Below are 55,855 nucleotides of genomic sequence, written 5' to 3'. Positions count from 1 at the left end.
GACGAGCTGGTCGAGCTGTGCACCGCCGACGAGGAGAAGGCGCGCGAGGTGCTCGGCCTGAGCGAGGGGCTGCGCGGCGAGGTCGCCAAGAACGCGGAGCTGCGCACGGCGGGCGCCCGCCCGGCCGGCGAGATCTACACGGGTGTCCTGTACGACGCCCTGGACCTGGCCACGCTCGACGCTCCCGCGAAGAAGCGGGCGGCGAAGTCGCTGCTCGTGTTCTCCGGCCTGTGGGGCGCGGTCGGCGTCACGGACCGGATCCCCTCCTACCGGTGCTCGATGGGCGTGAAGCTGCCGGGGCTCGGAGCCCTTGGCGCGTACTGGCGGGGGCCCATGGCCGAGGTGATGCCGCAGGCCGCGGGCGACGGACTCGTCCTCGACCTGCGCTCGTCGGCGTACGCGAGCGCGTGGAAGCCGAAGGGTGAGGTCGCGGAGCGGACGGCGACGGTGCGCGTGCTGCACGCGCCGACCCGCAAGGTCGTCTCCCACTTCAACAAGGCGACGAAGGGCCGGATCGTCCGGTCGCTGCTCCAGGCGGGATCCGCTCCGGCGGGCCCCGCCGAGCTGGTCGACGTGCTGCGGGACCTCGGGTACGTCGTGGAGGTCGAGGAGCCGACGAAGGCCGGGCGCCCGTGGAGCCTGGACGTCCTGGTGGACGAGATCCACTGACACCCGAGGCGAGCTGGTTGCAGCATATGCAACGACCTTTGCGCATGCTGCGTCGGGCGGGGCAGGATGGGGCCATGACCTCGACTGCCGCCGCCTCTGCCGGCTCCGCCTCCGTGCTGGATCTCGCCCCTGTCGTCCCCGTCGTCGTGGTGGAGGACGTCGCCGACGCGGTGCCGCTCGCGCGGGCGCTCGTCGCGGGCGGCCTGCCCGCGATCGAGGTGACCCTGCGCACGCCCGCCGCGCTCGACGCGATCCGGGCGATCGCGGCCGAGGTGCCGGAGGCCGTCGTCGGCGCGGGCACCGTGATCTCGCCCGCCAACGTCGCCGACTCGGTCGACGCGGGCGCCCGCTTCCTGGTCAGCCCCGGCTGGACGGACACGCTGCTCGACGCGATGAAGGAGTCGGGCGTGCCGTACCTGCCCGGTGTCTCCACGACGTCCGAGGTCGTGGCGCTCATCGAGCGCGGCGTGCACGAGATGAAGTTCTTCCCGGCCGAGGCCGCGGGCGGCGCCGCCTACCTGAAGGCGCTCGCGGGCCCGCTGCCGCAGGCCCGGTTCTGCCCGACGGGCGGTGTCTCGCCCGCGAACGCGCCGACGTACCTGGCGCTCAAGAACGTCGGCTGCGTGGGCGGCAGTTGGATGCTCCCGGCCGACGCGATCGCGGCGAAGGACTGGGACCGGGTCGAGGCCCTGGCCCGCGAGGCGTCCTCGCTGCGCTGAACTAGCCGAGGTGCGCTGTCTCGTTGAGGCAGCGCACGCTCGCGTTCCCGTCCGCGTAGTACGCGACCGTGGTCAGGGACGCCGCCGCCAGCTCCATGCGGAACATCGCCTCGGCCGGGGCGCCGAGCGCGAGCCGCACCAGGGTCTTGATCGGCGTCACGTGGCTGACCACCAGCGCGGTGCGCCCCCGGTACGCGGCGGTCAGCCGGTCCCGCGCCTCCGCGACCCGCTCGGCGACCTCGGCGAAGCTCTCGCCCCCACCGGTCGGGGCGGCGTCGGGCGAACCGAGCCAGGCGTTCAGGTCGTCCGGGTAGCGCGCGCCCGCCTCCTTGAACGTGAGCCCCTCCCACGCCCCGAAGTGCGTCTCGCGCAGCCCTTCGTCGACCTCGACCGCGAGCCCGAGCCGCCCGGCGACGACCTCGGCGGTCTCCCGACACCGCACGAGTGGCGACGCGACGATCACATCGACGTCACCACGCGCGACCAACGCGTCAGCCGCCGCGGAGGCCTGCCGCCGCCCGACCTCGGAAAGCTCCGGATCACTCCCCCCACTCCCGGAGAACCGCTTCTCGGGAGTAAGTGCCGTCTCCCCGTGCCGGAGGAGCAGAAAGGTGGCGGGGGCGCTCAGGTCAGGTGCAGGCATATCAAGCCCCGCCGGCGATTGAGGCGCGGGGTCCGGGGCAGCGCCCCGCGACCGCAACACCGTGGGACCGCAACACTCCTACAGGCCCGACTCAGACGTCCGCACGAGAATCCGCCGACAGTTCTCACACCGCACCACGGCATCCGCGGCAGCGGAGCGCACCTCGTTCAGCTCCGTGATGTTCAGCTCGAGCCGGCACCCCTCGCAGCGCCGCTGGAACAGCTTCGCCGCCCCGACCCCGCCCTGCTGCTCACGCAGCTTGTCGTAGAGCTTCAGCAGATCGGCGGGGATCGTCCCGGCGACCACCTCGCGCTCCTTGGTCACCGAGGCGACGTCGGCGTCGATGGCGGCAGCCGCCTCGTCGCGCCGCGAGGTCGCGTCGTCGGCCTTGGCCTGCACCGAGGAGAGCCGCTCGGCCAGCTCGCCGGCGCGCTCCTGCGCGGACTCGCGGCGCTCCATGACCTCCAGGACGACGTCCTCGAGGTCACCCTGGCGCTTGGCGAGCGAGGCGATCTCGCGCTGCAGGTTCTCCAGGTCCTTGGGCGAGGTGACCGCGCCGGAGTCGAGGCGCTTCTGGTCGCGGGCGGCGCGCTGGCGGACCTGGTCGACGTCCTGCTCGGCCTTGGTCTGCTCGCGGGCGCAGTCGCTCTCCTCGGTCGTCGCGGCGACGTGCAGGTCGCGCAGCTGCGTGAGGTCCTTGGTGAGCGTCTCGATCTCGGCGTGCTCGGGCAGCGACTTCTTCTTGTGCGCGAGCTGCTGGAGGCGTGTGTCCAGATCCTGCACGTCGAGGAGACGGATCTGGTCGGCGGGCGCGGCGTTCAGTTGGGGGCTCCAAAAGTAGATACAGACGAGTCAGAAGGGGTGCGCGTAGCGCTCGCTGAAGGGGTGGTGGCGGGCGACGGGCGGGCGGACGCCGCGTGGGCGGTCCAGGGATCGGTGACCGTTTTCGAGACGTGGACCCGCAGGCCCCATCCCTCGCGGTCGGAGATCTCGTCGAGCTGGGCGGCCGCCAGCTCGCACCAGGGCCACTCGGTGGCCCAGTGCGCCGCGTCGAGCAGCGCGAGAGGCGTGGTCTCGCGGGCCTCGCTCACCGGGTGGTGGCGCAGGTCCGCGGTAAGGAAAGCATCGACGCCCGCCGCACGCACCTCGTCGAAGAGGCTGTCGCCGGAGCCGCCGCTCACCGCGATGGTACGGACGGTCGCGTCGAGGTCGCCCGCGACCCGGATGCCCTGCGCGGTCGGCGGCAGCCGGTCGGCGGCGCGGCCGGCCAGCTCGCGCAGCGGCACCGGGTGCTCGAGCTCGCAGATCCGGCCGAGGCCGCGGCGGCCCGCGGGGTCCGTCGGGTCCGGGACCAGCGGGCGGACGACGCGGACGCCGAGGGCGCCCGCGAGCGCGTCGGAGACGCCGGGGTCGGCCTTGTCGGCGTTGGTGTGCGCGACGTGCAGCGCGATGTCGTTCTTGATCAGCGTGTGGACGGCGCGGCCCTTGAACGTGGAGGCCGCCACCGTCGTCGTACCGCGCAGGTAGAGCGGGTGGTGGGTGACCAGCAGGTCCGCGCCGAGCTTCACGGCCTCGTCGACGATCTCCTGGACCGGGTCGACCGCGAAGAGCACCCGGCCGACCTCGGCGTCCGGGTCGCCGGCGACCGTGCCGACCGCGTCCCATCCCTCGGCATGGGCCGGGGGCCAGAGGGCTTCGAGGGCGGCGGTTACTTCAGACAGACGGGGCACGCACACAGGTTACCTGCGCCGCCCGCCCCACCCCCAAGCCCGGCCCGTACCGGAAGGACGGAGCAGGAGAGCACACAGGACGCACCGTTCACAGCCAATTCGGGGCATGGCCCACCTTTCGTGTGAAACGGCGGGCGCGAGATGCGACGGAGGTTCGTGCGAAAACTAGCGTCGGCCGGAACAAGCGGAGGTGAGTGATCCCATGACCGCCCTGGCCACCGAACCCACGACGGAGACTCGGGCAAGACCGCCGCACACCGGATGTGTGCTCACCGCGGACGCCTCGTACGCGGCACGGCTCGCGCACGACGGCGCGACCCCCGCCTCATGGTTCCCCGAGCGCTGGACCCTGGACGGACCCGAGCCGTACGCGGTCCCGCTGCCCGCGGGACAGCCGGAGGAGCCGGGCACCGCCGTACTGCCCCTGACCGACGGCCGGGTGCTGATCCACCGCGCCGCGGCGGGGCGACAGCTGTTCTCCCTGCTGTACCCGACGGGCCCCGGCACCGGCGAGGTGCCGCTCGGCTCCGTGGAGTGCGCGGACCTGACGCTGCTCCCGCCCGCTCCCGACGGGCGCTGTGCCTACGCGCTGTCGGTCGGCGAGCGGTCGACCGCCGTGTGGCAGGTGGCGGGCGGCGGCTTCGGGCCCGAGCTGCTCGCGGAGGTGCCGGGGCACTGCTCGGGCGGGGTCTGGCTGAGCCGCGAGACCCGGCTGCTCGCGCTCGACCGCGCCCTTCCGGAGGCGGCCGGCGGCGGCCCCGTGAAGACGGTGGTGGTGGACCTGGACCGGGGCGGGGAGGTCTCCCCGCTGCTCCAGATCGCCGACGACAGCGAGGACCGGCTGCTCCTCGCCGACCTCGACAGCGGGCTCATCCTGCTCCGCTCCGACGCCCCGACGCCGGGTGAACTCCGGCTCGGCTGGGGCGTGTTGGGCAGTACGCTGCCGATCCGCTTCCCGGAGTCGCTGCGCCTCGCCGACTGCACCCTGACGCCCTTCGCCATTCAGCCCGGCCAGTCCCTGATGCCGGAGAACTGCGCGGTGGCGCTGTGCGTGGAGAGCGCCGAGGGCGGCTCCCCGTGGCTCGGCCTGTGGCGGCCCGCGGAGGGGCGGATGCATCAGGTGGCGGCGCCCGGCGGCTGGCTCGCGGGCAGCGGCTTCTTCTCGCGCGAAGGACTGCTGTCGCTGCCCTGTGTCACCGAGGAGGCGCCGTGCGGGCTGGCGCGGATCCCGGCGCCCGAACCCCTTGTCGACGAGCCGCCCACGAGGGCGGAACCGGAACCGCCGGGGCCCGCCGCGACACGCCCCGTCCCGCTCGCACAGGCGCCCCTCGGGGGCCGCGGCACGGACCGTTAGACTCGCCCGGCTGCAACTGAAGGATCTTGTACGTGTTTACGGGGTGAATGTTCCGATGGCGGAAGGCAACGGCACGCATGTCGAGGTCGACATGGAGGTGGCACGCCAGGCGCGGGCCGGCTCGGGTCGGCACCGCGGCGAGGTGTCCACGCCGCCCATCCAGGGCGGCGACCATGAGTCGACGCCGCGCGGGCGGCACCGTGGGGCGCGCGCGGACGAGGCGTAGCGCTCGACGATCGACGTGAGGAAACGTCTCTGTGAGGGGCCCGGCACCAGCCGGGCCCCTCAGTCGTGTTCGGTGGCGTCAGCCGTTCTCGGCGGCCTGCTCAGCCGTGCTTGAGGCCGAGCACCTCCGCCGCGGCGAAGGTCTCGTTCGGCGGCCGGTCCTTGTAGTGCGGCGTGAGCAGCGCGTCGAGCTCGTCGTACGTGAACGCGTCCTTGGCCGTGTCGAACTTCGCCTGCACCCTGGGCCGGTCGACGACGGCGACCATGCCGCCGTGCACCACGAGCAGTTGCCCGTTGACGTTCCCGGCGGCGGGGGCGGCGAGGTAGCCGACGAGCGGGGCGACGTGTTCGGGGGCGAGCGGGTCGAGCCCGTCCTCGGGCTCGGCGAACCCGGCGAAGACGTCCTCCGTCATCCGGGTCCGGGCCCTCGGGCAGATGACGTTGGCGGTGACGCCGTACTTGGCGAGGGCGAGCGCCGTGGAGGTGGTGAGCCCGACGATGCCGCCCTTCGCGGCGGCGTAGTTGGGCTGCCCGGCCGAGCCCGCGAGAAAGGCCTCGGACGAGGTGTTGATGATGCGCCCGTACACGGGGCCGCCGGCCGCCTTGGACGCCTCGCGCCAGTGGCGGGCCGCGAAGTGGCTGGTGTTGTAGTGCCCCTTGAGGTGGACGTGGATGACCGAGTCCCACTCCTCCTCGGTCATCGAGAAGATCATGCGGTCGCGCAGGATGCCGGCGTTGTTGACCAGGATGTCGAGCCGGCCGTACGTGTCGATCGCCAACTGGACGAGTTCCTGCGCCTGTTGGTGGTCGGCGACGTCGCCGGTGTGCGGGGTGGCGGTGCCGCCCGCGGCCTCGATCTCCGCGACGACCTGCTCCGCGGGTCCTGCCGTGGCCTCGCCCGAGCCGTCGCGGCCCGGTTGGCCGAAGTCGTTGACGACGACGTTGGCGCCGAGGCGGGCGAGTTCGAGCGCCTCGGCGCGGCCCAGGCCCCGTCCGGCGCCGGTGACGATGGCCGTGAGGCCGTTGAGCGGCGTAGACATACGGTTTCGGCTCCCTCTCGGTGGGGTGGGACATATCAAGCCCCTGCGGCGATTGAGCAGCGGGGTCCCGGGCAGCGCCCCGAGACCGCAACGCCGTTGCGGCGACTACAGCTCGATACAGGTCCGCAGCGCGACACCCGTGCGCATCTGGTCCAGGGCCTCGTTGATCTCCGCCAGGGGCACCCGGTGGGTGATCAGGGACTCGAGGTCGATGCGGCCCGCCCGCCACAGCGCGATCGCCCGCTCGTAGGACCGCAGCACGTCCCCGCCGCCGTACATCGACGGCAGGATCTTCTTCTCGTCGAAGAACAGCTCGAACATGTTGAGCTGGAGGAAGTCGTCCATGGCGCCCGCGCCGACGACGCAGAGCGTGCCGCCGCGCCGCGTCGTCTCGTACGCCGTGCGGGCGGTGGCGGACTTGCCGACGACCTCGAAGACGTAGTCGAAGCCCTCGCCGGCGGTGATGTTCTGCTTGGCGTCGGCGAGTTCGTCCGGGGAGATCGCCTTCGTGGCGCCGAACTTGAGGGCGGCCCCGCGCCGCGACTCCACGGGGTCGACGGCGACGATCTCCGCCGCGCCCTTGAGCCGCGCGCCCTGGATCGCGGAGATGCCGACACCGCCGCAGCCGATGACGGCGACGGACGAACCGGCCTCCACGTCGGCGGTGTTGATGGCGGCGCCGAGCCCGGTGGTGACGCCGCAGCCGATGAGCGCGGCGATGTCGAAGGGCACGTCGTCGGGGATCGGCACGGCGCAGGCCGCGTTGACCACGACTTCCTCGGTGAACGTGCCGGTCCCGGCGAAGCCGAATACATCAGAAGGGCTGCCGCCGGGGCGCTTGAAGTTGGGGGTGCCCGCGTTCATGAACCCGGCGAGACAGAGCTCGGTCTGGCCGCGCTTGCAGGCGGGGCAGGTGCCGCAGGCGGGCAGCCAGCACATCAGGACCCGCTGGCCGGGGGTCAGGTTCGTGACGCCGTCGCCGACGTCGACGATCTCGCCCGCGCCCTCGTGGCCGGGGATGAACGGGGCGGGCTGCGGCAGCACCCCGTTCATCGCGGAGACGTCGGAGTGGCACAGGCCGGTGGCGCGCAGCCGGACCCGCACCTTGCCCGGACCGAAGCCGACCGCCTCGACGTCGTCCAGTACCTCCAGTTTGTCCTGGCCTATCTCGTGCAGTACGGCTGCTCGCATGACGTGCGGCTCCTTCGTACGTCGCTGTACCTGTCCCTGAACCTGTCTGTCCCGGTTGTCAGTTGTGGTCGACGAGGGTGTCCGCGAGCACCGGCGCGTCCTCGCGTTCCACGGCCGTGACCGTGACCTGCACCCGGCCCGGCTCCTGCCACATGCGGATGCGCAGCGTCTCGCCGGGGAAGACGATCCCGGCGAAGCGCGTGCTGTAGCGGGTGATGCGGGAGACGTCGCCGCCGAGGACCGTGTCCGCGACGGCCTTGAGCGTCATCCCGTAACTGCACAGGCCGTGCAGGATCGGCTTGTCGAAGCCGGCGAGCTTGGCGAACTCCGGGTCGGCGTGCAGCGGGTTCCAGTCGCCGGAGAGGCGGTAGAGGAGGGCCTGGTCCTCGCGGATGGCCCGCTCGACGGTGCGGTCGGGCTCGCGGGAAGGGACCTCCAGGCGCTCGGAGGGGCCGCGGTCGCCGCCGAAGCCGCCCTCGCCGCGTACGAAGATCTGCGAATCGCTGGTCCACAACGGGCCGTCGGCGTCGACGACTTCGCTGCGCAGCACGAGCACGGCGGCCTTCGTCTTGTCGTAGACGGCGGCGACCTTCGAGGTGGTCGTGGCCCTGCCCTCGACCGGGATGGGGCGGTGCAGCTCGATGGTCTGGCCGCCGTGCAGCACGTGCGCGAGGTTCACGTCGATACCGGGCGCGGACAGTCCACCGACGACACCCATGCCGGCGCCCGCGACGGTCGCGAAGCTCGGCAGGACGTGCAGCTTCGACTCCAGTGTGTAGCGCAGCTCGTCGGGGTCGGTGGCGGGGGTGCCCGCGCCGAGGCCCAGGTGGTAGAGCTGGATGTCCTTGTGGCCCCAGGTGATCTCGGCGGACCGGGGCTCCGCGGCTACGGCCTTCGCGGCGTCGATGGGCATAGAGGCAAACGCTCCTAAGGCTGGTCGAAGACCTCGGTGCGGCCGTCCGCACCGTCGGCCGCACCGAGGTCGTCACGGGCCGGGTAGAACCTGTTCCAATTCACCCGGCGACCCATGTATAGCCAAGAGCACATGGCTTGGGAAGGGCCGTGGCGCACCTTTCTGACGCCGCGTCAGAAATGCGGGCCGTGACATTTGTACTGCCGAGGTGCGGACAACCGCATCTGCCGCCGCCCCCGCCCGGATCCGTAGCGTCATCGGCATGAAGACGACGAAGGCAGCGGCCGTCTCGTTCACGGGGGCCGTCAAGACGTTCGGCGAGGTGCGGGCCGTGGCCGGCCTCGACCTGGAGATCGCGGCGGGCGGGACGGTGGCGCTGCTCGGCCGCAACGGCGCGGGCAAGTCGACCGCCATCGCCCTGCTGCTCGGCCTGGACGACCCCGACGAGGGGCGCGTCGAGCTGTTCGGCACGGCGCCGACCACCGCCGTGCGGGCCGGGCGGGTCGGCGCGATGCTCCAGGAGGGGCGGGCCGTGCCCCGGGTCACCGTCGCCGAGCTGGTCTCCTTCGTGGCCGGGCGGTACCCGGCGCCCATGGACGTACGGGAGGCGCTGCGGCTCGCCGGGATCGAGGAGCTGGCCGGGCGGCGGGTCGACAAGCTGTCGGGCGGGCAGACGCAGCGCGTGCGGTTCGCCGTGGCGCTCGCCGGGAATCCGGCGCTGCTCGTGCTCGACGAGCCGACGGCCGCCCTCGACGTCGAGGCGCGGCACGCGTTCTGGGCGTCGATGCGGGCGTACGCGCGGCGCGGCCACACCGTGCTGTTCTCCACGCACTACCTGGAGGAGGCCGACGCCAACGCCGACCGGATCGTGGTGCTCGACCACGGCCGCGTCGTCGCCGACGGCAGCGGTGACGAGCTGCGCAGGGCGGGCGGCGGCACCCTCGTCGCCTTCGACCTGGCGGGGCGCGGCACAGAAGGGCTCGGCCTGCTGCCGGGAGTGATGGCGGTGGAGGTGCGCGGGGACCGGGCCCGGCTGCGCACCGAGGACTCGGACGCGACGGTCCTCGCGCTGGCCGCCCGCGATCTCGTACGGAACCTGGAGGTGCAGCCGGCCTCCCTCGACGACGCGTTCATGGCGCTGACGGCCGGGTCCGAGGATCTCGTCGACCGCGGCGACCGCGGCGACCGTGACGACCGTGACGACCGTGACGACCACCTGGAGCGTGTGTGATGTGGGACTACCTGCGGCTCGAAGTGCGGCGCACACTGCGCGACGGACGGTTCGTGCTCGGCGCGATCGCGATGCCGGTCCTGATGTACCTCTTGTTCACCAACATCGGTTACACCGAAGCGAGTTGGCGGACGGCGTCGATGGTGGGCATGGCCGCTTACGGGGCGCTCGGCGCGGCCCTGAACACGGCGGGCGGCGTCGCCGAGGACCGGGCGGTCGGCTGGCTGCGGCAGCTGCGGATCACGCCGATGACCTCGCGGCAGGGGGTGCTCGGGCGGGCGCTGACCGGGGCGGTGACGGTGCTGCCCGCGATCGTGGTGGTGCTGCTCGCGGGCGCGCTGGTCAACGGCGTACGGATGGACGCCTGGAAGTGGCCGGCGATCGCGGTGCTGCTGTGGCTGGGCTCGCTGCCGTTCACGATGCTGGGCCTCGGCAACGGCTACCGGCTGACCTCGCAGGCCCTCGGCGGCGTCAACATGCTCTGCTACGTGGGGCTCGCGGTGCTCGGCGGGCTGTGGTTCCCGGTGGCGCTGTTCCCGCACTGGCTGCGGCAGGTCTCGTCGTTCACGCCCACCAACCGGTTCGCGCAGCTCGGCACGGCCGTCGCGGACGGCCACGCGCCGTCCTTCGCGGCGCTCGCCGTGCTCTTCGGGTGGCTGCTGGCCTTCGGTTCGTACGCTGTGGTCTCGTACCGCAGGTCCGCACGCACCATCTGAGCTACGGGGGTCGGGCATGGCGTCGTGGAAGTGGAAGAGGACCAAGGGCTGCCGCACACGGGGCGAGCGGGACGACGGGCTGGGCCCGCCGGCCACCGGGCTCACGCTGCTGCCGTGGCTGCTGATGGGCCTCGGCGCCGCGTCGAACCTCCTCCAGGGCAAGACGCCGCACCCGTGGGTCGGCGGCGTGGGCCTGTTCGTCTTCAACTCCCTCTACGTCTATGCGGTGTTCAGGGCGTTCCACAAGGAGACCCGGCAGGCGGCGTCGACGCGGGCCGCCGTCGTCGTGATGACGCTGCTCACGTGCGGGCTCGCCGGGGCGTACGGGGGCAGTTGGCTGGCGCTCTTCCCACTGCTCGGGCTCGCCGTCGGCGCGGTGGCGCGCGGGCGGCACCTGGGCCGGATCGGCCTCGCGCTGACCGTCGTGGCGGCCGTCGTGTCCGGGCTGCGCGGAGGCTGGGACGCGGTGAGCGTCGCGTACGGCACGTTCCTGTCCACGATGGTGACCGCGGCGATCCTGTCGCTGTCCGAGACAGTACGTGAACTGCGCGACGCCCGAGAGGAGTTGGCCCGCCAGGCCGTGGAGCAGGAGCGCCTGCGCTTCTCCCGCGACCTGCACGATCTGCTCGGCCACACGATGTCCGTGATCGTGGTGAAGTCGGAGGCGGCGCGGCGGCTCGCGGCGCGCGACCTGGACGCCGCGCTGGAGCAGGTCACCGACATCGAGGCGGTCGGCAGGCAGGCGCTCACCGAGATCCGCGAGGCGGTGACCGGCTACCGTGAGGGCAGCCTCGCCACGGAGCTGGACCGGGCCCGCTCGGCCCTCACCGCGGCCGGCGTCGAACCCGTCGTACGCCTGTCGGGGCCGCCCCTGTCGGCGCGCACGGAGGCGCTTCTCGCGTGGGTGGTCCGCGAGGCGGTGACCAATACGATCCGCCACAGTGCGGCCACGACCTGCACGATCTCGGTCGAGGGCGCGGCGGACGTGGTCCGCCTGCGCATCACCGACAACGGCACGGGTCCCGCCCCCGGTACCCCCGGCACGGGCCTGAAGGGCCTGACGGAACGCCTCTCCACGGCGGGTGGGGCCCTCCATACGACCACGTCTGCCACCGGCGGCTTCGAGGTGACGGCGACCCTTCCGACGACGGAGGACGCCTCCGCGCCGCTGACCAGCCAAACGTGACGGTGGGCCGCTCCCACGCCACGGGGCTCCGCCCCGGACCCCGCGCCTCAATCGCCGGCGGGGCTTGATTTACCGGCACCGGCCGATGCCGCACCGCCTTGGGCAATCTGCCGCCTTGGGCGGCAGGGTGGGCAAGGCGGCGCACGGTGCCGCGCACCCGTGACGGCAGGCGCCCACCCCGGTGCCGCGTACTGATTGCGACCGGCCAGGAACCCCGTAGCCTCTCCAGCGTGACGGAGATGCCGCAGGACCACCGCCCGGCCAAGAGCATCCGCGTACTCCTCGCGGAGGACCAGGGCATGATGCGAGGCGCCCTCGCACTGCTGCTCGGCCTGGAACCGGACCTGGAGGTCATCGCCCAGGTGTCGACCGGCGACGCCATCGTCGACACCGCCCTCGAACACCGCCCCGACGTCGCCCTCCTCGACATCGAACTCCCCGGCCGAAGCGGCCTGGACGCCGCCGCCGAACTCCGCGACCAGGCCCCGGACTGCCGGGTCCTGATCCTCACCACGTTCGGCCGCCCCGGCTATCTGAGACGCGCGATGGAGGCCGGCGCCGCCGGTTTCCTGGTCAAGGACGGCCCGGTCGAGGACCTCGCGGAGTCGATCCGCAAGGTCCTGCGCGGCGAGACGGTCGTCGACCCGGCCCTGGCCGCGGCGGCCCTCTCGGCGGGCCCGAGCCCGCTCACCACGCGCGAGGCGGATGCCCTGCGGGCGGCGGCGGACGGGGCGACGGTCTCCGACATCGCCACGACGCTGCATCTCTCCGAGTCGACCGTGCGCAATTACTTGTCGTCGGCGATCGGCAAGACGGGGGCGCGGAACCGGACGGAGGCGTTGGGGGTCGCCGCGGAGAAGGGGTGGCTGTAACGGGGGTGCGCCGCGGGGACTGGTCGCCGGAACCGGGGGTGCGGTCGCGGGGCTCCGCCCCGGGCCCCGCGCCTCAATCGCCGGCGGGGCTTGAAGTGCTCCGCATGCCCGCCAGCAGCACCACCGCGGCCACCACCAGGATCCCCGCCCCCGTCGCGAACGCCGCCGCGTACCCGCGGGTGAGCGCCACCGGATCCACGGAACCCGCGGAGCGGCTCGTGGCGACCGTGGAGAGGATCGCGAGGCCCAGCGCCCCGCCCAGCGTCCGGGCCGTGTTGACGAGCCCCGACACCAGCCCGGCGTCCCCCGGCGCGGCCCCCGACGTGGCCAGCGAGGCCAGCGGGGTCATCGCGCAGCCGGCCCCCGCCATCATCACGATTCCGGGCAGCATGATCGTGGTGACGTACGCCCCGTCCGCGGTCATCGTCGACTGCCACAGGAATCCGGCCGCGGTCACGAGCACGCCGGCCGTCGCCACGTTCCGCGCCCCGTAGCGCGGCATGAGCCGCGGCGCGAACTTCGAGCCCAGGACCACCGCGAGCGAACTCGGCACCAGCGCGAAGCCCGCCTCGATGGGCGTGTAGCCGAGCGCGTTCTGCGCGTACAGGGTCATGAAGAACCACATGGCGAACGAGCCCATGCCGCAGACGAACATCGCCGCGTTCGCCACCGCCACCGAGCGCACCTTGAACAGGCCGAGCGGCATCAGCGGCAGCCGGGTCCGCGCCTCCACCAGCAGGAAGGCGACGATCAGCAGCAGTCCTGCCGCCAGCGCCACCAGCGTCGCGGGATCGCCCCAGCCCTGCGCCTCCGTCTGCACGATGCCGTACGCGAGGACTGCCGTGCCCGCCGTGACGAGCACCGCGCCGGGCAGGTCGAGCCGCCGCTCGCCGCCCGCGCGGGACTCCTTGATCCAGCGGGCCGCCGCCGCGAGGACGACCGCGCCCAGCGGAACGTTGATCAGCAGCACCCAGCGCCAGTTCAGCCCCTCGGTGAGGACACCGCCGACGAGCCCGCCGGCCGCGCCGCCGCCCGCCCCGACGGCGGTCCACGTGGCGATGGCCCGGGCCCGCGCCGGTCCCTCGGGCACGGCGGAGGTGAGGATCGTCAGCGTGGAGGGCGCGAGGACGGCGGCGCCCAGGCCCTGCGCGGCGCGCGCCGCGAGGAGCTGCCAGCCCTCCTGTGCGAGCCCGCCCGCGAGCGAGGCGAGCGTGAACAGGCCGAGCCCGACCAGGAACATCCGCTTGCGGCCGAAGAGGTCACCGGCCCGGCCGCCGAGCAGCATGAAGCCGGCGAACGCGATCGAGTACGCGTTCACCACCCACTGCAGCCCGTTCGCGCTGAGCCCGAGGTCGGTGCGCATCGACGGCAGCGCCACGTTCACGACGGACACGTCGAGGACGACGAGGAACTGCCCGGCGCAGGCCACGGCCACCACCAGCCAGGCGGGCGGGGCGCCGGGCGCCCGGCCACGGGAACGTATCGCGTCGTCGGAGGCGGCTGCGGAAGCGGCGTCGGGGGGAGTCTGGGACATGGGTGTCATGGTCTCAGCCGCCAGGTACCCCGTACATCCGGATTTCGCCGCAACCGCCGTGGTCCGCCCGGCATAGGGCCGCGGTCCTAGGCCCCGTGGTCCCGGGCCACACGTTCCCGGCTGCTCACGGCCGCCGCAGCATCGTCACGACCGCCGCGCCGCCGAGGCCGATGTTGTGGGCGAGGCCGACCCGCGCGTTCTGCACCTGTCGCGCGCCCGCCTCGCCCCTCAGCTGCCACGTCAGCTCGGCGGCCTGCGCGATGCCGGTGGCGCCCAGCGGGTGGCCCTTGGAGATCAGCCCGCCGGACGGGTTCACCACCCACGTCCCGCCGTACGTCGTGGCGCCCGACTCGACGAGCTTGCCGGACTCGCCCTCCGCGCACATGCCGAGCGCCTCGTAGGTGAGGAGTTCGTTGACGGAGAAGCAGTCGTGCAGTTCGACGACGTCCACGTCCTCGATGCCGAGGCCCGACGCCTCGAACACCTGGCGGCCCGCCTCCCGCGACATGGGCTGTCCGACCACGTCGATGCAGGAGCCCGAGGCGAAGGACTCCTCGGTGTCGGTCGTCATCGACTGGGCGGCGATCTCGACCGCCTTGTCGCCGAGCCCGCGCTCCTCCACGAAACGTTCGGAGACGACGACCGCCGCCGCCGCGCCGTCCGAGGTCGGCGAGCACTGGAGCTTCGTCAGCGGCGTGTGGATCGTCTTGGCGGCGAGGATCTCGTCGACCGTGTACGCGTCCTGGAACTGGGCGTACGGGTTGTTCACCGAGTGCCGGTGGTTCTTGGCGCCGACCGCCGCGAGCTGCGCCTCGGTCGTGCCGTACCGCTCCATGTGCTCGCGCGCGGCGTCGCCGAAGATCTGGGCGGTGGGCGGCGACATCTCGAAGCCGTGGCGGGCCGCCATGATCCCGTAGTGGCGGGCCACGGGCGAGGTCTTGAAGTCCCCTCCGTCGGCCCCTCCCCCGAGCGCGCCGCGCTGCATCTTCTCGAAGCCGAGCGCGAGCACGCAGTCGCTGATCCCGCCCTCGACGAACTGGCGGGCCATCATCAGCGCCGTCGAACCCGTAGCGCAGTTGTTGTTGACGTTGTAGACCGGTATGCCGGTCAACCCCAGCTCGTAGGTGGCGCGTTGGCCCGCCGTCGACGCCTGGAAGCAGTAGCCGACCGGGGCCTGCTGCACGTCCTCGTAGGAGATCCCGGCGTCGGCGAGGGCCGTCGTGCCCGCCTCCTTCACCATGTCCCAGTACTGCCAGTCCCGCGTCTCGGGCTTCTCGAACTTGGTCATACCGACGCCGACGATGTACGACTTCATGGCTGCGAGCCCTCCTGCCACTGCCTGCCTTATCTGACGGTTCGTCAGATAGTGGCAGGGCGAGCCGTCCAACGGAAGGCCTCAGAGGCCCAGCAGACGGTCGATCTCCGCCTCCCCGTAACCGATTTCGGCCAGTACCTCCCGGCTGTGCTGACCCAGCGTCGGCGGCGCCGAGCGCACTGCGGGGCGGGCGCCGCGGAACGTGACGGGGAACGCGACCTGCTCCAGCGGCCCCACGTCCGGGTGGTCGACCTTCTGCACCATGTCGAGGGCCGCCGTCTGCGGGCAGTCGTAGACCTCGTCGAGGGTGCGGATGGGGGTGACGGGCACGCCGAGGGGCTTGAGCAGCCCCACCCAGTGGGCGACCGGCTCGTCGACGAGGACCGCCTCCAGCTTGGCGTTCAGGGCCGTACGGTGCGTCACCCGGTCCCTGTTCGCCGCGAAGCGCTCGTCGTCCGCCCACTCCGGGTGACCGAGGGCGGTCACGAGACGGCGGAAGAGCGCGTCGTTGCCGACCGCGATGACGAAGTGCCCGTCGGCGGCCCGGTACGCCTGGTACGGGACGAGGCTGGGGTGGCCCGAACCGAGGCGCCCCGGCCGCTCACCCGTGGCGAAGTAGCCCGTCGCCCAGTTGATGTGCAGGGCGAGCTGGGACTCGTAGAGGGAGGTCGTGACGTACTGGCCGCGGCCCGTGCGCTCGCGCTCGACGAGGGCCGCGTTGACGCCGATCAGGCCGAAGAGGGCGGCGCCGAGGTCGCCCATCGCGTACCCGGCCTTGACCGGCGGCCCGTCCGGCTCCCCCGTGAGGGACATCAGTCCGGCGCTCGCCTGCGCCACCATGTCGTAGCCCGGTTCGTCGCGCAGCGGGCCCGTGTCACCGAAGGCCGAGATGTGCAGGATGACCAGGCGCGGATAGCGGGCGCTCAGCTCCTCGTAGTCGAAGAGGCGGGCGAGCGAGGAGCCGGGGCGGAAGTTCTCCACCATGACGTCCGCGTCGGCGAGCATCCGGTGCACGGCCTCCTGTCCGGCATCCGACTTGAGGTCGAGGGCCACGGAGCGCTTGTTGCGGTTGGCGGCCAAGTAGTAGGTGGCGTCCGGGCCGTTGAACGGCGGGCCCCAGGAGCGGGTGGGGTCGCCGCCCTCCGGGTGCTCGACCTTGATGACGTCGGCGCCGAGGTCGGCGAGCGACATGGTGACGTAGGGACCGGCGAGGATCTTGGAGAGGTCGACGACCTTCATACCGGCGAGCGGCGTGCTGTCAGGCACGGTCGGCCTCCTGGAGTTCGGAGAGCGGGACCGGTCCGCCGTCGGCGAGCGCGGCGAAGTGGTCCAGGGCGGTGCGGGGCAGCGCGGCCGGGTCGTCGGCGAGCGCCGTGTACGCGCGGGCGACGAGCAGGGCGCGGCCGTCACCGCTCGTACGGGCCTCGTGGTCGGCCTGGTCGTACAGGAGGGTCTCCATGACGGCACGGGTCAGTTCGTCGGCGTACCGGCCGATCCGCATCTCCTGCTCGTCCTGCGGGAGTTGCAGGATTTCTTCGCCCTTCTTGCGGAGCAGCTCCCACCTGTCGCGGGTCTGCGGGCGGTCGCCGTAGGTGTCGGCGAGGGTGGCGTGGGCGTTCTGGCGGCGCATGCAGCGCAGGACGTCGAGGGCGATGACGTTCGAGGAGCCCTCCCAGATGGAGCCGAGGTGGGCGTCGCGGACGAGGCGCGGGTTGACCCAGTCCTCGATGTAGCCGTTGCCGCCGCGGATCTCCATGGCCTCGCCGGTGACGGTGCGGGCGCGCTTGCACAGGGTGTGCTTGGCGAGCGGGGTGAGGACGCGGACGAGCGCGCGGGCATCGGCGTCGCCCTCGTCGGCGGCGGTGAGACGGGCCGCGGCTTCCAGCACCAGATGCAGCGCGGCCTCCGTGTCGAGGATCATCGGGAGCAGCGTGGCCCGCATCAGCGGCTGGTCGAAGAGGGGCTTGCCGAAGACGTGCCGTACGCGGGTGTGGTCGACGGACTCGCGGACGGCGCGGCGCATCAGGGCGGTGGCGCGCATGGCGTTGGAGAGGCGGGAGACGTTGAGCATCTCGGCCATCTGCCGGAATCCGTTGGCGAGTTCGCCGACGGGTGTCGCGTACGCCTCTTCGAGGGTGACCTCGCCGCTGGCGATGGAGCGGGAGCCCAGCTTGTCCTTGAGGCGGTCGATGCGGATCGCGTTGCGGGTGCCGTCGGGGCGCAGCCGCGGGATCAGGAACATGCCGAGGCCGCGCGTGCCGTCGCCCTGGCCGGGGACGCGGGCGAGGGTGAGGACCACGTCGGCGGACGGGTTCGAGGCGAACCACTTCTTGCCGGTGAGGGTCCAGTGCGTGCCCTGGTCGGTGGCGACCGTCTCCGTCAGTCCGACGTCCGTGCCGCCCTGCTTCTCCGTCATGAACATCGCGCCCGTGGAGCGGAGTTCGGGGTCGGTGGAGGAGAGTGCGGCGATCTCGGCGGCGTACCGCTCGGGGTCGAAGAGGCGCAGGATGCGGGCGGCGGAGTCCGTCATGGACAGCGGGCAGGCCATGCCGAACTCGGACTGTACGTAGAGGTAGGACAGGGCGTACTTGACGGTGTGCGGGACCTTGGTGGGCCAGCCGAGGACGCCGGGCCTGTGCGACATGCCGGCGAGGCCGAAGCGCTCGTAGGCGATGGCGGCGGCCTTGTCGTGGGCCGGGTGGAAGGCGATCTCGTCGATCCGGGTGCCGTCGGGGGCGTACTGGACGAGGTGCGGCGGGTGGGCGTCGGCGAGCGCGGCCTGCCGGTCGAGCTCCCCGGCGGCGAGTTCACCGAGTTCGGCGAGCAGCGGTTCGACCCGGTCACGGTCCTCTGCGGTCAGGACGCGGTCGAGGAGCGGCCGGAGTACGGGGTCGCGGTCGGCGTAGTTCATGGGGGACCTCCATGTGTCGGGTGGGCACCATCAAGCCCCGCCGGCGATTGAGGCGCGGGGTCCGGGGCGGAGCCCCGTGGCGTCAGGGACGGTCGGGCGTGGGCGAGCCGGTGCGGGCAAGAAGCGGCAGCACACCCGCGAGGGTGATCGCCGTGTACGCGAGGCCGAGCGCGACGACCGGCCAGATCGAGTCGAAGGACGTCAGGAGGTACTGGGAGACGATCGGCGCCGTACCGGCGAAGAGCGTCGTGCACAGCTGGTACGACAGCGACATGCCCGTGTAGCGGACCTCGACGGGGAAGACCCGCGCGAGGATGCCCGCGAGCGCCGCGTAGTACATGGCGTGCGGGAAGGTCGCGAGCCCCATGCCGAGGACGGCGAGCCAGAAGTTGCCGGTGCCGACCAGCATGAACATCAGCGGCAGCACCACGAATTCGGGGATCAGCATCCACAGCACGGCCTTGCGCACCGGCCACCTGCTCGCGAGCACCGCGCCGAAGGGCTGCACGATCACCTGCACCACGAGCGCGAGCGAGATGACGGTGAGGAACGTCGACCGGTCGAAGTCCAGGTCGGACGTGGCCCAGGACAGGGCGAACGTCGTCTTGACGTAGGTGATGGCCACACCCGCCGTACCCGCGAGGACGCCGAGGAGGACGAGCATCGGGTAGCGGCTGAGCACGGTCTTGATGGGCAGCTTGACCGGCTTGTTGCGGGCGAGCGCGGCCTGCATCTCGGGCGTCTCGGCGAGCTTCAGCCGGATGAAGAGGCCGACCGCCACCAGCACCGCCGAGAACAGGAACGGCACGCGCCAGCCCCACGACTCGAAGGCGTCGTCCGGGAGTTGGGCGATGAAGAGGAAGGCCAGCGTGGCGAGCAGATTGCCGACCGGCGAGCCCTGCTGGGCGAACGCCCCGTACAGCAGCTTCCGCTTGGGCGGGGCGTACTCGGTGGCGATGAGCACGGCGCCGCCCCACTCGCCGCCCATCGCGACGCCCTGGATCATGCGCAGGAGGACGAGCAGGATCGGTGCGGCGGCCCCGATCCGGTCGTAGCCGGGCAGCAGACCCACGCAGAACGTGGCGGCGCCCATCATGGTGAGCGTGGTGACCAGGGCCTTCTTGCGGCCGTACTTGTCGCCGAAGTGCCCGAAGATCAGGCCGCCGAGGGGGCGGGCGAGGAAGCCGACCCAGAACGTGGCGAACGCGGCGAGCGTGCCGACCGCGGGCGAGGCGTCGGCGAAGAAGATCTTGCCGAGGACCAGCGCGGACGCCGATCCGTAGATGTAGAAGTCGAACCACTCGATGGTGGTGCCGACGAACGCGGTGACTCCGGCGCGGCGGGCGTCCTTGGCGAGGGCGGGATCCGGGGCGGCATCCGGGGCGGCGTCGGTGGCGGGCTGCGCGGGGGCGTCTTGCGGCATGCGAGCGTCCTCTCGGTGCGGCGGGTCCCGCACGTCCGGTGCGGACACCGCGGCCCGTGCACGCTCCGTCGCGAGACGCGGATCACTCTGCCCCCGCGCATTAGGCGCTGTCCAAGACCAATTCCGGGGCCGATTGAGCCGCGATCGCGCACAATCACCTTCCGGGGTCCGCGGCCCGCGGGGCGTCCTCCGGTGTCGGCAGCACGTCCTCCGCCACCCGCAGCACCGCCTGCAGCGCCGCCGAGGGGTTGCCGGTGCGCCAGCCGAGCGCGATCGGCAGGACCGGCACCTCGTCCCCGGCCAGCGGCCGGAACACCACGTGCTCCAGGTGGATGTTGCGCGCCGACTCGACGACGACCGCGACCCCGACACCCGCGCCGACGAGCGCCAGCATGTTGTACGAGTCCGGGGCCTCCTGCGCGATCCGGGGCGCGAACCCGGCGTCGTGGCACGCCTGCACCATGGCGTCCCGCACCGCCGACTCGCGGGAGAGCGGGAAGGTGACGATGGGCTCGTCGGCGAGCGCGCGCACCGGGACCTCGGCGCGGTCGGCGAGCGGGTGGCTGTCGGGCAGGGCGAGGACGAGGCGTTCCATGCGGACGACGCGGGCGGTGATGCCGCGCCGCACCGGCAGCGCCACGAAGCCGATGTCGAGGGTGCCATCGGTGATCCGGCGCAGCGCCTCGCCGCTGTACGTCTGGCCCGCCAACACCAGCTCGATGCCGGGCAGTTGCGAGGTGACGGCGCGGGTGAGCAGCGGCAGCGCCGCGTAGCTGCTGGCCCCGGCGAAGCCGACGGACACCCGGCCGACCTCCCCCAGGTGCGCGGCCCGCACCGTCCTGCGCACGGCGGACGCGTCCGCGAGCAGCCGCCGCGCCGGCTCCACGAGCGCCTGTCCGGCGGGGGTGAGACGGACGGTGCGGGTGGTGCGGTCGAAGAGCTTCACGCCCAGGTCGCGCTCCAGCAGTTTGATCTGCTGACTGAGCGGCGACTGCGCGATGTGCAGCCGCTCGGCAGCCCGCCCGAAGTGCAGCTCCTCGGCGACGGCCACGAACCCGGTGAGGTGTTTCAGTTCCACGGGGCGAGACTACGGGGGCGGCCACATGCGGCCGGGTCGCCGCCGCGTGCGGTCGTCTGTGGTTGCGCGCGCAGTTCCCCGCGCCCCTTTTTGCCGCACCTCCTCCCCGGTCGACTCAATCCCTCGGGAGGCCCAGGATCCGCTCGGCCACCACGTTGAGCTGCACCTGCGTCGTCCCGCCCGCAATCGTCAGGCACCGCGACAGCAGGAACCCGTGCAGCGCCCGCTCCCCCGCCCCCTCGCGGAGCGCCCCCGCAGGGCCGAGCAGTTCAAGGGCCAGCTCCGCGACCTTCTGCTGGTGCGGCGTCTGGACGAGTTTGCGGACGGAGGCCCCCGCCCCCGGCCCCTCCCCCGCCACCTGAAGCATGGTCGTCCGCAGCCCGATGCACCCCAGTGCGTGCGCCTCCGCCGCGAGGGCGCCGACGCGGGCCCGGTACGCCCCGTCCAGCTCGCCCGCCCGCGCGAGCAGCGCTTCGAGGCCGGTGTCGAACGTCAACTGGTCCGCCATGTGCACCCGTTCGTTGCCGAGCGTGTGCCGGGCGACGCGCCAGCCGTCGTCGAGCTCGCCGACCACGGCGTCCGCGGGCAGCACCACGTCGTCGAAGTAGACCTCGTTGAAGAGGGAGTCGCCGGTGATCTCGCGCAGCGGGCGGATGTCGATGCCGTCCGTGTTCTTCATGTCGATGAGGAAGTACGTCAGACCCTTGTGCTTGGGCGCGTCCGGATTGGTCCGGGCGAGCAGGATGCCGTGGTCGGCCCACTGCGCGGCGCTCGTCCACACCTTCTGCCCGTTGATCCGCCACCGCCCGTCGGGCATCCGCTCCGCCCGCGTACGCAGTGCGGCGAGGTCGGATCCGGCGCCGGGTTCCGAGAACAGCTGGCACCACAGCGTCTCGCCGCGCAGGGTCGCCGGGAGGTGCCGGTCGCGCTGCTCCCGGGTGCCGTACGAGATGAGGGAGGGGACGACCCACGTGGCGATGCCGAGGTCGCTGACCTTGACCCCGGCGGCCTTCAACTCCTGCTGCACCGCCAGCTGTTGGACGGGCCCGGCCCCGAGCCCGTACGGCTCCGGGAGGTGCGGCGCCGCGTACCCGGTCGGCGCGAGGGCCCGCCGCGCCGCCTTCGGGTCGAGGCCCCGCGCCTCGCCGATGACGCCCCGCGCCGCCTCCCGGTATCCGTCCGCCTCGGCGGGCAGTGCGAACCGCAGCTCGCGGCGGGCGCCCGACTCGGCGAGCCGCACGGCACGCAGCCGGTGCGCGTCGCCCGCGCCGAGCAGCTGGCGGGCGACGACGGCGCGGCGCAGGTACAGGTGGGCGTCGTGTTCCCACGTGAAGCCGATGCCGCCGAGGATCTGGATGCAGTCCTTGGCGCAGGAGTACGCGGCGTCGAGCGCGGCCCCGGCGGCGAGCGCGGCGACGAGCCCGCGCACGTCCTCCCCGGCGCCTCCTCCTTCGCCCTCCCCTTCGCCCTCTTCGTCCTCGTCGAGCGCCCGCGCCGCGTCCCAGGTCAGTGCCGCCGCCTGTTCGACCCTGACCAGCATGTCGGCGCACAGGTGCTTGACGCCCTGGAACTGTCCGATGGGCCGCCCGAACTGCTCGCGCACCTTGGCGTGTTCGGCGGCGGTGTGCAGCGCCCAGGCGGCGGTGCCGCAGGCGTCGGCGGCCAGCAGCACGGCGGCCAGGTCGCGGACGAGGGTGCCGTCCACGTCGAGCACGCGCTCCGCGGGCACCACGGCACCGGACGCCGTGACCTCTGCGGTGGGCCGGGTCGGGTCGCCGCTCTCGTGGACGCGCACGGTGAGGCCGGGGGTGTCGGCGTCGGCGGCGAACCACACGACGCCGTCGGCGCTCTCCGCCGCGAGGACCAGCAGATCGGCGTCGGCGCCGGTGAGGACGGGCGGCGCGGCGCCGTCGAGGACGAGCCCGTCGGGCCCCGCGACGGCGCTGAGCCGGCCGGTCCCGAAGGCGACGGCGCCGATCCGCTCCCCTTCGGCGAGGGTCCTGGTCAGCGCGGGCCGCCCGGCCCTGCGGAGCACTTCGGCGGCGAGCACGCTGCCGGCGAACGGTCCGGGCAGCGCCGCGCGGCCCGCCTCCTCCACGACCACCGCGAGGTCGAGCAGGGCGCCGCCCCCGCCCCCGTACGACTCGGGGAGGTGCACCCCGAGCAGGCCCTGCCCGGCGAGGCCGTCCCAGTAGGAGGGGCGGCGGCCGGGGGCGGCCGGGGCGTCGAGCAGCTTGCGCACCTCGTCGGGCGGTACGGCGCGCGCGATCCAACCGCGCACGGCGTCCGCGAGTTCCCGCTGTTCCTGCGTGATGGCGATGCCCATGCGGCGCACGGTAGAACACGTTCCAGTAGACCGGAAGAGCAAATCTGACACCGAGTCAGAAACAAGCGTTCACCGGCCCGAGACGTAATGAAGAAGTAAAGGATTCCGCTCGTACGACGACCGTCGGAATAGTCGCCCCAGCCAACCGGTTCGACATACACACAACCTGCCCGTACACAGCCCGCACACCGACCGCACAACGCGCGCCCCGACCCCGGCGGCGCGCGTTCGCCGTCCCCGTCAAGGGACCAAGACCGCCTTCCGGAGGCCTTCCTTCATGTCCCAGCCGACGACTCAAGCCCGCCCGTCAGGCGGCGTCGTCCCCGTCCTCGCCTTCGCCGGCATCACCGTGGCCGTCATGCAGACGCTGCTCGTGCCGGTGATCAAGGACCTGCCCGAGCTGCTGAACACCGCCCCGTCCAACGCGACCTGGGTCATGACGTCGACGCTGCTCGCGGGCGCCGTCTCGACCCCGATCATGGGCCGCCTCGGCGACCTCGCGGGCAAGCGGCGGATGCTGCTCGCCAGCCTCGCCATCATGGTGCTCGGCTCCCTGGTCTGCGGATTCACCGACAACCTCGTCGTCATGATCGTCGGCCGCGCGCTCCAGGGCTTCGCCATGGGCGCCATCCCGCTCGGCATCGGCCTGATGCGGGACATGCTGCCGCGCGAGAAGCTCGGCTCGGCGATGGCCCTGATGTCCTCCTCCATCGGCGTCGGCGGCGGACTCGCCCTGCCGGCCGCCGCACTCGTCGCCCAGCACGCCGACTGGCACGCGCTGTTCTTCGGCGCCGCCGGACTCGGTGTCGTGGGGATCGTCCTCACCCTCGTCTTCGTCCCGGAGAGCCCGCTGCGCGCGCAGGGCACCTTCGACGTCGCGGGCGCCCTCGGCCTCACCCTCGGCCTCATCCTCTTCCTCCTGCCCATCACCAAGGGCAGCGACTGGGGCTGGAGCTCGGGCACGACGCTCGGCCTGTTCGCGGCCGCGCTCGTCGTGCTCGTCGCGTGGGGCTTCATGGAGCTGCGCCTCAAGGCCCCGCTGGTGGACCTGCGCACGACGGTCCGCCGTACGGTCCTGCTCACCAACCTGGCCTCGATCATGGTCGGGGTCGCGTTCTACGCGATCTCCCTGGTCCTCCCGCAGCTGCTCCAGCTGCCGTCGGCCACCGGCTACGGCCTCGGCCAGTCGATGGTCGTCGCGGGTCTGTGCGTGGCGCCGCTCGGCCTGACGATGATGATGACGGCACCGGTCTACGCCCGGCTCTCCGCCAGGTTCGGCCCGAAGGTCACCCTGATCCTCGGCATGCTGATCATCGCGATCGGCTACGGCGCGGGCCTCGGCCTGATGAGCGCCGCCTGGCAGACCATCATCATCTCGGTCCTGATCGGCGCGGGCATCGGCCTCGCCTACTCCTCCCTGCCGGCCCTGATCATCGGCGCGGTGGACCCGTCCGAGACCGGTGCGGCCACCGGACTCAACACCCTGATGCGCTCCATCGGTACGTCGGTGTCCTCGGCGGTCATCGGCATGGTGCTGGCCAACACGGCGAACAACGTGCAGGGCGTCGCCGTCCCGACGATGCACGGCTTCCGTGTCTCCTTCCTCATCGCCACGGCCGCCGTCGCGGTCGGCGTGCTGCTCGCCTTCGGCCTACCGGGGCGCGCCAGGCCGACGGTGCAGCTGCGCGCCAGCAGCGAGGAGGACGCCGTCCTGGAACGCGTCGAGGAGACGCTCGCCGCCCACTTCCACGGCCGCGTCCTCGACCCCGCGGGTCTGCCGGTGGCCCGCGCCAAGGTCACCCTGATCGACCGCCGCGGCCGCCAGGCGGGCGCCGCCCTCACGGACACCGAGGGCCGCTACGCCCTCGACGTCCCGGTGGGGGGCTCCTACGTCCTCGCGACCACGGCCGCCGGCCACGCCCCGCGCGCCTCGGCCGCCACCCACCACGGCGAGAACCGTCCGGTGCGGGTGGACCTGGCGCTCGAGGCGCTCGCCGAGTCGGTGCGGTAGCGGTCGCCGGGCTTCGGGCAGCCCCGGCGAGGGGACGCGTCACGCGGGAGCGTGAGGCGTCCCCTCCGCTTTTATCCGGTACTCCGGACGCCGCGCCGCCAGTACGCTCGCCCCTCATGACCTGGCTGCCGGACGACTTCGTCCACCCCACCCACGTACCCGTGCCCGGAACCGCCCTCCACCTGAGGCCGATCCGGGAGGCGGACACCGCGATCGACTACCCCGCCGTGATGGGCTCGCGCGAGCGCCTGTGGGAGATCTTCGGACCGGCCTGGGGCTGGCCCGCCGAGACCATGACGTACGAGGCGGACCGCGTCGACCTGTTGCGGCACGAGCAGGAGATCGCGGCCCACCAGTCGTTCAACTACGCCCTGTTGAACGAGGAGGAGAGCGCGCTCCTCGGCTGCGTCTACATCGATCCGCCCGAGCGCACCGGCGCCGACGGGGAGATCTCCTGGTGGGTCGTGGACGACCTCGCGGGCAACGACGAGGAGCGCACGCTCGACACCTTCGTCCCCGAGTGGATCGCGGCCGACTGGCCGTTCCGGCAGCCGCGCCTCATCGGCCGCGACCTCACCTGGCAGGAGTGGCTGGCGCTGCCTCCGGCCGAGTAGGACGCTCAGCGCCCCACGTCGAACGTCGCCCCGACGCCGAGGAGTTCGGACACGTCCGAGCCCGCCGCCAGCTCCTGCGGCTCGGCCCCGCGCCGGAAGAGCCGCGCCGCGTGCGCGCCCTCCACGGACGCCCGGTCGTCGGCGACCCGCAGCCACGAGCCCTCCCGCAGGCCGAGGACCGGGACGTCGTTCTCCTCCAGGAATTCGGTGAGGCGCTGTTCGCGGGTCTCGCCCTTGTGCGTGGAGGACGGGTCCCCGTCCAGGTAGTGCGGGTTGATCTGGAACGGGACCAGGCCCAGCGTCTCGAAGGACGGCGGCTGCACGATCGGCATGTCGTTGGTCGTACGGAGGGTGGGCGCCGCCATGTTGGTGCCCGCGCTGGCGCCCATGTACGGCAGGCCCGCACGGACCGCCTTCGTCACGGCGTCCCGCAGCCCGGTGCGGTACAGCGCGCTCAGCAGGCGGAACGAGTTGCCGCCGCCGATGAACACCGCGTCCGCCGCATCCAGTTGGGCCAGCGGGTCGCCGCCCTCGTGGACACCGTGCACCTCGATCCCCGAGCCCTCCAGCGCGCCGCGCACCCGCGCCGTGTACGCGTCGTGGTCGGCGAGCGCGTACGGCACGAACGCGAGACGGGCGTTCGGCGGCAGGAAACCGGTGACGACGTCGAGCGCGTGCTCCAGGTAACCCTGGCCGTACTGGGTGGAGTTGGAGAGCAGCAGCAGATTCATGGTGCGGGTGGCTCCGATCAAAGGGGCGTGCGTACAGGTCACTTGGCGGTGCGCTCGCCGCGGCGGGCGCGCTGCGGCGGATGCGTCAGACGCCGCTCCAGCAGTCCGGCCGCCTTGCGCAGGACGTCGAGCCGGTCGTCGGGCCCGTCGGGGAAGCGCTCCTTGGCGGCGCCGAGGCTGAGGCTTCCGTAGGGCTCGCGGCCGAGGAAGACCGGCACGGCGACGGTGCCGATCCCGGCGTCGTACTCGCCGACCGTCCAGGCGTAGCCCTGCGCGCGGACGGTGCGGAACTCCCGCTCCAGCTCGTCCGGGTCGGTCACCGTGCGCTCCGTGAAGCGGGCCATGGGGCGGCTGCGGAAGAGCCGGTGGCGCTGCTCGTCGGGCAGGAACGCGTAGTACGACTTGCTGGTGGCGCCCGCGTGCGCCGGGTACAGCTCGCCGACCAGCGGGTAGTAGCGCAGCGGTCCTTCCTCGCCCTCGACGGCCGCGACGCAGCGCATGTGGAAGCTGTCGGGCAGACAGAACAGGACCGTGTCGCCGGTCGCCGCCCGCAGCTCTTCGAGCACCGGTCCTGCCAGCAGCTCCAGGGACCCCGAGCGCTCCCACAGGCGGCCGAGCCTGAGCACCGCCGGGCCGATCCGGTAGCGCCGCGTCGTCGGGTCGGAGACCAGGAAGCCGCGCCCGGCCAGCGTCGAGAGCAGCCGCTGCGCGACCGAGGTGTCCCAGCCGAACTCGGCGGCGACCTCCGTCACGCCCCAGTCGGGCCGCGTCCGCTCGAAGGCGAGCAGCACGAGGAGGGCCCGGTCGACGGTCTGCAGGGCGCCGGCCGGGGTCTTCCGGTCGAGCGGGATCTCCGGCACGCCATCTCACCATCCAGACCTGTATTGCAGATAACGGGAAATACTTGCCGACAACGCTATCCGATCCCGAATCTGCTGTCAGTACCGGTGGAACCGCGACCGGGCGCAGCGCAGTGAGCGCGGCGCGGTGAGCAGTGAGAGGGATCCCGCATGTTGAAGTACGTCCTCGATGTCGTCGATCTGCTGGACGACCCCGACGCCGACGGCAAGCGCGCCGTCGCCTACCTCGACTCGGTCGCGGGCCCCGAGGGCTCCGGCGCCGAGATCACCACGGTGGACGGCGAGCGCGGCTCCACCGACTTCGTGCTCGTCCGGATCCCGGGCGCCCAGGGCCGCAGCCGGGGCGGCAGCGCCCGCACGCTCGGCGTCGTCGGCCGCCTCGGCGGGGTCGGTGCCCGGCCCGAGATGACCGGGCTCGTCTCCGACGCGGACGGCGCCGCCGCCGCGCTGGCCACCGCCGCGAAGCTCCTCGACATGCGCCGCCGCGGCGACGTGCTCGACGGCGACGTGGTGATCGCCACCCACGTCTGCCCGGACGCGCCGACCGCGCCGCACGACCCGGTGCCGTTCATGGACTCGCCGGTCGACATCGCGACGATGAACCGGCACGAGGTGACCGAGGACATGGAGGCCGTGCTCTCCATCGACACGACCAAGGGCAACCGCATCATCAACCACAAGGGCGTCGCCCTGTCACCCACCGTCAAGGAGGGGTGGGTGCTGCGGGTGAGCGAGGAGCTGGGCGAGCTGCTCGCCGTCGTCACCGGTGAGCCGTTGGTCACGTACCCCGTGACCACGCAGGACATCACGCCGTACGGTAACGGTGCACATCACATCAATTCGATCCTTCAGCCGGCCACGGCGACCGCCGCCCCGGTCGTCGGCCTCGCGCTCACCTCGGCCGCCGCGGTCCCCGGCTGCCAGACCGGCGCCAGCCACGAGACCGACATCGCGGCCGCCGCCCGGTTCGCCGTCGAGACCGCGAAGGCGTACGGCGGCGGGCGCATCGATTTCCACGACGCCGCGGAGTTCGACGCCCTCGTGAGCCGCTACGGCTCGCTCGCCCACCTTCAGACCCTCGGCAACGCACCCACGGAGTCGTGACGCCATGGCCACCACCAAGAAGAGCGTGGGCAGCGACGACTACGCGCTGTCCAGAGTCCCCAAGGACAAGCGGCTCGGCTTCTGGACGATGCTGCTCCAGTGGCTGGCCCAGTCCGGCTCCATCTCGCAGTTCACCCTGGGCGCCACCATCGGCGTCGGCATGACCTTCGGCGACGCGTTCTGGGCCTTCACGCTCGGCGCGGTCATCCTCGAAGTGGTCATCTTCCTGATCGGCATGGCGGGCATGCGCGAAGGCCTCGCGACGCCCCTGCTGACCCGCTGGGTGGGCTTCGGCCGCAACGGCTCCGCGCTCGTCAGCTTCATCATCGCCGTCAGCCTCGTCGGCTGGTTCGGCGTCCAGAACACGATCTTCGGCGACAGCGTCTCGTCGCTGGTCGGCGGCCCGTCGTGGCTGTGGTGCATCGTCGCGGGCCTCGCCATCACGGTCCTGGTCATCTTCGGTTTCCGCTACATGGCGATCTTCGCGAAGATCGTGACGCCCCTCTTCTTCGCGATGGTCGCCTGGTCCGTCATCGACGCGCTCGGCGACCACTCCATCGGCGACCTCATCAGCTCCCCGCCGCCCGGCCAGGCCATCCCGCTCTCGGTCGCCGCCACCGCCATCGCGGGCGGCTACATGACCGGCGCGATCGTGGCGCCCGAGATGACCCGCTACAACAAGAAGGGCAGCCACGTCTTCCTTCAGACGGCGTCCTCGATGATCCTCTCCGAGTACATCGTGGGCCTGACCGGCGTCCTCCTCGGCCACATGGTCAAGAGCGACCAGGTCTCGCAGATCGTGCTCTCCACGTCCGGCGTCTTCGGCGTCCTCGTCGTCCTGATGTCGACCGCGAAGATCAACGACTGGAACCTGTACGGCTCCTCGCTCGGCGTCGTCAACTTCTTCCAGGTTGTCTTCAAGAAGCGCCTGCACCGCGGCGCCGTCACCATCGCCCTCGGCGTCGCCGGCACCGCCCTCTCCGCGGTCGGCATCATGACCCACTTCACCGACTTCCTCTCGGTGCTCGGCGTGGCCATCCCGCCCATCGGCGGCATCGTCGTCGCCGAGTACTGGGTGGTCCGCAGGATGCGCAGGCCGCTCGACGAGACGCGCGAGGCGGGCACGCTGCCCGCCACCTCCCCGACCTGGGTCCCCATGTCCCTGGTGATCTGGGCGGCGGCCTTCTGCGTCGGCAAGTTCTACGACGGCGGCATCCCGGCCCTGAACTCCCTGGCCACCGCGTTCGTCCTCTACACCGTGCTCGGACTGCTCGGCTGGATCAGGACGTACGGCACCACCACCCTGGCCGACGACGAGGACGCGCTCCCCGCCGAGGCCGAGCAGACCCCCGTAGGAGCGGCATGACCACCCCAGCCACCCTCGCCTCCGAGGACGCCCAGCGCGAAGTCGTCGAGCTCTGCGCCGAGCTGATCCGCTTCGACACCTCCAACCCGACCAGCGACGAGCGGGCCTGCGCCGACTGGGTCGTGGGCCGTCTCGCCGAGGTCGGCATCGCCTCGGAGCTGGTGGAGAGCGCGCCGGGCCGCTCCAGCGTCATCGCCCGCATCGAGGGCGCCGACCGCACGCGCGGCGCCCTCCTCGTCCACGGCCACCTCGACGTCGTCCCGGCCGACGCCGCCGAGTGGCAGGTCCCGCCGTTCTCCGGCGAGATCCGCGACGGCTACCTCTGGGGCCGCGGCGCCATCGACATGAAGGACACGGTGGCCGTGATGCTGGCCACCGCCCGCCACTTCGCGCGGACGGGCACGAAGCCGTCCCGCGACCTGGTCCTCGCGTTCCTCGCCGACGAGGAGGCGGGCGGCAAGTTCGGCGCGCACTGGCTGGTCGAGCACCGCCCCGACCTCTTCGAGGGCGTCACCGAGGCGATCGGCGAGGGCGGCGGGTTCAGCTACGCCCTCGACGACACCCGGCGCCTCTACCCGATCGAGAACGCCCAGCGCGGCATGGCCTGGATGGAGCTGACGGCGAACGGCCGGGCGGGCCACGGCTCGTCGCCCAACGACGAGAACGCGGTCACCGACCTCGCCGAGTCCCTGACCCGCATCGGTCGCCACACGTTCCCCGTCCGTCTCATCGAGCCCGTACGAGCCCTGCTCCAGGAGGCCGCCGACCTCCAGGGCGTGGACATCGACTTCGAGGCCGAGGACCTGGACGCCGAGCTGGCCAAGCTGGGCCACGTCGCGGACTTCATGCAGGTGGTGCTCCGCAACTCCGCGAACCCCACCATGTTCACGGCCGGCTACCAGACCAACGTGATCCCCGGAAAGGCCACGGCCCGCGTCGACGGCCGCTTCCTCCCCGGCCACGAGCAGGAACTGATCGACGCCATCGACGCGTTGCTGCTCCCCTCCGTCTCCCGCGAGTGGGTCAACCACGACATCGCGATGGAGACGACGTTCGACGGGCCGCTCGTCGACGCCATGTGCGACGCGGTGCGCGCCGAGGACCCGGACGGCCACCCGGTCCCGTACTGCAATCCGGGCGGCACCGACGCCAAGGCGTTCACGAAGCTCGGCATCCGCTGCTTCGGCTTCAAGGGCCTGAAGCTCCCGGCCGACCTGGACTACGGCCGCCTGTTCCACGGCGTGGACGAGCGGGTGCCGCTGGAGGGGCTGCGGTTCGGGGTGCGGGTCATGACCCGGCTCTGGCAGGGCTGCTGAGCGGGCGCTCGGCGGCGTACGGCAGCATGTGGGCATGACCACTTCAGGGAGCACCCCCGCCCCGGACGTCCTCGCCGCCTTCGAGAAGGCCAAGGGGTTCATGCCGCTCGGCGAAGGGCTCGCGCTGTACGCCGCCGCCGTCGAGGCGGCGGCGCTCGGGCTGCCGCTCCTTGAGGTCGGCACGTACTGCGGGCGCTCCACGATCCTGCTCGCCGACGCCGCCCGCGCGGCCGGGGTCACGGCCCTCACGGTCGACCACCACCGCGGCAGCGAGGAGCAGCAGCCGGGCTGGGACTTCCACGACCCGGAGACCGTGGACCCGGTGGTGGGGCTCATGGACACCCTGCCCACCTTCCGGCGCACGCTGCACGCGGCGGGCCTGGAGGACCACGTGGTGGCGCTGGTCGGCAAGTCGCCTCAGGTGGCGAAGGTGTGGGGCGGCAAGCTCGGCCTCGTCTTCATCGACGGCGGGCACACCGACGAGCACGCGAACGCCGACTACGAGGGCTGGGCCCCGCACGTCGCCGAGGGCGGCTACCTCCTCATCCACGACGTCTTCCCCGTGAAGCACGACGAGTGGACGGGGCAGGCGCCGTACCGCGTGTACCAGCGGGCACTCGCGTCCGGGGCGTTCACCGAGGTCTCACAGTGCGACTCCCTGCGCGTCCTGCGTCGAAGCGGCGCGGGGATCTGAGCGCACGGTTAAGGTCAGCAACGTGTCATACGTAGGTCCGGAACCCGATGGCTTCGATCCCGACGGCTGGGACGGCCGTGGCGAGGCTCCGCGGCGCCGCTTCGGCGGACGCCCCGTGCTCGTCACGTTCGCCGCGCTGGTGCCCACGGCGCTCGCCGGATGGCTGGTGTGGCAGGTCGTGAGCGGTCCGGGAGACAGTGAGCCGCCGCGGGTGCTGCCCGCGCACGGGCCGTCGTCGACGGCCTCGCCGACGCAGGACGCGCAGGGCGCGAAGGACCCGCAGGAGTCGAGCGCCGCCCCCTCGAAGTCCGCGGGCAGACCGGGATCGCCGTCCGCCTCCGCGTCGGAGGCGGAGAAGAAGGCGAGCACGGCTCCCGCCAAGGCCCTCTCCGGCCCCCTCAAGGGCAAGGTCGTCGTCATCGACCCCGGCCACAACCCGGGCAACTTCCAGCACGCCACCGAGATCAACCGGTCCGTGAACGTGGGCAACGGCAGCAAGGAGTGCGACACCACCGGTACGTCCACCAATGCCGGGTACACCGAGGCCCGGTTCACGCTGGACGTGGCGAAGCGCATGCGGACGCTCCTGGAACAGCAGGGCGCGACCGTGCGGTTGACGCAGGACGGTGGCAGGTCCTGGGGGCCGTGCGTCGACGAGCGGGCCAGGATCGGCAACAGCGCGAAGGCCGACGCCGTCGTCTCCGTCCACGCGGACGGATCGGGCGAGGGCAACCGCGGCTTCCATGTGATCCTTCCCGCATCCGTGCACGCGGGAGCCGCCGACACCACGTCGATCGTGAAGCCCTCGCGGGACCTCGGCGAGCGCGTCGTGGGCCGCTACGTCCGGGCGACGGGCCAGGCCCCGTCGAACTACATCGGCGGCGGCACGGGCCTCGACACCCGCAGTGACCTGGGAGGACTCAACCTCTCGAAGGTTCCGAAGGTCTTCATCGAGTGTGGCAACATGCGGGACTCGCGGGACGCCGCACTGCTGACCTCGGGCCCGTGGCGGCAGAAGGCGGCGAAGGGCATCTCCGAGGGAATCGCGGGTTTCCTCGGCGGGTGACGGTCACCCTTCGGATCTCGGCAGACACTCCCCGGACTCGGACGATAGTGTCCTCCGTACGATGTGGGGCCCCCTGCGCGAGGCACCGCCTCCACCCGATGACCAGACGACCGACGACCGACTAAGGACTTGCAGTGAATATCCGCTCCCTCACTCGAGGCGACGGCGTGGTGATCGGAGCAGCGGTATTGCTGTTGATCGCCTCGTTCCTCGACATCTACTCCGTCGACGGGGCGCCCGACAGCGTCGAGTTCCCGAACTCCTGGGAGAGCGGCCCGGTTCTCATGAGCGTGGTGCTCGCGGGCATCATCGGCGCCGTGCTCATCGTGGTCAGCCGCGGTATGCCGGAGGCCCGCAAGGTCGCGGGGATCGACCTCGGTCAGTTCGGCATCGCGGCCACGGTGCTGGCGGCGTGGGCGGCGCTCGGCAACATCTTCGACCCGCTGGGCGGCGCCGACAACGGCGGCGGCAGCTCCGCCAACAGCGTGAGCCCCGGCATCGGCCTGATCCTGGCCCTCGTCGCCACGCTGGTCATGGCCGCCGCCGCGATCGCGACGCCGCTGGTCCCGGCGCTGAAGGGGGCCCTCCTCGGCGCCCCGCGCCCGCAGCAGCCGCAGCCGTACGGCGGCCAGCCGCAGCAGGGTTACGGCTACCCCGGCGCCCAGCAGCACCCCGGCCAGCAGCAGCCCTACGGTGCGCAGCAGCCGGGCCCCGGCCAGCAGCAGCCGTACGGTGGTCAGCCGCAGCAGGGCGGCGCCCCGGCTCCGCAGGCCGCCGCGCAGCCGCCGGCCGCGGACTTCTCGCCGTTCTGGTTCGCCGTGCCGGTGCCGCGCCCGCTCTTCGCGGAGGACGGCTCGCAGTCGCAGATCGCGGAACTGGCTCCGGGTACCTGGTACTTGGCGGTCGAGCAGCGGGGCCCCGGCCTCGTCGCCCAGACGCAGGACGGCCGTCGCGGTGTGCTCCAGGACACCTCGGGGATCCAGCGCGGCTGACCGGTCCCGCCCCCACGGGGATCAAAGCAGTTCAAGGCCCCTCGCCCGTCTTCCGGGCGAGGGGCCTTTCGCGTACAGTCGCGCACCGTAAGCTGAACTGACGGTTCATCAGATATGGGGGCGCGCATGCGGCTCGGAATCGCACTCGGCTACTGGGGACGCGGGCCGAACCCCGACCATCTGCAACTCGTCCGGGATGCGGAGGACTTGGGCTACGACTCCGTGTGGACGGCCGAGTCCTGGGGCAGCGACGCGTTCACCCCGCTCACCTGGTTCGCCGCGCACACCTCGCGGATCCGGCTCGGCACGGCCATCGCGCAGATGGCCGCCCGCTCCCCCACCACGACCGCGATGCACGCGCTCACCCTGGACCACCTGTCGGGCGGCCGCATGATGCTCGGCATGGGGCTCTCCGGGCCGCAGGTGGTCGAGGGCTGGTACGGGCGCCCGTTCCCCCGCTCCCCGCTGACGGCGACCCGCGAGTACGTGGACGTCGTACGGCAGGTGCTGCGGCGCGAGGGCCCCGTCGAGGTCGACGGACGCTTCCACTCGCACCCGTACCGGGGCGAGGACGGCACAGGACTCGGGAAACCCCTGAAGCCCATCACACACCCCCTCCGCTCCGACCTGCCGATCCTGCTCGGCGCCGAGGGGCCCAAGAACATCGCGCAGACCACGCGGATCGCCGACGGCTGGCTCCCGCTGTACTGGTCGCCGACGCGGACGGACGTGTACGAGGCGTCGCTGACGGAGCTGCGGGACGACTTCACGGTGGCGCCCATGGCCCGCGCGAAGGTCTGCGACGACGTCGCCGAGGGACTGCTTCCGGTGAAGGCGATGCTCGGCTTCTACATCGGCGGCATGGGGCACGCGACCCGCAACTTCCACGCCGATCTCATGGCGCGCATGGGGTACGAGGCCGAGGCCCGGCACATCCAGGACCTGTTCGCCGAGGGGCGCAGGGAGGAGGCGGTGCTGGCCGTGCCGGACGCCTTCGCCGACGAGATCTCGCTCGTCGGCCCGCGCGAACGGATCGCCGAGCGCCTGGAGTTGTGGCGAAAGGGCCCGGTGACGGACCTCCTGGTCCTGTCCCCGGACCCGCACACGATGCGCGTACTGGCGGAGCTGAACTCCTAGGCGGCTAGGAGCCCTTGGTGAGCTGGGAGGCCGACGGGACCTTGTTGGTCACCTCGGCGCCCGCGCTCTTGCCCGCGTCCTTGACGCCGTTGATGACCTCGTTGAAGGAGGAGGTCACATCGCCGAGGCCGTCACCCTTGCGCAGCTTGGTCGACAGGCCCTTCAGCGACGCGATGCCGGCCGACAGCGGCCCGACCGCCTTCGAGAGCGTCGGGTCGCCCTCGGCGTTCTTCGAGGCGGCCTTCAGCCTGTTGTACGTGAACGCGCCCGCGAGCCCCGCCTTGATCAGCGCGAACCTCCGGCCGTCCGCGCCCGCCTTGAACTTGCCCGCACGGTACGGCTTCACGATCCACTGGTACGTGGCCCCCGCCGCGAGCCCCGCGTTCGCCGCGAAGCGGGTCTTGGCGAACTTCTGCTTCTCGGCCTTCGAGGTGGGGCTCGACGTGGCGTTCGACGACGCCTTCGTGGCGGACGCCGAATCGCTGCCGGAGCCGCACGCGGTGGTGCCCGCGAGCAGCGCCCCGCACAGCAGGAACGCCATGATCAGTCGTCGTACGGACAGGGGGGAACGGGTCACGGCGGCCTACCTCCGGGCCTCGGGGTGCACTCGTCGCAGCGTCACCCGGCCCCGTGGCGTGCGCCACTCGGGCGAGCCCGTCCGGGTTTCACGGGGGGTTCCAGGGGCAACCGATCGACATGTCTGCGAATCGGCATTACCGAGGGACCAACGAGGCCGCCCGGATCGTGGCGATCGTCGCCGATGTCCTGGCACTGATCCTGGGCCTGTGGATCGTGATGTACCTGTTCGACGCCAATCGCGGCAACGACCTGGTGCAGATCGTCCACGACGCGTCCGCGTGGCTGGCCGGCTGGTCCCACGACCTGTTCACCTTCGACGCTGCCTGGGCCCGTGTGGTCGCCGGCTACGGCCTCGCCGCCGTCGTCTACCTGTTCATCGGCCACGCGATCGCCAACCGCCTGCGCAGGTACTAGGCCGTTTCGGCCCGGCAGCAGTCCGGTTCGACGCCCGTCGGCAGCAGTCCGCCGCCGAACACGGAGCACGTGGCCTCGTCGCCGCCGAGGGCCGCCACCGCGAGCAGCACGGAACCCGCGGTCCACGTGGTGAGTTCCTCCGGCCAGATCGCCTGGTCGTCGAAGACGTAACCCGTCCAGTACAGGCCCGTCTTCGGGTCCCGCAGATGCTGGATGTCCTGGAGGATCTCGAGCGCCCAGTCGGATTCGCCCATCGCCCAGAGCGCGAGGGCGAGTTCGGCGCTCTCGCCGCCGGTCACCCAGGGGTTGGGGTCCACGCACCGCACGCCGAGACGGGGGACGACGAACGTGTCCCAGTCGGCCTTGATGCGGGCCTTCGCCTCGGCCCCGCGCAGGGCGCCGCCGAGCACCGGGTAGTACCAGTCCATCGAGTAGCGGCTCTTGTCGAGGAACCGCTCGGGGTGGTTGCGGATGGCGTGCCCGAGCGCGCCGAGCGCCAACTCCCAGTCGGGCTGCGGCTCTTCGCGCTGTTCGGCGATGGCGAGCGCGCACCGCAGGGCGTGGTGGATGGACGAGCTGCCGGTCAGCAGCGCGTCCTCGACGGGTGTGCCGTCGGGCTCGCGCTTCCAGCCGATCTGGCCGCCGGGCCGCTGGAGACGGAGCACGAACTCCGTCGCCGCGCACACGGCGGGCCACATGCGGTCGAGGAAGGCGTCGTCGCCGGTGGACAGGTAGTGGTGCCAGACGCCGACGGCGATGTACGCGACGAAGTTGGACTCGCGGCCGCGGTCCGTCACGTCGTGCGGGTCGCCGTCGCGGTAGGCGGCGTACCAGGAGCCGTCCTCGTTCTGGTGCCGGACCAGCCAGTCGTAGGCGCGCTCGGCGGCCTCGTGCTCGCCCGCCACGTCGAGCGCCATGGCGGCCTCGGTGTGGTCCCACGGGTCGAGGTGGTGCCCGCGGAACCACGGGATCGCCCCGTCCGCGCGCTGCACGGCGAGGATCCCGGCGACGGTCTGCGCGGCCTGATCCGCCGTCAGCACGCCGGGGAGTACGAGGAGTTCGGTCCGCTCCGGGCTGCTCACTCAGCGGCCCCGTCGGCCTTCGGCAGGTGCGGCTTCGTGGCGTACGCGACGAAACTCTTGCCGACGACGGGGTTGAGGAGGCCCTCGGCGATCCGCGTGAGGGCGGGCTTCTTCATGATGTCCCAGACCAGGAGCTTGTGGTACGCCTTCACCGGCAGCGCCTTGTCGTTGTCGACGCCGAAGGCGCACTTGAGCCACCAGTACGGGGCGTGCAGCGCGTGCGCGTGGTGGGTGCCGTACGGCTTGAGGCCCGCCTCGCGCATCCGGCCGAGGAGCTCGTCGGCCTTGTAGATGCGGATGTGGCCGCCCTCGACCTCGTGGTACTCGTCGGAGAGCGCCCAGCAGACCTTCTCGGGGCCGTAGCGCGGCACGGTGACCGCTATCCGGCCGCCCGGCTTGAGCACGCGCACCATCTCGGCGAGCACCCCCTTGTCGTCGGGGATGTGCTCCATGACCTCGCTGATGATGACGACGTCGAACGACTCGTCGGGGAACGGCAGGTGGAGCGCGTCACCCTCCATCGCCGTCGCGGTGGCACCGGCGGGGGCCTCGCCGGCCTCCTTCATCGCGGCGAACCACTTGGCGACCTCGGCGATTTCCTCGGCGTTCTGGTCGAGCGCCACGACCTGCGCCCCGCGCCGGTAGCACTCGAACGCGTGCCGTCCGGCCCCGCACCCGAGATCGAGGACGCGGTCGCCCGCGGCGAGCGGGAAACGGGTGAAGTCGACGGTCAGCACGTGGCCCTGCTTTCCTGGGGGGTTTCGGTGACAACTTCGGTGCGTGCGGGGCCGGTCGGCCGGGGTGCGGCCCCCATCGCCTCGCGGTAGAGCTCGGCGGTGCCCTGTGCGGCGCGCGCCCATGTGAAGCGTTCGAGGACGCGGGCGCGGCCGTCGGCGCCGAGCCGGGCGCGCAGCTCGCGGTCGCCGAGGAGCCGGCCGAGCGCGGCGGCGAGCGCCCCAGGGTCGCCGGTCGGCACGGCCAGGCAGGTCTCGCCGTCGGGCCCCGCGACCTCGGGGATCGCGCCGCCGGTGGTGGCGACGAGCGGGGTGCCGGTGGCCATGGCCTCGGCGGCGGGCAGCGAGAACCCCTCGTAGAGGGAGGGCACGCAGGCGACCTGCGCCGAGCGCACGAGGTCGACGAGTTCCTGGTCGCTGATGCCCTTCACGAACTCGACGGCGCCTTCGAGGCCGTAGCGCGTGATGGCCTGCGCGACCGGGCCCTCCTCGGGCCGCTTGCCGACGACGACGAGGTGGGCGTCGGGCTGCTCGGCCCGCACCTTGGCGAGGGCTTCGACGAGGAAGACGAGGCCCTTGAGCGGTACGTCGGCGCTGGAGGTCGTGACGATCCGGCCCGGCACCTCGGGCACGGCCGGATTCGGCGAGAACAGATCGGTGTCGGCGCCGATGTGCACGACGTTGATCCGGCCGGGCCGTACGCCCAGGTGATCGACGATCTCGTCGCGGGACGTGCCGGAGACGGTGACCACGGACGGCAGCCTGCGCGCGACGCGCTTCTGCATGCGCGTGAACGCGTACCAGCGGCGCTTGGACATCCGCTGCCGCCAGCCCTCGGCGGCATCCAGCTCCAGCTGCCGGTCCACGGTGATCGGGTGGTGGATGGTGGTGACGAGCGGGGCGCCGATGTCCCCCAACAGCCCGTAGCCGAGCGTCTGGTTGTCGTGCACGACGTCGAACTCGCCGCGCCTGGCCCGCAGATGACGGCGGGCGCGCAGCGAGAACGTCATGGGCTCGGGGAAGCCGCCGGTCCACATGGTGCCGACCTCAAGGGCGTCGACCCAGTCGCGGTACTCGTCGCGCTTCGGTGTACGAAAGGGGTCGGGGCTGCGGTACAGGTCGAGGCTCGGCAGCTCGGTGAGCGAGAGCCCCGCCAGATCCTCACCCTCGTCGAGCACGGGGTACGGCTGGGAGCCGATGACCTCGACACGGTGTCCGAGCCGGACCAGCTCGCGCGAGAGGTGCCGGACATACACCCCCTGACCACCGCAGAACGGGTTGCCTTTGTACGTGAGGAGAGCGATACGCAAGGACTCCGCGGTCACTCCAGGCCACCCTTCTTCCTGCTTGCCCGTGGACACTACGTGGGGACGCTAATCTAGAACAAGTTTCAGACTTGATCGTTCAAGAGCATCGAATCTACCGGCTGGTAGCCGGGCCGTAAGGGGTGGATCAGGTGATTCACGCCACGGCGGGCTCCACGGGACACGGAAAGCTTTCTGATGACAGCTCCGGACGCGAGAACCACCACCCGCACGACCCCCGCGCTCACCGAGCGTCAGGAGGCCAGGCGCCGCCGCATCCTGCACGCGAGCGCGCAGCTCGCGGCGCGCGGCGGATTCGACGCGGTGCAGATGCGGGAGGTCGCCGAGTCGTCCCAAGTCGCGCTCGGCACGCTGTACCGCTACTTCCCGAGCAAGGTGCACCTCCTGGTCGCCACGATGCAGGACCAGCTCCAGCACATGCACACGACGGTCCGCAAGCGGCCGCCGTCCGGCGACTCCCCCGCGGAGCGGGTGGCCGAGACGCTGATGCGGGCCTTCCGCGCGCTCCAGCGTGAGCCGCACCTGGCGGACGCGATGGTGCGGGCGCTGACCTTCGCGGACCGCAGCGTGAGCCCCGAGGTCGACCAGGTCTCCCGGCAGACCACCGCGATCATCCTCGACGCGATGGAGCTCGACGACCCGACCCCGGAGCAGCTCTCCGCGGTGCGGGTCATCGAGCACACATGGCACTCCGCGCTGATCACGTGGCTGTCCGGCCGCGCCTCCATCGCCCAGGTCAAAATCGACATCGAGATGGTGTGCCGTCTGATCGATCTCGCGGCTCCTCGCCAGTCTTGACCCGCACCGGTGTTGCGCTCTCGGGGCTCTGCCCCGGACCCCGCTGCTCAATCGCCGCAGGGGCTTGAAATGCCAACCACCGTCGGCGGCGATTGAGCAGATCGAGCCCCGCCGGCGATTGAGGCGCGGGGTCCGGGGCAGAGCCCCGCGGCCGCAACACCGGTGCAGGCCGCGATTCAGTCCTCCGGCGGAAAGACGACCTCCCCCGTGCCCGCCAGCGTGAGCGTAATCGCCTCCACGGGGCACCCCTCCGCCGCCGCCAGCACCTTCTCGTTCGCATCCGCGTCCGCCTCCACCGGATGCGACTGCCGCGCACTGTCGAGCCGGAACCCGTCCGGCGCGTTGTTCACGCACATCGCCGACCCGATGCACACACTCCGGTCGACCTCCACATGCCACCGGTCACCCATGCTCAGCTCGCCTCCGGCTCGTACCCCGCGGGCAGGTGGATCATCTTGTGCTCGAAGTACTCGCCGTACCCCTCGGGCCCGAACTCCCGCCCGAGACCGGAGTTCTTGTAGCCGCCGAACGGCCCGAGCATGTCGAGGCTGAACGTGTTCACGCTGTACGTGCCCGTACGGACCTGGCGCGCGATGTCGACGCCGTGCGCGGTGTCGGCGGTCCAGACGCTGCCGCTGAGCCCGTAGTCGGAGTCGTTGGCGATCTTCACGGCCTCGGCCTCGTCCCCGTACGGAAGCAGGCAGATGACCGGGCCGAAGATCTCCTCGCGGGCGATGCGCATGGAGTTGTCGACGTCGCCGAAGAGGGTCGGTTCGACGTACCAGCCCTGCTCGAAGCCCTTCGGGACGCCGCCACCCGTGAGGATCTTGGCGCCCTCGTCCTGGCCGATGCGGATGTAGTCGAGGGAGCGCTGCTGCTGGCGCTTGGCGACGAGCGGGCCGACCTCGGTGGCCGGGTCGAGCGGATCGCCGACCTTGAGGGCGGAGGCCGCGCCGGCGAAGGCGTCGGCGAACTCGTCGTAGCGGGAGCGCGGGACGAGGATGCGGGTCTGCGCCACGCACGCCTGGCCGTTGATCATCCAGGCGAACGGGACGATGCCGGAGACGGCGGCGCCCGCGTCGGCGTCCTCCAGGACGATCGCGGCGGACTTGCCGCCGAGTTCGAGGGTGACGCGGGTGAGGTTGCGCGAGGCGACCTCCATGACGCGCTTGCCCGCGGCGACGGACCCGGTGAAGGAGACCTTGTCGACGCCGGGGTGCCCGACCAGGTACTCGCTGACCTCGCGGTCGGCGGGAAGGATGGAGAGCACGCCCTCCGGGAGCCCGGCCTCGGTGGCTATCTCGGCCAGCAGGTACGCGTCGAGCGGCGTCTCCGGCGAGGTCTTGAGGATCACCGGGTTCCCGGCGAGCAGCGCGGGCGCGAGCTTCGCGGCGGCGGTGAACTGCGGGACGTTCCACGGGACGACGGCCGCGACGACGCCGACCGGCTCGCGCCGCACGAGGAGCTTGCCGAGGGCGCCGTCGCGCGTCTCCTCGTACGTGAATCCCCGCGCGACGTTGATGGCGGAGTCCCAGACCATCATCGCGGCGAGCGCCTGCACCATGACGCCGGAGGTGTACGGGGTGCCGTTCTCGCTGCTGATGACGCGGGCGATCTCCTCGTGCCGGACCGCGAACGCGTCCTTGATCCTCGTGATGATCTCGATGCGCTCGTCGAGGCTCATCCGCGGCCAGGGGCCGTCCTCGAAGGCGCGGCGGGCGACGGCCACGGCCCGGTCGACATCGGCGGGCGCGGCGTGCGGCACCCGGCCGAAGACCTCGCCGGTGTGCGGCGAGACGACCTCGATGACGTCCTTGCCGAGCGGGTCGGTCAACTCCCCGCCGATGAACAGCTGTCCGTATTCCAAGAGCTCGGTCATGGCTGACATCCTCACGTCACGACAGTCGACGATGCCTCACGTCCGGTTCCAGCTCCCGACACGAACCGCGCGAGCTCGGTCATGGCTGGCATCCTCACGCACGACATTTCTGACGGTGTTTCAGAACTGATACCAGTTCTAGTTGCGATCCGGAAGGGTGGTGCAGGGACCGTGCATACGGTTCGCCGGGGCGACCAATGAAACAAGTTCTACAAGTTCCCGTACAGTGGCCGCAGTTCGGCTGGTTCGGCTGGTTCGGCGGAGGGAACCCGATGGCAGAGGCGTCAGACGCGGCGGAGGCCGCGCAGGTGACCGACCACGGCGGGGGTGTGCACAGCATCCGCGTGCCGATCCCCGACAACCCGCTCGGCTATACCCTCGTCCACCTCGTCGACACCGACGCGGGCCCCGTCCTCGTCGACACGGGCTGGGACGACCCGACCTCCTGGGACGCGCTGGCCACGGGCCTGACCGCCTGCGGCACGAGCGTCGAGGAGCTGACCGGCGTCCTCATCACGCACCACCACCCGGACCACCACGGACTGTCGGCGAAGGTGCGGGAGGCGTCCGGGGCCTGGATCGCGATGCACGAGGCCGACGCGGCGGTGGTGCGGCGCACGCGGGAGAACAAGCCGGAGCGCTGGTACCGCTACATGGTGGCGAAGCTGACGGCGGCCGGTGCGCCCGACGAACACCTCGCCCCGCTGATCGCGGCCCGCGACTCCGGGAAGCCGCGCGAACTGCCGGGCTTCGCGCCGGCGTTGCCGGACCGCACCATCACCCCCGGCGACCTCCTCGACCTGCCGGGCCGCAGGCTGCGCGCGATCTGGACGCCGGGCCACACCCCCGGCCACGTCTGCCTGCACCTGGAGGAGGAGCACCCGTCGGGCCGTGCGGGCAACGGCCGGCTGTTCTCCGGCGATCACGTACTCCCCGGCATCACCCCGCACATCGGCCTGTACGAGGACCCCGACGACGCCACCGTGACGGACCCGCTCGGCGACTACCTGGACTCGCTGGAGCGCGTGGGCCGACTCGACCCGGCGGAGGTCCTCCCGGCACACCAGCACCCGTTCACCGACGCCCCCGCCCGCGTAAGGGAGTTGCTGGTCCACCACGAGGAACGTCTCACCGGCCTGCTGACCCTCCTCTCCTCCCCCCTCACCCCGTGGCAGCTCGCCGAGCGCATGGAGTGGAACCGCCCGTGGTCCCAAATCCCCTACGGCTCCCGCACGATCGCCGTATCGGAGGCAGAGGCCCACCTGCGACGCCTCCAGAAGACAGGCAGAGTCGAACAGGTCCCGGGAACCGACCCCGTGACCTACCGATCAAGCCCCGCCGGCGATTGAGGCGCGGGGTCCGGGGCAGCGCCCCGCGACCGCAACACCGGTACCGCGAAACGGGTCCCACCCCTCCGGAGGATCTTTGCCGCGCCCTGATGGAAGAGCCGCCCCCACGGGCGTATCTTCAGCCCCCAAGGGCTCGCACGAGCTGGAACGACAAGGGGGCGCCCGCCGATGACGCCGGACGAGGCAGTGGTCGGCCGAACGGGGAAGCTGGTCGTCGGCACGCGTGGGGCCGAGGGTCCGGGTGAAGTGCTGGTGCAGATCAGGGGCGGTACCGAGACGTTCATCGCGTACTCGGACGAGCCCCTGGAGCGGGGCGCCACCGTGCTCGTGATCGAATCCCGCGGAAGCCGCCAGGTCGCGGTCATGGCCTGGACCGATCCTCTCCTCTCCGGTGGCGAGGGCGGTGCCCGCTAAGGAGACGTACAGGCATGTTCGGATATCGCGTTCCCGCGCCCGACGAGGCGATGCTGATCTCGGGTGGCAGGCGGGGACTTGGGGGAGCGCCGTTCCGCGTGGTCACCGGGCACGGGAAGTTCGTGCTTCCCGTGCTCCGCAAGACCCGCTTCCTGTCGCTGGCGATGATGGAGTCGGAGGTCGTCGAGAAGTGCGTGACCCGGCAGGGCATCGCCCTGACCGTGCGCGCCGTCATCGCCTTCAAGGTCGGCAACGACCACGAGTCGATCGTCAACGCCGGGCAGCGGTTCCTGTCCGACCAGGAGCAGATGTCGGTCCTGACCGGCCGGATCTTCGCCGGTCACCTGCGCTCGATCATCGGCTCGATGACGGTGGAGGAGATCGTCACGGAGCGCCAGAAGCTCGCGACCGAGGTCCTGGACACCTCGAAGTCGGAGATGGCGAAGATCGGCCTGCACGTCGACTCGCTCCAGATCCAGTCCATCGACGACGGCAACACCGGCTACATCGAGGCCATGTCCCGCCCGCACAAGGCGGCCATCCAGCGGCAGGCGCAGATCGCGCAGGCCCAGGCCACGCAGGCCGCGGCGGAGGCCGAGCAGGCGGCGGCCCGCAAGCAGGCCGAGTACGCGCGGCAGACCGCGGTCGTGCAGGCCGAGTACAACGCCGAGGTCGACCGGGCCAAGGCGCAGGCCGACCAGGCGGGCCCGCTCGCGCTCGCCCACGCCCAGCAGGAGGTCCTGGAGGCACAGACGGAACTCGCGCTGAAGCAGGCCGAGTTGCGGGAGAAGCAGCTGGTCGCCGAGGTCGTGAAGCCGGCGCAGGCCGACGCGGAGCGCATCCGCGTACTGGCCCTCGCCGAGGCCGAGCGGATGAAGATCCAGGCGGAGGCGGCGGCGTCCTACGACCGGGTCGCCCTCGACCGCATGCTCATCGACCAGCTCCCGCAGATCGTGAAGGAGGCCTCGGCGGGCCTGTCCGGAGCGAACGTCAACGTCCTGAACGGAGCGGACGGCCTCGGCGAGATCGCGGCGGGTCTGGTGGGCCAGGGACTGACGATCCTGGACTCGGTACGGAAGAACCTCTCCGGTGAGGGGGCGGACGAGGTTGGCTCGGCGATGGAGCGCTACGTGGGCGCTCCGCGCGGGGGCAGGGACGACGGTCCGGTGGACGTCCGCTGAACGTCACGGGGCTCCGCCCCGGACCCCGCTGCTCAATCGCCGCAGGGGCTTGAAACATCCAGCCCCGAGGGCGCGACCGCGCTGCCGGGTACAGTAAAGAGGTCGTCAGTACGTACGTACGAGGGGAAGCCGGTGCAAATCCGGCGCTGACCCGCAACCGTCACAGCCGGAATGCCTCGTACGTACCTGCTCGGCTCAGCACCGTCGAGGAATACGGAGCAGGAGCCGCCCGGTACCCCCGTGTGCCGCGCCGCCCCGCTCCCCGCAGGGAGAGGCAACCCGCGCCACCATGAACATTCGCCGCAGCGCCGCGCTCGTCGCCGCGACCGTCGCGATCGGCGCCATGGGCGCGCAGGCCGCGACCGCGGACACGTCCTCCCCTTCGCCGAAGGTGGTCGTGCCCTCGGGCCTCTACGGCAAGGGCGACCCCACGTACGACGGAGTCTGGCGGCAGTCGCTCGCGCTCGTCGCGCAGGACACCGTGGGCGTGAAGCCCGCGGCCAAGGCCGTCGACTGGCTGGCCGGCCAGCAGTGCGAGAACGGCGGCTTCGCCGCCTTCCGCGCCGAACCGACCAAGGCCTGCGACAGCAAGACCAAGATCGACAGCAACGCCACCGGGGCGGCCGTACAGGCCCTCGCCGCGGTCGGCGGCCGTGACGGCGAGGTCGCCAAGGGCGTCGACTGGCTGAAGAAGAGCCAGAACGCCGACGGCGGCTGGGGCTACAGCCCCGGCATGGACAGCGACGCCAACTCCACGTCGGTCGCCATCGGCGCGCTCGCCGCGGCCGGCGAGAAGCCCGCCGACGTGAAGTCGGGCAAGGGCAAGACCGGCACCGACGCCCTCGCCTCGCTCGCCCTCCCCTGCGCCAAGGGCAAGGACGGCGGCGCGCTCGCCTACCAGCCCGACAAGAAGGGCGAGCTCGCCGCGAACGCCGACGCCACCGCCGCGGGCGTGCTCGGCGCCCTCGGCACCGGCTTCGCTCCGGACAAGGGCAAGGCCCCGGACACGTACACCTGCGAGGACGGCAAGAGCGCGGAGGACGTCGCGCACAACGGCGCCGTCTACCTCCAGAACCAGATCAACACCCGCCTCTACCTGAAGTCCCAGCTGGCCGGTGCCACGGACCAGCCCGACTACGGCAACACCGCCGACGCGGTCACCGCCGTCGCCGCGGCCGAGGGCATCAAGGCCACCAAGGACTCGTACGCCTGGCTGGAGAAGAACGCGAAGGGCTGGGCGTCGCAGACCGGCCCCGCCGCCTACGCCGAGCTGATCTTCGCCGCGCACGCCACCGGCAACGACCCGCGCGACTTCGGCGGCACGGACCTGGTGAGCGCCCTCAACAAGACGGGCCCGGAGCCCGCGTCCGCGAAGTCGTCCGGGTCGGACTCGGACGAGAAGAAGGACGACGGCGGTGGCGGCGCCAACTGGTGGATCATCGGCGTGATGTTCATCGCCGCCGTCGGCGCCGGTTTCCTGCTCAGCGGCCGCAAGAAGCAGCAGCCGTGACCGCGCGCAGGTCGGCCGGGCTCGGCGGGCTCGTCCTCGGGCTGCTCGCCGCGCTGCTCGCCACGACCGTCGCCCCGGCGCAGGCCGCCGGGTACCGGTACTGGTCGTTCTGGGAGCGGGACGGCGACCGGAAGGCGTGGACGTACGCGACGGCGGGCCCCTCGCAGACCAAGCCGGAGGACGGGGACGTCCAGGGCTTCCGGTTCGCGGTGAGCGAGGACTCCAAGGACGCGAAGCAGCCGCGCGGCGCCGCGTCGTTCGACACGATCTGCTCCGGCACGTCCGCCGAGGACGGCAAGAAGCGGATCGCGCTGGTCGTCGACGCCGGCACGGCGGCCGACGCCCCGTCCGGCGAGACCCCGCCGAAGCCGCGCACCGCGTGCGCCCAGGTCGCCGAGGGCGCGACGAGCGCCGACGCGCTCGCCGCCGTCGCGAAGCCGCTGCGCTACGACAGCAGCGCGATGCTGTGCGCGATCTCCGGATACCCGAAGGCGGGCTGCGGCGAGCAGGTGTCGTCGTCGAAGACCCCGGACAAGGCGTCCGAGAAGCCCGCGGCGAAGGACTCCGGGGACTCCGGTCCCTCGGTGGGTCTCATCGCGGGCATCGCCGTGGTCGTCGTGCTCGGCGTCGCGGCGGGTGTGCAGGCCCGGCGCCGCCGCGGCTGACGCATGACCGGCTCCTCGTTCCGCGCCCCTCGGGCCCACCGCTCCAACGCGCTGCATCCGGGCGCCTGGTGGATCTGGGCGCTCGGCCTCGGCACGGCGGCGTCCCGCACCACGAACCCGCTGCTGCTGGCACTGCTGATCGGCGTCGCCGGGTACGTGGTGGCGGCGCGCCGCACCGAGGCGCCGTGGGCGCGTTCGTACGGGGCGTTCGTGAAGCTGGCGCTGGTCGTGCTCGGCATCCGCCTCGTCTTCGCGACGCTGCTCGGCTCGGCGATCCCCGGCACGCACCTGCTGTTCACGCTGCCCGAACTGCCGCTGCCGGAGTGGGCGCAGGGGGTGCGGATCGGCGGCCCGGTCACCCTCGAAGGGCTCGTCTTCGCCCTCTACGACGGCCTGAAGCTGGCCACGCTCCTCATCTGCGTGGGCGCCGCGAACGCGCTCGCCTCCCCGTCCCGGCTGCTCAAGTCGCTGCCGGGCGCACTGTACGAGGCCGGGGTCGCGGTCGTCGTGGCGATGACGTTCGCCCCGAACCTGGTCGCGGACGTCCGCAGGCTGCGGGCGGCGCGACGGCTGCGCGGCCGCCCGGACAGCGGTCTGCGCGGCCTGCTCCAGGTCGGCCTCCCGGTCCTCGAAGGCGCGCTGGAACGCTCGGTCGCACTCGCCGCGGCGATGGACGCGCGCGGCTACGGCCGCACCGCCGAGGTACCGGCCGCCGTCCGCCGCGCCACGGCCGCGCTCACGCTGGGCGGCCTCATCGGGGTGTGCGCGGGAACGTACGGGCTGCTCGCGGCCTCCGGCTCCGGGTACGGACTTCCGGTGCTGCTCGCCGGGGTCGCCGCCGCACTCGGCGGGCTGTGGCTGGGCGGGCGCCGCACGGTCCGCACCCGCTACCGGCCCGATGTGTGGGGCGTACGGGCCTGGCTGGTCGCGGCGTCCGGGGCGACCGCCGCGGCGGCGATGATCTGGGCCGGAACGCGGGACCCGGCGGCCCTTCAGCCGCCGGTGGTCCCGCTCGCGGCGCCGGAGCTGCCGCTGTGGCCGGCCGCGGGCATTCTGCTCGGCCTGCTCCCGGCCTTCCTCGCACCCGTTCCCGACAAGCCGACGGAGGCGTCGTCGTCATGATCCGCTTCGAAGACGTCTCCGTGACGTACGACGGCGCGCAGGCGCCCACCGTCCGCGGCATCGACCTGTACGTGCCGGAGGGCGAGCTGATGCTCCTCGCCGGTCCTTCCGGGGTCGGCAAGTCGACGCTGCTCGGCGCGGTGAGCGGGCTGGTCCCGCACTTCACCGGGGGGACGCTGGCCGGGCGGGTCACGGTGGCCGGGCGGGACACCCGTACGCACAAGCCGCGCGAACTCGCCGACGTCGTCGGCACGGTGGGCCAGGACCCGCTCGCGCACTTCGTGACGGACACGGTCGAGGACGAACTCGCTTACGGCATGGAGTCGTTGGGCCTGACCCCGCCGGTCATGCGCCGCCGCGTCGAGGAGACCCTCGACCTCCTGGGCCTCGCCGACCTGCGCGACCGCCCGATCTCCACCCTCTCCGGTGGCCAGCAGCAGCGCGTCGCGATCGGCTCCGTCCTCACCCCGCACCCGCAGGTCCTCGTCCTCGACGAGCCGACGTCCGCCCTGGACCCGGCAGCGGCGGAAGAGGTCCTCTCGGTCCTGCAACGCCTGGTCCACGACCTCGGGACGACGGTCCTGATGGCCGAACACCGCCTGGAACGCGTCATCCAGTACGCGGACCAGGTGGCGCTGCTGCCGGGACCGGGCGAGCCGTTGCGGGTGGGCGCCCCTGCGGACGTCATGGCGGTGTCCCCCGTGTACCCGCCGGTGGTGGGCCTGGGCCGGCTGGCGGGCTGGGACCCGCTGCCTCTGACGGTCCGGAACGCGCGGCGCGCGGCGAGCGGCCTGAAGGAACGGCTGGCGCAATCACCATTTCAAGCCCCTGCGGCGATTGAGCAGCGGGGCCAGGGGCAGCGCCCCGCGACCGCGGCCCCGCTGGCCGCAACCAAAAACCTGGGCGTAAGAAGAGGCCGTATCGAAGCCCTCCGCCACATCGATCTCACGGTCACCGCCGGCGAGGTGCTCGCCCTGATGGGCCGCAACGGCGCCGGAAAGTCCACCCTGCTCTCCACGCTGGTCGGCCTGATCAAACCGACCACGGGCACGGTCACGGTCGGCGGAGCCACCCCGCACAGGACGACTCCGCGCGACCTCGTCCGCAAGGTCGGCCTGGTCCCCCAGGAACCCCGCGACCTGCTCTGCGCGGACACGGTGGCGGCGGAGTGCGCGGCGGCGGACAAGGACGCCGACACCGCACCGGGCACCTGCCGCGCCCTCCTGGCCGACCTGCTCCCCGGCATCGCCGACGACACCCACCCCCGCGACCTCTCCGAGGGCCAGCGCCTCACGCTGGCGCTGGCGATCGTGCTGACGGCGGCCCCGCCGCTGCTCCTGCTCGACGAGCCGACCCGCGGCCTGGACTACGCGGCGAAGTCCCGCCTCGTCGCGATCCTGCGGAACCTGGCGGCCGAGGGCCACGCCATCGTCATGGCCACGCACGATGTGGAGCTGGCGGCCGAGCTGACCCACCGCGTGGCGATCCTCGCGGACGGCGAGATCGTGGCGGACGGGCCCACCCCCGACATCGTCACGTCGTCCCCGTCCTTCGCCCCGCAGGTCGCCAAGATCCTGGCGCCGCAGCGCTGGCTCACGGTGTCCGAGGTCAGGGAGGCACTGGCATGACGGCGTCCACGACGCCGCCGTCCGCCACGGGACGGGCGAACCCCGTACGCCTCGGCCCCCGCTCCATCACGGCCCTGATCCTGGTCAGCGCCGTCGGCCTGGTCGGTATCGGCTGGCCGCTGATCACCGGGCCCGGGTCCGAGGTGAACGCGCACGCGCAGGACGCGCCGTGGCTGTTCGCGGCGCTGCTCGTGCTGCTGGTCGCCGTGGTCGCGGCCACGATCTCGGAGTCCGGCATGGGCCCCAAGGCGGTCGCGATGATCGGGGTGCTGGCCGCCGCAGGGGCGGCGCTGCGCCCGATCGGCGCGGGCACGGCCGGCCTGGAGCCGATGTTCTTCCTGATGGTCCTGAGCGGCCGGGTCCTCGGCCCCGGCTTCGGCTTCGTGCTCGGCTCGCTGAGCATGTTCACCTCGGCGCTGCTGACCGGGGGTGTGGGGCCCTGGATGCCGTTCCAGATGCTGTCGATGGGCTGGTTCACGATGGGCGCGGGGCTGCTGCCGGGCGCCGGGTGGCTGCGGGGCCGCGCCGAGCGCGTCATGCTCGCGGGCTACGGCTTCGTCGCGGCGTTCGCGTACGGCACGATCATGAATCTGGCGGGCTGGCCGTTCATGAACGCGCTGGCCTCCTCCGTGGCGTACCAGCCGGACGCCGCGCTCCACGACAACCTGGCCCGCTTCCTCGCCTACTGCATGGCGACCTCGCTCGGCTGGGACCTGGGCCGCGCCGCGCTCACCGTCGTGCTGACGCTGGTCGTCGGCGGCGCCGCCCTCAAGGCGCTGCGCCGGGCCACCAGGCGGGCCGCCTTCGAGGCCCGGGTCACATTCGACGACCCCCGGGCGTGAAGCCCCCCACATGACCCACGTCACGTACTAAGCGGGACCGTAGTTCCGTGACGGCCCCCTCCCACGCCACACAACGGACATTTGCGACACAACATCCCTAGTCCGACCTTCATTAGTAAATACGCACATTGCTTTCGCCCGTCGGGGTTTGTTTCTGTGGAGCAACCGCAAGGCGCCACGCCCTGCACCCCCCTGCCCCCCCCCCACGGAAGGTTTCCGTTTTGTCCGCCACGCTCCTGCGCCGTATCGCCACTCCGAAGAAGGCCATCGCCGGCGTCACCCTCGCCGCCGCCACGACCGGTGTCCTCTTCGCCTCGGCTCCGGCCCAGGCCGCGTCGACGTCGGGCTCGGCGAAGGCCATCGCCCAGCAGAAGATCTCGGACTCGGCCCAGTTCAGCTGCTTCGACAAGATCGTGTCCCACGAGAGCGGCTGGAACCCGAACGCGACGAACGCCTCCACCGGCGCCTACGGCCTCGTCCAGGCGCTGCCCGCCAACAAGATGGCGTCCGCCGGCTCCGACTGGAAGACGAACCCCGAGACGCAGATCGAGTGGGGCGTCAAGTACATGAACGACCGCTACGGCAGCGCCTGCGGCGCGTGGAGCCACTGGCAGTCCAACGGCTGGTACTGACCGCCTCCGGCACCCAACTGGTCACCCCTGCGGCGGACGCCCGCTCCAAGCCCCCCGCGGCCGGTGACCATCTCCAAGCCCCCCGCGGCCGGTGACCGGCTTCAAGCCCCTGCGGCCGGTGACAGGCTTCAAGCCCCTGCGGCCGGTGACCATTTTCGCCCCCGCGGCGCGTGACCATCTTCAAGCCCCCGCAGCGCGTGACCGTCTTCAAGCGCCTGCGGCGGGCGACCATATCCAAGCCCCCTGCTGCGGGTGGCCATTTTCGCCCCCGCGGCGCGTGACCATCTTCAAGCCCCCGCAGCGCGTGACCGTCTTCAAGCGCCTGCGGCGGGCGGCCATCTTCAAGCTCCTGCGGCGGGCGACCATATCCAAGCCCCCTGCTGCGGGTGAACATTTTCTAGCCCCTGCGGCGATTGAGCAGCGGGGTTCCGGGGCGGAGCCCCGAGGCGTCGGCCCCGATGCGGGGTGCGGACTCGGGGCGCCGCCCCGGACCCGGCCGCTCAATCGCCGCAGGGGCTTGATGCGCCCCGCCGAAGCGGGGCCAACTACAGGCGCTGGATGATCGTGCCCGTGGAAAGCGCCCCACCCGCACACATCGTGATGAGCGCGAACTCCTTGTCCCGGCGCTCCAGTTCGTGCAACGCCGTCGTGATCAGCCGCGCCCCCGTGGCCCCCACCGGATGCCCGAGGGCAATCGCACCCCCGTTCACGTTCACCTTCTCCAGGTCCTGCTCGAAGACCTGCGCCCAACTCAGCACCACCGACGCGAACGCCTCGTTGATCTCGACGATGTCGATGTCCTTCAAGGTCATCCCCGCCTTGCCGAGCACCGCCCGCGTCGCGTCGATCGGCCCGTCCAGGTGGTAGTGCGGGTCGGCGCCGACCAGCGCCTGCGCGACGATCCGCGCCCTCGGCTTGAGCTTGAGCGCCCGCGCCATCCGCTTCGACGCCCACATGATCGCCGAGGCCCCGTCGGAGATCTGCGAGGAGTTGCCCGCGGTGTGCACAGCCGTCGGCATCACCGGCTTGAGCCCCGCGAGGCCCTCCATGCTCGTGTCGCGCAGCCCCTCGTCCCGGTCGACGAGCCGCCACATGCCCTGACCCGAGGACTGCTCCTCCTCCGTGGTGGGCACCTGCACCGCGAACGTCTCCCGTTTGAAGCGCTCCTCCGCCCAGGCGGTGGCGGCCCGCTCCTGGGATATGAGGCCGAGCGAGTCCACGTTCTCCCGCGTCAACTCCCGCTTGCGGGCGATGCGTTCGGCGGCCTCGAACTGGTTGGGCAGATCCACGTTCCACTCGTCGGGGAACGGCTTGCCCGGACCGTGCTTGGACCCGGAGCCGAGCGGCACCCGCGACATCGCCTCGACGCCGCAGCTGATGCCGACGTCGATGACGCCGGCCGCGATCATGTTGGCGGTCATGTGCGAGGCCTGCTGGGAGGAGCCGCACTGACAGTCGACCGTCGTCGCCGCCGTCTCGTACGGCAGGCCCATCGTGAGCCAGGCCGTGCGCGCCGGATTCATCGACTGCTCGCCCGCGTGCGTGACCGTGCCGCCGACGATCTGCTCGACGCAGTCCGGCTGAATCTCGGTGCGACCGAGGAGTTCGCGATACGTCTCGCCCAGCAGATAGGCGGGATGGAGATTGGCCAGCGCGCCGCCGCGCTTGCCGATCGGAGTGCGTACGGCTTCGACGATGACGGGCTCGGCTGCCATGACCTACGTCCTCTCCAGGATTCCCGGACCAGCACGAACAGAACCGGACAGACTTCGCGGCGGACCTCGCCCACACGAAACTAGAACGCGTACCAGTTCTGCTTGCAGTCTCAGGGCCCTTACCCCCGGTACGCAAGGGGCTTGCACGGACAACGCACCGAACCGACACGGCCGTGGGCCTTGCCACTTCTAGAACCCGTTATTACCTTCACAGCCACAACTGACGGTTCGTCAGACCACCACGGGAGTGACTCCATGCCGTGCCCCGCGCTGCCCGACGGGTTCGACTTCACCGACCCCGATCTCCTCCAACACCGCGTGCCCCACCCGGAGTTCGCCCAGCTCCGCCAGGCCGAGCCGGTCCGCTGGATCCAGCAGGAGACCGGCATCTCCGGCTTCGACGACTCCGGCTACTGGGCCGTGACCCGACACGCGGACGTCAAATACGTCTCCACCCACCCGGAGATCTACTCGTCCAACATCAATACCGCCGTGATCCGCTTCAACTCGTCGATCGAGCGCGACCAGATCGACGTACAGAAGATGATCATGCTCAACATGGACCCGCCCGAGCACACCCGCGTGCGCCAGATAGTGCAGCGCGGGTTCACGCCGCGCGCCATCCGCTCGCTGGAGGAGAAGCTCCGCGACCGGGCCCGTGACATCGTCGCCAAGGCGGTCCAACAGGCAGGCCCCGGAGGCTCCTTCGACTTCGTCACGAACGTCGCCGTCGAGCTGCCGCTGCAGGCGATCGCCGAGCTGATCGGCATCGAGCAGAAGGACCGCTCCAAGGTCTTCGACTGGTCCAACAAGATGGTCGCGTACGACGACCCCGAGTACGCGATCACCGAGGAGATCGGCGCCGAGGCCGCCATGGAGATCGTCGGCTACGCGATGAACCTCGCGGCCGACCGCAAGAAGTGCCCGGCCAAGGACATCGTGACCCAGCTGGTCGCGGCCGAGGACGAGGGCAACCTGTCGTCCGACGAGTTCGGCTTCTTCGTGATCCTGCTCGCCGTCGCGGGCAACGAGACGACCCGCAACGCCATCACCCACGGCATGCACGCCTTCCTCACCCACCCCGACCAGTGGGAGCTCTACAAGCGTGAGCGGCCGAGCACCACGGCCGAGGAGATCGTGCGCTGGGCGACCCCGGTGGTCTCCTTCCAGCGGACCGCCACACAGGACACCGAGCTGGGTGGACAGAAGATCAAGGCGGGCGACCGGGTCGGCCTCTTCTACTCCTCCGCCAATCACGACCCGGAGGTCTTCGAGAACCCGGACACCTTCGACATCACCCGCGACCCCAACCCGCACCTCGGCTTCGGCGGCGGCGGTCCGCACTTCTGCCTCGGCAAGTCCCTGGCGATCCTGGAGATCGACCTGATCTTCAACGCGCTCGCCGACGCGGCGCCCGATCTGCGCCTCGCGGGTGACCCCCGCCGGCTGCGCGCGGCGTGGCTGAACGGCGTCAAGGAGCTTCAGGTCGCCACTTAGAGCCCCTGCGGCGATTGAGCAGCGGGGTCCGGGGCAGCGCCCCGAGTCCGCACCCCCGGCGCCGCTGCCGCCGCCCGCGGCCCCGACGACACATACGTAAGGCCGAACCCGGCCCCGACGACCACCGCCCCGCCCACCGCATCGAGCACCCAGTGGTTCCCCGTCGCCACGATCGCGGAGAGCGTGCACAAGGGGTGGACGAGGCCGAGCGCCTTCATCCACCACCTCGGGGCGAGGGCCACGACGACGAGCCCGCACCACAGGGACCAGCCGAAGTGCAGCGAGGGCATCGCCGCGTACTGGTTGGTGACCGCGGTGAGCGTCCCGTAGTCCGGCTGCGAGAAGTCCTGCACGCCGTGGACCGTGTCGATGAAGCCCAGCGTGGGCATCAGGCGCGGCGGCGCGAGCGGGTACAGCCAGAAGCCGACGAGGGCCAGGACCGTCGCGAATCCGAGCGACGCGCGCGCCCAGCGGTACTCCGCCGGACGCCGCACGTAGAGGACCGCGAGGACCGTCAGCGGCACCACAAAGTGAAAGGACGTGTAGTAAAAGTCGAAGAAATTGCGGAGCCATCCGACCTTTACGACCGCATGGTTGGCCCAGTGCTCGATGTCAAGACGCAGAAATCTCTCCAGCGCGTACACCTGCGCCCCGTGCTCCTCCGCGCGCGCCCTGCCGCCCGCCGCGACGATCCTCACCTGCTGGTACGCGGAGTATCCGACGCGGATGAGGAGCAGTTCGAGCAGCAGGTTGGGGCGGGCGAGCGCACGCCGCCACACCGGTAGCAGCGGCACCCACGACCAGCGCGCGGGGGCCGGATCCGTGTAGACGGTGGGCAGCGGGGCCGCGTACGCCGGGTCGGTGCGCCCGAGGAAGGGGACGGCGCAGGCCGCGGCGAGCACGGCGACCAGGACGAGGTTGTCCCGCAGCGGCGCGAGCACCGGCAGCTGCGGCAGTATCGCGTCGGCCGGGAGCGTCATCACCAGGACGACGGCGACGGGCCACACCGCACGGTCGGCCGTCTTGGTCCCGACGCGACCGACGACCGCGAGCAGCACCCACAGGAGCTGGTGCTGCCAGGTCGTGGGGGACACGGCGACGGCGACGCAGCCGGTGACGGCGACGGCGAGCAGCAGTTGTCCGTCGCGCGCGTAGATGATGGAGCGGCGCAGGCCGAGCACGGCCACGGCTGCGCCGAGGAGAAGGAACAGGGCGATCTCCAGCGGCCCGGTGAGGCCGAGTCGCAGCAGCATTCCGTGCAGCGACTGATTGGCGGTCGCGGCCGGATCGGCGGCGAGTCCGGTGCCCGCCAGGTGGTGCACCCAGTACGTCCACGAGTCCCGCGGCATGGCGAGCCACGCGATTCCGGTGCCCGCGGCGAAGGCGGCGCCGGTCGCGGCGGCGGCGCGCCTGCGCCCGGTGAACCACAGGAGCGGGGTGAACAGCAGGAGGGTCGGCTGGAGCGCGGCGCCGATCCCGATCAGGACGCCGGACGCCGTCTGCCTGCGCATCGCGAAGCAGC

At 71.9% G+C, this 55,855-nt stretch carries 51 protein-coding genes, 1 pseudogene and 1 riboswitch (2 of these 53 running past the window's edge); of the genes and pseudogenes, 29 read left to right on the top strand and 23 right to left on the bottom strand.

What is annotated here, in order from left to right:
- Positions 1–669, top strand: the 3' portion of a protein-coding gene (gene yaaA / locus ACY34M_RS03520) for a peroxide stress protein YaaA (RefSeq protein WP_462717544.1). Its footprint begins 114 nt before the window's first position; only the last 669 of its 783 coding nucleotides appear in the window; its start codon lies off the left edge, out of view; the stop codon is at positions 667–669.
- A 74-nt stretch (positions 670–743) separates the two neighbouring features.
- Entirely contained in the window at positions 744–1,388 is a 645-nt protein-coding gene (eda, locus tag ACY34M_RS03515) for a bifunctional 4-hydroxy-2-oxoglutarate aldolase/2-dehydro-3-deoxy-phosphogluconate aldolase (RefSeq protein ID WP_462717543.1), read from the top strand.
- A gap of 1 nt (position 1,389) precedes the next feature.
- Here the strand turns inward: eda and ACY34M_RS03510 are convergent.
- From ACY34M_RS03510 to ACY34M_RS03500, 3 genes and pseudogenes are all read right to left on the bottom strand, one after another.
- Positions 1,390–2,073 (bottom strand): annotated as a pseudogene (locus ACY34M_RS03510) (histidine phosphatase family protein); the annotation flags it as partial.
- A 36-nt stretch (positions 2,074–2,109) separates the two neighbouring features.
- Positions 2,110–2,853 carry a zinc ribbon domain-containing protein gene (locus ACY34M_RS03505; protein ID WP_462717723.1) on the bottom strand — a complete coding sequence of 248 codons (744 nt, stop codon included), beginning with the start codon at positions 2,851–2,853 and terminating at the stop codon, positions 2,110–2,112.
- Complete coding sequence (locus ACY34M_RS03500; RefSeq protein WP_462717542.1) at positions 2,850–3,761, bottom strand: Nif3-like dinuclear metal center hexameric protein; 912 nt, start codon at positions 3,759–3,761, stop codon at positions 2,850–2,852. The genes ACY34M_RS03505 and ACY34M_RS03500 overlap by 4 nt, the downstream gene beginning before the upstream one ends.
- A gap of 202 nt (positions 3,762–3,963) precedes the next feature.
- Here ACY34M_RS03500 and ACY34M_RS03495 point away from each other — a divergent pair, with 202 nt between their 5' ends.
- Positions 3,964–5,115: a hypothetical protein gene (locus tag ACY34M_RS03495; RefSeq protein ID WP_462717541.1), complete on the top strand. Its 1,152-nt coding sequence runs from the start codon at positions 3,964–3,966 to the stop codon at positions 5,113–5,115.
- 55 nt (positions 5,116–5,170) lie between these two features.
- Positions 5,171–5,341 (top strand): hypothetical protein, encoded by a 171-nt coding sequence (locus ACY34M_RS03490; RefSeq protein ID WP_462717540.1) that lies wholly within the window; start codon positions 5,171–5,173, stop codon positions 5,339–5,341.
- 100 nt (positions 5,342–5,441) lie between these two features.
- Here the strand turns inward: ACY34M_RS03490 and ACY34M_RS03485 are convergent, their stop codons facing one another.
- The 3 genes from ACY34M_RS03485 to ACY34M_RS03475 form a co-directional block, all read right to left on the bottom strand.
- A complete protein-coding gene (locus ACY34M_RS03485) occupies positions 5,442–6,380 on the bottom strand; it encodes a 3-oxoacyl-ACP reductase (RefSeq protein ID WP_462717539.1) in 939 nt (312 codons plus the stop codon).
- A gap of 105 nt (positions 6,381–6,485) precedes the next feature.
- Positions 6,486–7,571, bottom strand: a complete 1,086-nt coding sequence (locus ACY34M_RS03480; RefSeq protein WP_462717538.1) for a Zn-dependent alcohol dehydrogenase — start codon at positions 7,569–7,571, stop codon at positions 6,486–6,488.
- 58 nt (positions 7,572–7,629) lie between these two features.
- Positions 7,630–8,484, bottom strand: coding sequence for a MaoC/PaaZ C-terminal domain-containing protein (locus ACY34M_RS03475; protein ID WP_462717537.1), 855 nt, complete (start codon positions 8,482–8,484; stop codon positions 7,630–7,632).
- Between the two features lie 262 nt (positions 8,485–8,746).
- Here ACY34M_RS03475 and ACY34M_RS03470 point away from each other — a divergent pair, with 262 nt between their 5' ends.
- From ACY34M_RS03470 to ACY34M_RS03455, 4 genes are all read left to right on the top strand, one after another.
- The gene (locus ACY34M_RS03470) at positions 8,747–9,715 is read left to right on the top strand and encodes an ABC transporter ATP-binding protein (RefSeq protein ID WP_462717536.1); all 969 of its coding nucleotides are present in this window, start codon (positions 8,747–8,749) and stop codon (positions 9,713–9,715) included.
- Positions 9,715–10,431: an ABC transporter permease gene (locus ACY34M_RS03465; protein WP_462717535.1), complete on the top strand. Its 717-nt coding sequence runs from the start codon at positions 9,715–9,717 to the stop codon at positions 10,429–10,431. Before ACY34M_RS03470 ends, ACY34M_RS03465 begins: the two co-directional genes overlap by 1 nt.
- A gap of 16 nt (positions 10,432–10,447) precedes the next feature.
- A complete protein-coding gene (locus tag ACY34M_RS03460; protein WP_462717534.1) occupies positions 10,448–11,617 on the top strand; it encodes a sensor histidine kinase in 1,170 nt (389 codons plus the stop codon).
- 239 nt (positions 11,618–11,856) lie between these two features.
- On the top strand, positions 11,857–12,489 hold the full coding sequence (locus ACY34M_RS03455) for a response regulator (protein WP_462717722.1): 633 nt from the start codon (positions 11,857–11,859) through the stop codon (positions 12,487–12,489).
- 73 nt (positions 12,490–12,562) lie between these two features.
- Here the strand turns inward: ACY34M_RS03455 and ACY34M_RS03450 are convergent, their stop codons facing one another.
- The 7 genes from ACY34M_RS03450 to ACY34M_RS03420 all read right to left on the bottom strand — a co-directional run bounded on the left by ACY34M_RS03450 (position 12,563) and on the right by ACY34M_RS03420 (position 23,076).
- Positions 12,563–14,032 (bottom strand): MFS transporter, encoded by a 1,470-nt coding sequence (locus ACY34M_RS03450; protein ID WP_462717533.1) that lies wholly within the window; start codon positions 14,030–14,032, stop codon positions 12,563–12,565.
- A gap of 115 nt (positions 14,033–14,147) precedes the next feature.
- Entirely contained in the window at positions 14,148–15,338 is a 1,191-nt protein-coding gene (locus tag ACY34M_RS03445) for a lipid-transfer protein (RefSeq protein WP_462717532.1), read from the bottom strand.
- Between the two features lie 81 nt (positions 15,339–15,419).
- Complete coding sequence (locus tag ACY34M_RS03440; RefSeq protein WP_462717531.1) at positions 15,420–16,604, bottom strand: CaiB/BaiF CoA transferase family protein; 1,185 nt, start codon at positions 16,602–16,604, stop codon at positions 15,420–15,422.
- A complete protein-coding gene (locus ACY34M_RS03435; RefSeq protein ID WP_462717530.1) occupies positions 16,597–18,249 on the bottom strand; it encodes an acyl-CoA dehydrogenase family protein in 1,653 nt (550 codons plus the stop codon). The genes ACY34M_RS03440 and ACY34M_RS03435 overlap by 8 nt, the downstream gene beginning before the upstream one ends.
- 82 nt (positions 18,250–18,331) lie before the next feature.
- Positions 18,332–19,672 carry an MFS transporter gene (locus ACY34M_RS03430; protein ID WP_462717529.1) on the bottom strand — a complete coding sequence of 447 codons (1,341 nt, stop codon included), beginning with the start codon at positions 19,670–19,672 and terminating at the stop codon, positions 18,332–18,334.
- Between the two features lie 154 nt (positions 19,673–19,826).
- The gene (locus tag ACY34M_RS03425) at positions 19,827–20,750 is read right to left on the bottom strand and encodes a LysR substrate-binding domain-containing protein (protein ID WP_462717528.1); all 924 of its coding nucleotides are present in this window, start codon (positions 20,748–20,750) and stop codon (positions 19,827–19,829) included.
- Between the two features lie 115 nt (positions 20,751–20,865).
- A complete protein-coding gene (locus ACY34M_RS03420; RefSeq protein WP_462717527.1) occupies positions 20,866–23,076 on the bottom strand; it encodes an acyl-CoA dehydrogenase in 2,211 nt (736 codons plus the stop codon).
- A 277-nt stretch (positions 23,077–23,353) separates the two neighbouring features.
- Here ACY34M_RS03420 and ACY34M_RS03415 point away from each other — a divergent pair, with 277 nt between their 5' ends.
- Entirely contained in the window at positions 23,354–25,087 is a 1,734-nt protein-coding gene (locus ACY34M_RS03415) for an MFS transporter (RefSeq protein WP_462717526.1), read from the top strand.
- A 116-nt stretch (positions 25,088–25,203) separates the two neighbouring features.
- A complete protein-coding gene (locus tag ACY34M_RS03410; protein ID WP_462717525.1) occupies positions 25,204–25,701 on the top strand; it encodes a GNAT family N-acetyltransferase in 498 nt (165 codons plus the stop codon).
- Between the two features lie 5 nt (positions 25,702–25,706).
- Here ACY34M_RS03410 and pepE read toward each other — a convergent pair whose 3' ends face one another.
- Both pepE and ACY34M_RS03400 read right to left on the bottom strand, forming a co-directional pair.
- The gene (gene pepE / locus ACY34M_RS03405; protein ID WP_462717721.1) at positions 25,707–26,432 is read right to left on the bottom strand and encodes a dipeptidase PepE; all 726 of its coding nucleotides are present in this window, start codon (positions 26,430–26,432) and stop codon (positions 25,707–25,709) included.
- 38 nt (positions 26,433–26,470) lie between these two features.
- Positions 26,471–27,292 carry an IclR family transcriptional regulator gene (locus ACY34M_RS03400; RefSeq protein WP_462717524.1) on the bottom strand — a complete coding sequence of 274 codons (822 nt, stop codon included), beginning with the start codon at positions 27,290–27,292 and terminating at the stop codon, positions 26,471–26,473.
- A gap of 150 nt (positions 27,293–27,442) precedes the next feature.
- Here ACY34M_RS03400 and ACY34M_RS03395 point away from each other — a divergent pair, with 150 nt between their 5' ends.
- From ACY34M_RS03395 to ACY34M_RS03365, 7 genes are all read left to right on the top strand, one after another.
- On the top strand, positions 27,443–28,396 hold the full coding sequence (locus ACY34M_RS03395; protein WP_462717523.1) for a DUF1177 domain-containing protein: 954 nt from the start codon (positions 27,443–27,445) through the stop codon (positions 28,394–28,396).
- Positions 28,397–28,400: 4 nt separating this feature from the next.
- The gene (locus ACY34M_RS03390; protein WP_462717522.1) at positions 28,401–29,762 is read left to right on the top strand and encodes a cytosine permease; all 1,362 of its coding nucleotides are present in this window, start codon (positions 28,401–28,403) and stop codon (positions 29,760–29,762) included.
- Positions 29,759–31,078, top strand: coding sequence for a M20/M25/M40 family metallo-hydrolase (locus ACY34M_RS03385; RefSeq protein ID WP_462717521.1), 1,320 nt, complete (start codon positions 29,759–29,761; stop codon positions 31,076–31,078). The genes ACY34M_RS03390 and ACY34M_RS03385 overlap by 4 nt, the downstream gene beginning before the upstream one ends.
- Before the next feature lie 34 nt (positions 31,079–31,112).
- On the top strand, positions 31,113–31,772 hold the full coding sequence (locus tag ACY34M_RS03380; protein ID WP_462717520.1) for a class I SAM-dependent methyltransferase: 660 nt from the start codon (positions 31,113–31,115) through the stop codon (positions 31,770–31,772).
- Positions 31,773–31,794: 22 nt separating this feature from the next.
- A complete protein-coding gene (locus tag ACY34M_RS03375; protein WP_462717519.1) occupies positions 31,795–32,838 on the top strand; it encodes an N-acetylmuramoyl-L-alanine amidase in 1,044 nt (347 codons plus the stop codon).
- A 134-nt stretch (positions 32,839–32,972) separates the two neighbouring features.
- Positions 32,973–33,830 carry a hypothetical protein gene (locus ACY34M_RS03370; protein ID WP_462717518.1) on the top strand — a complete coding sequence of 286 codons (858 nt, stop codon included), beginning with the start codon at positions 32,973–32,975 and terminating at the stop codon, positions 33,828–33,830.
- A 126-nt stretch (positions 33,831–33,956) separates the two neighbouring features.
- Entirely contained in the window at positions 33,957–34,967 is a 1,011-nt protein-coding gene (locus ACY34M_RS03365) for an LLM class F420-dependent oxidoreductase (protein WP_462717517.1), read from the top strand.
- A gap of 4 nt (positions 34,968–34,971) precedes the next feature.
- On the opposite strand, the gene ACY34M_RS03360 is transcribed toward ACY34M_RS03365, so the two are convergent.
- Positions 34,972–35,508 carry a hypothetical protein gene (locus tag ACY34M_RS03360; protein ID WP_462717720.1) on the bottom strand — a complete coding sequence of 179 codons (537 nt, stop codon included), beginning with the start codon at positions 35,506–35,508 and terminating at the stop codon, positions 34,972–34,974.
- Between the two features lie 155 nt (positions 35,509–35,663).
- On the opposite strand from ACY34M_RS03360, the gene ACY34M_RS03355 reads away from it, so the two are divergent.
- Positions 35,664–35,960, top strand: coding sequence for a hypothetical protein (locus tag ACY34M_RS03355; protein WP_462717516.1), 297 nt, complete (start codon positions 35,664–35,666; stop codon positions 35,958–35,960).
- Here the strand turns inward: ACY34M_RS03355 and ACY34M_RS03350 are convergent.
- Genes ACY34M_RS03350 through ACY34M_RS03340 form a run of 3 tightly spaced genes read right to left on the bottom strand, consistent with a single transcriptional unit; the run spans position 35,957 to position 39,101 of the window.
- Positions 35,957–37,042, bottom strand: a complete 1,086-nt coding sequence (locus tag ACY34M_RS03350; protein ID WP_462717515.1) for a prenyltransferase/squalene oxidase repeat-containing protein — start codon at positions 37,040–37,042, stop codon at positions 35,957–35,959. The two genes, ACY34M_RS03355 and ACY34M_RS03350, sit on opposite strands and share 4 nt — an antisense overlap.
- Entirely contained in the window at positions 37,039–37,779 is a 741-nt protein-coding gene (locus ACY34M_RS03345; RefSeq protein WP_462717514.1) for a class I SAM-dependent methyltransferase, read from the bottom strand. The genes ACY34M_RS03350 and ACY34M_RS03345 overlap by 4 nt, the downstream gene beginning before the upstream one ends.
- Entirely contained in the window at positions 37,773–39,101 is a 1,329-nt protein-coding gene (locus ACY34M_RS03340) for a glycosyltransferase family 4 protein (protein ID WP_462717513.1), read from the bottom strand. The genes ACY34M_RS03345 and ACY34M_RS03340 overlap by 7 nt, the downstream gene beginning before the upstream one ends.
- Positions 39,102–39,278: 177 nt before the next feature.
- On the opposite strand from ACY34M_RS03340, the gene ACY34M_RS03335 reads away from it, so the two are divergent.
- A complete protein-coding gene (locus ACY34M_RS03335) occupies positions 39,279–39,899 on the top strand; it encodes a TetR family transcriptional regulator (RefSeq protein WP_450814029.1) in 621 nt (206 codons plus the stop codon).
- Between the two features lie 176 nt (positions 39,900–40,075).
- Here the strand turns inward: ACY34M_RS03335 and ACY34M_RS03330 are convergent, their stop codons facing one another.
- Positions 40,076–40,309, bottom strand: a complete 234-nt coding sequence (locus tag ACY34M_RS03330) for a ferredoxin (protein ID WP_462717512.1) — start codon at positions 40,307–40,309, stop codon at positions 40,076–40,078.
- A gap of 2 nt (positions 40,310–40,311) precedes the next feature.
- Positions 40,312–41,778, bottom strand: a complete 1,467-nt coding sequence (locus ACY34M_RS03325) for an aldehyde dehydrogenase (protein ID WP_462717511.1) — start codon at positions 41,776–41,778, stop codon at positions 40,312–40,314.
- Positions 41,779–42,050: 272 nt separating this feature from the next.
- Between ACY34M_RS03325 and ACY34M_RS03320 the strand changes: the two genes are divergently transcribed.
- The 9 genes from ACY34M_RS03320 to ACY34M_RS03280 all read left to right on the top strand — a co-directional run bounded on the left by ACY34M_RS03320 (position 42,051) and on the right by ACY34M_RS03280 (position 51,121).
- Positions 42,051–43,127 carry an MBL fold metallo-hydrolase gene (locus ACY34M_RS03320; protein WP_462717510.1) on the top strand — a complete coding sequence of 359 codons (1,077 nt, stop codon included), beginning with the start codon at positions 42,051–42,053 and terminating at the stop codon, positions 43,125–43,127.
- Positions 43,128–43,295: 168 nt separating this feature from the next.
- The gene (locus ACY34M_RS03315; protein ID WP_462717509.1) at positions 43,296–43,541 is read left to right on the top strand and encodes a hypothetical protein; all 246 of its coding nucleotides are present in this window, start codon (positions 43,296–43,298) and stop codon (positions 43,539–43,541) included.
- Between the two features lie 14 nt (positions 43,542–43,555).
- Positions 43,556–44,722: a flotillin family protein gene (locus tag ACY34M_RS03310; protein WP_462717508.1), complete on the top strand. Its 1,167-nt coding sequence runs from the start codon at positions 43,556–43,558 to the stop codon at positions 44,720–44,722.
- A gap of 109 nt (positions 44,723–44,831) precedes the next feature.
- Positions 44,832–44,907: riboswitch (adenosylcobalamin-variant (AdoCbl-variant) riboswitch) on the top strand.
- 104 nt (positions 44,908–45,011) lie between these two features.
- A complete protein-coding gene (locus tag ACY34M_RS03305) occupies positions 45,012–46,232 on the top strand; it encodes a prenyltransferase/squalene oxidase repeat-containing protein (protein WP_462717507.1) in 1,221 nt (406 codons plus the stop codon).
- Positions 46,229–46,897: an SCO2322 family protein gene (locus ACY34M_RS03300; RefSeq protein ID WP_462717506.1), complete on the top strand. Its 669-nt coding sequence runs from the start codon at positions 46,229–46,231 to the stop codon at positions 46,895–46,897. Before ACY34M_RS03305 ends, ACY34M_RS03300 begins: the two co-directional genes overlap by 4 nt.
- Before the next feature lie 3 nt (positions 46,898–46,900).
- Positions 46,901–48,019, top strand: coding sequence for an energy-coupling factor transporter transmembrane component T (locus tag ACY34M_RS03295; protein WP_462717505.1), 1,119 nt, complete (start codon positions 46,901–46,903; stop codon positions 48,017–48,019).
- On the top strand, positions 48,016–49,647 hold the full coding sequence (locus tag ACY34M_RS03290; protein WP_462717504.1) for an ABC transporter ATP-binding protein: 1,632 nt from the start codon (positions 48,016–48,018) through the stop codon (positions 49,645–49,647). Before ACY34M_RS03295 ends, ACY34M_RS03290 begins: the two co-directional genes overlap by 4 nt.
- Entirely contained in the window at positions 49,644–50,489 is an 846-nt protein-coding gene (locus ACY34M_RS03285) for an ECF transporter S component (RefSeq protein WP_462717503.1), read from the top strand. Before ACY34M_RS03290 ends, ACY34M_RS03285 begins: the two co-directional genes overlap by 4 nt.
- A gap of 221 nt (positions 50,490–50,710) precedes the next feature.
- Complete coding sequence (locus tag ACY34M_RS03280; protein ID WP_462717502.1) at positions 50,711–51,121, top strand: aggregation-promoting factor C-terminal-like domain-containing protein; 411 nt, start codon at positions 50,711–50,713, stop codon at positions 51,119–51,121.
- A 545-nt stretch (positions 51,122–51,666) separates the two neighbouring features.
- Here ACY34M_RS03280 and ACY34M_RS03275 read toward each other — a convergent pair.
- Entirely contained in the window at positions 51,667–52,836 is a 1,170-nt protein-coding gene (locus ACY34M_RS03275) for a steroid 3-ketoacyl-CoA thiolase (protein WP_462717501.1), read from the bottom strand.
- A 255-nt stretch (positions 52,837–53,091) separates the two neighbouring features.
- Here ACY34M_RS03275 and ACY34M_RS03270 point away from each other — a divergent pair, with 255 nt between their 5' ends.
- The gene (locus tag ACY34M_RS03270) at positions 53,092–54,333 is read left to right on the top strand and encodes a cytochrome P450 (protein ID WP_462717500.1); all 1,242 of its coding nucleotides are present in this window, start codon (positions 53,092–53,094) and stop codon (positions 54,331–54,333) included.
- On the opposite strand, the gene ACY34M_RS03265 is transcribed toward ACY34M_RS03270, so the two are convergent.
- Positions 54,330–55,855: the 3' portion of a bifunctional glycosyltransferase 87/phosphatase PAP2 family protein gene (locus tag ACY34M_RS03265; RefSeq protein WP_462717499.1), read on the bottom strand. Its footprint extends 502 nt past the window's final position; the window shows 1,526 of its 2,028 coding nt (coding positions 503–2,028); the start codon falls outside the window, past its right edge — the gene reads right to left on this strand; its stop codon occupies positions 54,330–54,332. The two genes, ACY34M_RS03270 and ACY34M_RS03265, sit on opposite strands and share 4 nt — an antisense overlap.

This window comes from Streptomyces sp. EDA2-14 (assembly GCF_054963755.1).
Note: the sequence above shows the minus strand (reverse complement) of the source record. Positions and strands in the feature narration are given on the sequence as shown.

What these genes read in the sequence shown, in the direction of transcription:
- pepE (WP_462717721.1), bottom strand. Translation starts at nt 26,432, where the DNA reads ATGAATCTGCTGCTGCTCTCCAACTCCACCCAGTACGGCCAGGGTTAC.
- ACY34M_RS03490 (WP_462717540.1), top strand. Translation starts at nt 5,171, where the DNA reads ATGGCGGAAGGCAACGGCACGCATGTCGAGGTCGACATGGAGGTGGCA.
- ACY34M_RS03275 (WP_462717501.1), bottom strand. Translation starts at nt 52,836, where the DNA reads ATGGCAGCCGAGCCCGTCATCGTCGAAGCCGTACGCACTCCGATCGGC.
- ACY34M_RS03415 (WP_462717526.1), top strand. Translation starts at nt 23,354, where the DNA reads ATGTCCCAGCCGACGACTCAAGCCCGCCCGTCAGGCGGCGTCGTCCCC.
- ACY34M_RS03410 (WP_462717525.1), top strand. Translation starts at nt 25,204, where the DNA reads ATGACCTGGCTGCCGGACGACTTCGTCCACCCCACCCACGTACCCGTG.
- ACY34M_RS03455 (WP_462717722.1), top strand. Translation starts at nt 11,857, where the DNA reads ATGCCGCAGGACCACCGCCCGGCCAAGAGCATCCGCGTACTCCTCGCG.
- ACY34M_RS03475 (WP_462717537.1), bottom strand. Translation starts at nt 8,484, where the DNA reads ATGCCCATCGACGCCGCGAAGGCCGTAGCCGCGGAGCCCCGGTCCGCC.
- ACY34M_RS03470 (WP_462717536.1), top strand. Translation starts at nt 8,747, where the DNA reads ATGAAGACGACGAAGGCAGCGGCCGTCTCGTTCACGGGGGCCGTCAAG.
- ACY34M_RS03445 (WP_462717532.1), bottom strand. Translation starts at nt 15,338, where the DNA reads ATGAAGTCGTACATCGTCGGCGTCGGTATGACCAAGTTCGAGAAGCCC.
- ACY34M_RS03320 (WP_462717510.1), top strand. Translation starts at nt 42,051, where the DNA reads ATGGCAGAGGCGTCAGACGCGGCGGAGGCCGCGCAGGTGACCGACCAC.
- ACY34M_RS03480 (WP_462717538.1), bottom strand. Translation starts at nt 7,571, where the DNA reads ATGCGAGCAGCCGTACTGCACGAGATAGGCCAGGACAAACTGGAGGTA.
- ACY34M_RS03380 (WP_462717520.1), top strand. Translation starts at nt 31,113, where the DNA reads ATGACCACTTCAGGGAGCACCCCCGCCCCGGACGTCCTCGCCGCCTTC.
- ACY34M_RS03430 (WP_462717529.1), bottom strand. Translation starts at nt 19,672, where the DNA reads ATGCCGCAAGACGCCCCCGCGCAGCCCGCCACCGACGCCGCCCCGGAT.
- ACY34M_RS03305 (WP_462717507.1), top strand. Translation starts at nt 45,012, where the DNA reads ATGAACATTCGCCGCAGCGCCGCGCTCGTCGCCGCGACCGTCGCGATC.
- ACY34M_RS03465 (WP_462717535.1), top strand. Translation starts at nt 9,715, where the DNA reads ATGTGGGACTACCTGCGGCTCGAAGTGCGGCGCACACTGCGCGACGGA.
- ACY34M_RS03450 (WP_462717533.1), bottom strand. Translation starts at nt 14,032, where the DNA reads ATGACACCCATGTCCCAGACTCCCCCCGACGCCGCTTCCGCAGCCGCC.
- ACY34M_RS03290 (WP_462717504.1), top strand. Translation starts at nt 48,016, where the DNA reads ATGATCCGCTTCGAAGACGTCTCCGTGACGTACGACGGCGCGCAGGCG.
- ACY34M_RS03270 (WP_462717500.1), top strand. Translation starts at nt 53,092, where the DNA reads ATGCCGTGCCCCGCGCTGCCCGACGGGTTCGACTTCACCGACCCCGAT.
- ACY34M_RS03330 (WP_462717512.1), bottom strand. Translation starts at nt 40,309, where the DNA reads ATGGGTGACCGGTGGCATGTGGAGGTCGACCGGAGTGTGTGCATCGGG.
- ACY34M_RS03335 (WP_450814029.1), top strand. Translation starts at nt 39,279, where the DNA reads ATGACAGCTCCGGACGCGAGAACCACCACCCGCACGACCCCCGCGCTC.
- ACY34M_RS03435 (WP_462717530.1), bottom strand. Translation starts at nt 18,249, where the DNA reads ATGAACTACGCCGACCGCGACCCCGTACTCCGGCCGCTCCTCGACCGC.
- ACY34M_RS03360 (WP_462717720.1), bottom strand. Translation starts at nt 35,508, where the DNA reads ATGGCGTTCCTGCTGTGCGGGGCGCTGCTCGCGGGCACCACCGCGTGC.
- ACY34M_RS03310 (WP_462717508.1), top strand. Translation starts at nt 43,556, where the DNA reads ATGTTCGGATATCGCGTTCCCGCGCCCGACGAGGCGATGCTGATCTCG.
- ACY34M_RS03325 (WP_462717511.1), bottom strand. Translation starts at nt 41,778, where the DNA reads ATGACCGAGCTCTTGGAATACGGACAGCTGTTCATCGGCGGGGAGTTG.
- ACY34M_RS03485 (WP_462717539.1), bottom strand. Translation starts at nt 6,380, where the DNA reads ATGTCTACGCCGCTCAACGGCCTCACGGCCATCGTCACCGGCGCCGGA.
- ACY34M_RS03315 (WP_462717509.1), top strand. Translation starts at nt 43,296, where the DNA reads ATGACGCCGGACGAGGCAGTGGTCGGCCGAACGGGGAAGCTGGTCGTC.
- ACY34M_RS03420 (WP_462717527.1), bottom strand. Translation starts at nt 23,076, where the DNA reads ATGGGCATCGCCATCACGCAGGAACAGCGGGAACTCGCGGACGCCGTG.
- ACY34M_RS03395 (WP_462717523.1), top strand. Translation starts at nt 27,443, where the DNA reads ATGTTGAAGTACGTCCTCGATGTCGTCGATCTGCTGGACGACCCCGAC.
- ACY34M_RS03385 (WP_462717521.1), top strand. Translation starts at nt 29,759, where the DNA reads ATGACCACCCCAGCCACCCTCGCCTCCGAGGACGCCCAGCGCGAAGTC.
- ACY34M_RS03390 (WP_462717522.1), top strand. Translation starts at nt 28,401, where the DNA reads ATGGCCACCACCAAGAAGAGCGTGGGCAGCGACGACTACGCGCTGTCC.
- eda (WP_462717543.1), top strand. Translation starts at nt 744, where the DNA reads ATGACCTCGACTGCCGCCGCCTCTGCCGGCTCCGCCTCCGTGCTGGAT.
- ACY34M_RS03355 (WP_462717516.1), top strand. Translation starts at nt 35,664, where the DNA reads ATGTCTGCGAATCGGCATTACCGAGGGACCAACGAGGCCGCCCGGATC.
- ACY34M_RS03460 (WP_462717534.1), top strand. Translation starts at nt 10,448, where the DNA reads ATGGCGTCGTGGAAGTGGAAGAGGACCAAGGGCTGCCGCACACGGGGC.
- ACY34M_RS03295 (WP_462717505.1), top strand. Translation starts at nt 46,901, where the DNA reads ATGACCGGCTCCTCGTTCCGCGCCCCTCGGGCCCACCGCTCCAACGCG.
- ACY34M_RS03285 (WP_462717503.1), top strand. Translation starts at nt 49,644, where the DNA reads ATGACGGCGTCCACGACGCCGCCGTCCGCCACGGGACGGGCGAACCCC.
- ACY34M_RS03495 (WP_462717541.1), top strand. Translation starts at nt 3,964, where the DNA reads ATGACCGCCCTGGCCACCGAACCCACGACGGAGACTCGGGCAAGACCG.
- ACY34M_RS03365 (WP_462717517.1), top strand. Translation starts at nt 33,957, where the DNA reads ATGCGGCTCGGAATCGCACTCGGCTACTGGGGACGCGGGCCGAACCCC.